The organism is Methylobacterium sp. J-030 (assembly GCF_022829545.1).
In the GTDB taxonomy this organism is placed as follows: Bacteria; Pseudomonadota; Alphaproteobacteria; order Rhizobiales; family Beijerinckiaceae; genus Methylobacterium.
Map to the genome: position 1 here is coordinate 1 of NZ_JAKSYM010000326.1, position 54164 is coordinate 54164.

Here is a 54164-nt window from a genome sequence, read left to right on the forward strand (position 1 = left end):
CGTCCTGACGCAGGTTGCGGGCCTGGAGGATCTTGCCCTTGAAGATGACGAACACGGAGCCGGAGGCGTAACCAGCCGAGAGCGTCACCGACTTGCCGACGTAGAACGCGGGCTGCGTGCTGCTCTTGGCGAGGTTGACGATGTTGATGCGGGCGACGTTCGGCGTGCTCGCGTCCTTCTGCGCGGTCTCGAAGAAGATGCGCAGGCCCTGCCCGCCGTTCTCGTCGCCGCGGTAGGTGAAGGTCTTGCCGCCCTCGATCTCGACCGAGACGGTGCGGAGATATTGCAGCGTCACTCGCCCTGTCCTTTGTTGAGGATGGAGTACGTGACCACCCTGCGCATCTGCGCGGTGTCGATGAGGGGCTTCTCGCCCGTCCGACCGCGGGCACGGCGGGCCGCCAGGGTGCGCTCCGACAGCGGCGCGAAGGTGCCGTACGTCATCCGCTCCTGCACCGCGGCCACGCCGATCAGCCCGACTTCGTTCAGAGCCTTCACGGGCGCGGACAGATCGCCGGAGAAAGCCGCTATCGCCCCCTTCTTCAGCCGCTCGGCTGCAAAGCCGATCATCTCCCGTAGCAGATCGGCGTCGGCGCTCTTCTCCAACACGCCGCGAAGGCTCATCATTTCGGCGGTCATTGGGGGTCTCTCGGGTTCGGGGTTGGCTGTCGCAACCCGACCCTACCCGGCAACCGCCGATGACCACCCGTCAGCTACACCACCGCCGGGGACACGACCTGGGGCAAGCGCTGTGAAACGGCTCAGCCGGAACTCACCCGCGCCCTCCGCTTCAGTGAAGCCTGCAGAACGCAGCTCAAAAGGCACACCTCACAGGAACGTGTGCACCCGCGTTGACGGATTGAGAAGGCCGCCGCTAACGTGAATGTGACGGTTCCCCTCGGGGATCAAAAGGGAACGCGGTGAGGGGCTCGCCCCGATGCTGCGGCTGCCCCCGCAACTGTAAGCGGCGAGCCCTTCACCACCACGTCACTGGGTCACCCCGGGAAGACGGTGCGAGGGCGGTGACCCGCGAGCCAGGAGACCTGCCGTCAGCCGTGGTCACACGCGAAACGCGCCGGGCGGGGTGTCCTGGCGGGTGCCGAGACGCTCGTGCACGTGCGCGATCGGCGAGGCTTCATTCGCGGTGACGTGCCACTGCCGTCGCCCGAGGTCCCGTGTCTCATCGTCCAACGACTCGAACGCTCTCGATCCTGTCGGGCGTCAGCCTCGCCGTCCTAGCGTCAGCGGCTGTAGCTCAAAACCGATCCACTCCCAGTTCCGCGACCACCGAAACGGCGCTGGAGGAGATCTCGGTCACCGCGGAGACCGCCGCAGCCGCGTCACCGCAGGCCGGTCCATCTGCCAGCGCAGGCTACGTCGGGGGGGCGACCGGCATCGGTGGGATCAGCATGCCGGTCGCCTCGGCCAGTTCCGGCGTGATCAGCGGCGCTCAGCTCAACAGCCGGCCGGTGACCCGCCCGGGCGAGGTGCTGGAGTCTGTGCCAGGCCTGATCGTCACACAGCATTCCGGGGAGGGGAAGGCCAACCAGTTCTTCCTGCGCGGCTTCAACCTCGACCACGGCACCGACATCGCCCTGTTCCTGGACGGCATGCCGCTCAACATGCGCACCCACGTCCACGGCCAGGGCTATGCCGACATCAACTTCCTGATCCCCGAACTCGTCGGCGCGGTGGAGTTCCACAAGGGGCCGTACTTCGTCCGTGACGGCGACTTCGCCTCCGCGGGCTCGGTGCGGATCGACTACCTCGACACGACCGCCAAGAATGTCGCCCTGACCTCGATGGGCAGCTTCGGCTACAAGCGGGCGCTCTCGATCACCACCGTGCCGCTGGCCGAGGGCAACCTGCTCCTGGCCGGCGAGGCACAGGTCTACGACGGGCCGTGGGTGATCCCGGACGCCCTGCGCAAGATCAACGGGGTCGCCCGCTACAGCCAGGGCACGGCGCTCGACGGGGTCTCGGTCACCGGCATGGCCTATGCGGCCCGCTGGACGGCCACCAACCAGATCCCCGAGCGGGCGGTCGCCGAGGGCCTGATCGGCCGCTACGGCACGCTCAGCCCGAGCGACGGCGGGGACACGTCCCGCTTCTCGATCTCAGGCAAGTTCAGTGCGACGGACGACACCGGCATCACCCGGGCCTCGGCCTACGTGATCCGCTCGCAGCTCAACCTGTTCAACGACTTCACCTACTTCCTCAACGATCCGGTCAACGGCGACCAGTTCCACCAGCTCGACCAACGCATCATCGGCGGCGGCGAGGCCCTGCACATCTTCCAGGGCGACCTGTTCGGCATGCCGATGGAGAACGAGGTCGGCGTCCAGACCCGCACCGATTCGATCCGGGTCGGCCTGTTCAACACCACGAACCGCCAGTACCGCTCCGGCGTGCTCGACGACCGGGTGCTGGAGACGAGCGGGGCCTTCTACGTCGACAACCGGGTGCGCTGGACCGACTGGCTGCGCACCTCGATCGGCTTCCGCGCGGATGGCTACTCCGCCAGCGTCGTCTCGGACACGCCGGCCAATTCGGGCCGGGCGCGCGACGGCATCGTCAACCCGAAGCTCGGCCTGACGCTGGGACCCTGGTTCGACACCGAACTCTACGTGAATTACGGCGGCGGCTTCCACTCGAACGACGTGCGCGGGGTGACCGCCACCGTCGATCCGACGTCCTCGCTGTTCAACACCACCCGCTCCCCGTTCCTGGTGCCGTCCACGGGCTACGAGATCGGCCTGCGCAACCGCTCGATCGCCGGGCTGGAGACGAGCCTCGCCCTGTTCCGGCTCGACTTCGCCTCGGAGAACCTGTTCCAGGGCGATACCGGCACGACGGAGCCGAGCCGGCCGACCCGGCGCTTCGGCGTCGAGTGGACCAACCGCTACGCGGTCGCGCCCTGGCTCTCGCTGGAGGGCGACCTGACGATCACCAATGCCCGCTTCTCGGACTACGACCCGGTCGGCAACCGGGTGCCCGAGGCTCCCACCACCATCGCGTCGGCGGGCGTCACCTTCGGTGAGCCGCTCGGCTGGTTCGGAAGCCTGAGGTTCCGCTACTTCGGTCCGCGCCCGCTGATCGAGGACAACTCAATCCGCTCGCGGCCGACCGCGTTGTTCAACGGCCGGGTGGGCTACAACTTCGAGAACGGGATCAGCGTCTCGCTCGACGTGCTGAACCTGACCAACGGCAAGTCCGACCAGATCACCTACGCCTACGTCTCGCGCCTGCCGGGAGAGCCGGCGGAGGGACTTATCGACCGCGTCTTCCACCCGGTCGAGCCGACGGCCGTGCGCCTCACCGTTGCCGGGAGGTTCTGATGCGACGTTCCCAGTCCGGCGATCTATCGAGCGAGCCGGGAATGCACGCGAAGGCGGTGCCGGCCATCGAGGTCGTCCGTCCAAAGCGCTGCGGTGACGCCGGGCGACGCGCTGCGACCACGCGGGCACGTCGCTATGTCGCCGGTATCGAGCCACTGCTGGAAGTGATCATCCGTGATCAGGGCCGCACGGCTCAGGCGGTCGCGACCGAGTTGACGCGTCGCGCCGTGCGGAAACCCCGCGGCGGGGTGATCTGGACATCGGCGGACGCCCAGAGGCTCCTGCGTCGCGTGGGTGCCGGTAGACGAACACCTCGTTTCGATAGCCCGACGAGTGATCGGGCAGCGCCACGCCACCACGGCACGCCATATGCGGGACGATGAGGGTCGATATGGATGAGATCGTCCCGCCCGAAGGCACGGCGTCCCGCGTCGTGCGACGCCGTATCGGTCTTCTCTACCTCTTCCTGATCGCGGTGAATGCCGCCGCCTGGTTGTGGGCCTACGGACTGTTCGCAGGGCAGGCAGCCCTGCTCTCGACCGCGATGCTGGCCTACGTCTTCGGCCTGCGTCATGCGGTCGACCCCGACCACATCGCCGCCATCGACAACGTCACCCGCAAGCTCATGCAGGCTGGCCAGCGCCCGATCGCCGTCGGTTTCTGGTTCGCGCTCGGTCACTCTACGATCGTCGTGGCGGCCGCCGCCGCGGTGGCGCTCGCAGCAACCAGCCTGATCACGGCATCCGAAGGCTACCGCGAACTCGGCAGCCTGATCGGTACCGGCGTCTCGGCAGGCTTCCTCATCCTGATCGGGCTGATCAACCTCGTCGTCCTCGCCGGCGTCTGGCGAACCTTTCGGCAGGTGCGCCGTACCGGACGCTACGCCGAGGAGGACCTCGACCTGTTGCTCGCCAATCAGGGCATTCTCGCCCGCCTCCTGCGACCGCTGTTCCGCTTGGTGACGCGCTCTTGGCACATGTACCCGCTGGGCCTCCTGTTCGCGCTCGGCTTCGACACCGCGACCGAGGTCAGCCTCTTCGGCCTCTCGGCTGCGCAGGCGAGCAGGGGCACCGACCTTTGGGCGATCCTGGTCTTTCCGGCCCTGTTCACCGCAGGGATGACGCTGGTCGACGCAACGGACGGCGTGCTGATGCTCGGCGCCTACAGCTGGGCTTACGTCCAGCCGGTGCGCAAACTGTTCTACAACCTGACCATCACTCTGGTCTCGGTGGTCGTTGCGCTGGTGATCGGTACGCTGGAGGCGCTCAATCTCATCGCCGACAAGCTCGCGCTTCAAGGCACGTTCTGGAGTTGGATCGGCGCGATCAACGACAACTTCGGCGTGCTCGGTTTCGGCATCGTCGGGCTGTTCGCGGCGGCCTGGCTGCTGTCGTTCCTGGTCTATCGCCTCGGCGGCTTCGACCGGATCGCCGTCGCGCCGGCCGATCCCGGCTGAGGCTCGAGAGCGCCCGGCCGGGGCTCGCTGGATCGCGGCGGAGATCCGATCAGTGCACGTGGCCGCCGGGGTGTCCCGCGCCGCCGTGATCCATCTCCATCGCGTCCTTGCCGGGCGCCTGGGCGGCGATGCCCTCGACGGTGAAATCCACCGGTACGGCGCCCGCCTTGGCGAAGGTCAGCGTGCCCTTGGCCGCCTGACCTTTCTTGAGCTGACCCTTCAGGTCGAGGAACATCAGGTGGTAGCCGCCGGGCTTGAGCGTCACCGTCTCGCCGGGCTTGATCACCAGACCGCCCTCGACAGGCGCCATCTTCATCACGCCGTTCTCCATCGACATCTGGTGGATTTGGACACGGCCGGCGTCGTCGAACGAGCCGCCGGTAAGGGTATCGGGCTCGGTGCCGGTATTGGTCACGCTGAGGTAGCCGCCCGCGACCTTGGCGCCGTTGGGCGTGGCGCGCGACCAGGGATGGCCGATCTTGAGGGTCCCCACCGTGTAGTCGTGGGCCGCGGCGGGGGCTGCTGTCAGAGCGAGTGCGAAGGCGGCGGGGGCTAAGCAGCGAGTCAGGAAGGGTCGCATGGTCGTCTCCAGGAAGAGGGGATCAGGTGGTGCGAACGGGACCGCGTGCGGATGATCAGAACGCGAGTTTCATCCCGCCGACGAAGTTGCGCGGGGCGCCCGCGAAGATCGAACCGGTGGTAGTCGCCAGTACGCCTGCGCCGTTCTGCAGACCGGTCGTGGCGCTGATCGAGTCGGCGAGGTTCTGAGCCGAGTTGGTGTAGACCCGGTCAAACAGATTGCGCACCTCGACGTACAGGCTCAGCCGCTTGGCAAACCCCGTCTCCGCCGCGCCCGCGAGCGCCCGGTCGTAGTGCACGTTGAGATTCACGACCGTGAAGCCCGGTGCCTTCAGGAGGTTGGCGTTGTCGAGGTAGAAGTCGCTTTGGTAGACGGCCTCCACGAAGGCCCCCACGCCCGCCCAGGGGCCCGTCGTCTGCTCGTAACCGAACCGGACCAGGGCCGCGTCGGTCGGCACGCCGGGGATGTGGTTCCCCGCCCGGTCGAAGCGGGACGTGCGCGTGCCGGCGCTGAGCTGCTCGACGTACTTCGTGTAGATCTGATCGTCGTGCGTGTAGGCCAGCGTCGCCCGCCAGCCGTCCGGGGACGTCCAGGTCCCGCCGACCTCGACGCCGCGATGCTCGGAGGCCGGGGCGTTGAACGTGTAGCTCAGAAGGCCCGCACCGGGCGACTGCGAGATCAGCTCGTTGCGGAAGAACTCGTAGAAGCCGGTGACGGAGAACTGCAGTTCGGGCAGCGGCGTCCAATATGCGCCGAGGTCGAAGCCGAGGTTCTCCTGGGTCTGCAGCTGGCTGTTGTTGCCTGGCACGCCGGCCGGGGTGACCGTGAGGTTCGAGGCCGAGGGCGTGGCGTAGCCGGTGGCGACGCGGCCGAGGAAACGCCACGCCGCGTCCGGCCGATAGGTCAGCGAGAACTCGGGCGCGACGTTGAGGAAGCTGCGGTCGAGATTGGCGGTGGCGGCCGTCACGCCACCTGCGGTCGGGTAGCCATAGGTGATGTTGCTGCCACCGATCGTGGTGTTCTCGGCGCTGATACCCGCCACCGCGGTCCACTGGTCGGACAGCTGCAGCTCGATCCGCGCCCGGCCGCCGAGGTTGTCCTGCGTGGCGGCCAGGTTGGCGTTCAGGGCCCCGAGCCGGGCACCGCCATAGGGCGCGCGGACGTAGGTGAGCTGGTTCGAGTCGAGGGTGTTGTAGGCCAGCGCCACGTAGCCGGTCATCGGCAACCCAAAGAGGTCGCCGCGGCGGGTCACGTCGGTGAGGAAGTTGAAGCCCGGGAAGTCGCCCCGCGCGGAGGTGGTGTAGAACGGCTGGTTGATGTTGCGGTCGTCGAACACGAGCTGGGTGCGCCAGGTCGTGAAGGCATCGAAGTCGTGCTCGTAGCGCCCGCCGATGATGGTGCGTCGATCGCCGCGGAAGAAGCCGCCCTCGTCGGCTGTGACCGGCACGGTGGCGCCGTTCCGGCCGTTGATCGGCAGGTTGTAGGTCGTGCAGCCGGGGGCCGCGGTCAGCGCCGAGGCACAACCGCGCTGGTAGGGGTTCTGGTAGAATTGCAGCAGCGAGGAGCGTCCGGGCAGGTTCGCCTGGAACTCGTTGTTGATGATCTTCAGCGTGAAGCGGTTGTCCGGTGTCGGCGTGTAGGTGCCGAGGAAATTGATCGTCTGGGTATTGAACGAGCTGTGGCCGGCATAGCCGTCCCCGCGGGCGTCGCTGGTGAACAGGCTGTACTCGAACGGGCCACTGATCCCGCCGACGGTGGCATAGGTGTTAAGGTAGCCGAAGCTGCCGGCATCGACGCCGTACTCGACGCCGTTCACCGCCGCACCCCGGCGGGTCGTGAAGGCGAGCGCGCCGCCACTGGCGTAGTTGCCGAACAGCGCCGATTGCGGCCCGCGGAACACGTCGAGGCTGCTGTAGGCGCGCGGATCGGTGATGTCGAAGCGCGAGGAGCCGTCGGCCTGGGTGACCGGGAAGCCGTCCTCCAGCACGACGACGTTGCGCGAGACGCCCGTGGCGCGGGCGTTGTTGCCACGGATCGAGATGATGACGTCCCGGGGGCCGTTGCCCTGGCGGACGGTGACGCCCGGGCTGTTGCGCACGACGTCGGCGATGTTCACCGCCGGCCGATCGTCGATGACGTTCTGGCGACCGACCGTGCTGTTCACCTCGCCGACGGGGACGGCGATCGGGGTCGGAGCGGCCGGGGCCGGTCCGGCGATCGTAGGCGCTCCGGCCGCCGGGGCCTGGGATGCGACAGCCGGTCCGGGACCGCCCTCCCCGACCACCGAAAGTTCCCCGAGCGTCACGGATTGCTGCGCCTGAGCGGCGGTGATGGCGAGTGAGCTTGCGGCAAGCAACGGGGCGAGGAAGCGCCGGGGTACGGGGGAGCCTGAAACGAAGGACATGATCGGGGATCTCGTCTGAACGCAGGTGGGCTGGCCGCGTGGCGCGGAACAGCCCAGGGCGGGGGCAGCACTCAGACGGTCTCGGGTGGAGCACGGGCCTGGCGAGCGGTTCGCGAAGGCCGGGGCCCATGAGCCGGCGGCGGCATCGGCCAGGTGATGCGGTGCCAGACGAAGTGCCCGACAACCGCTTCAGGTACGACCGGCAGCGGGGCGGCGGCGGTGCAGCGGCAGAAGGGACAGCGATCGCAGTCGGAGCGCTGCGCCGGCAGATCCGTCGCGATGCCGGTGCTCGGATCCCGGCCACAGATGATGGCGTGGATCAGCGCGTCTGCAGCCGCCGCTTCCGCCTGTCTGGCGTGTGCTAACACGCCGGCTGCAGGCGCCAACACCTGTAGCCACAGCGCGAGCAGGATCAGGCCAGCGCCGAGTTGGCGCGGCCAGCCTGCCGATCGTATCTGGGGGAACACGGGGCCGCGCCCGTCGTGATGCGGTCAGGCCACGCGCGCCCGCATCCTCAGCCCACGGCCGATCGCGAGATCGAGGCCGAGCATCGCGAGGATCGCCAGCCCGGTCAGCGGGAACAGGACGCCGAGCCCGAGGACGATCCCGGTCACGGTTACGGCCACGCGCCGGTCCCGCGGCCAGGGCGGCACACCGAGGCCGCCGGCCGGGCGGCGCTTCCACCACATCGTCGCGGCGGTGATGGAGAGCAGGATCGTGGCGAGGCAGAAGACCAACATCGCGAGCTGGTTCGCGCGGCCCCAGTACTCACCCTTATGGATGCCGATCCCGTATTGCACGGCCCGGGCGACCGGGCCGATATCGGAGAAATGCACGTCGACGAGCGGTTTGCCGGTGTACTGGTCGAGGCTGACCATGCGCTGGCGGTTCACGGCGTGCGGGTAGGCCGCCGCGGCATAGACCCCCTTGTCTCCGACCGGCAACGACAGCTCGTAGCCGTGCGGCATGCCGAGTCGTGCCAGGATCTGCGCGGCGGCGTCGATGCCGATGGCCCGGGCGGTCCCGACGGATTCCGATTGCGGCACCGGCGCGTCCTGCATGGTCCAGCCGGCGGTGGTGAGCATCTCGCCCATCGGCACGTTCGAGACCGGCTTGTTCGCCCACAGGGCGGCCGGCTGGCCGAGCCCGGCCGCGTTCGTCCACGCCCTGAACTGATCACCCCACCAGATCGACCACGGCAGTCCGGTCAGGGCCAGGAAGAACAGGCCGCCTCCGGCAACCAGCCCGGTCACGGCGTGCAGGTCGCGCCACCAGACGCGCCGGCTCGGCGTGCCCCGCACCGAGAGCACGCCGCCTTCCTGACCTCGCGGCCACCACAGGTAGACACCCGTGATCACGAGGATGATCGCGAAGCCGGCGACGATTTCGATGACCGCATTCGCCCATGGCCCGAAATAGGCGAGGCTGTGCAGGTGCCGCAGCACCATGAAGAATTCGCCGTCCCGGTCGACCCGGTCGAGCACGCTGCCGGTATAGGGGTCGAGGTAGACGAGGATCTTGCGGGCACCTTCGGCCACGGTCACCATGGCCGAGGCGGTTGCATCGATCGGGTCGGTGTAGGAGATCGCCACGCCGTCCGGCACGGCCTGCGTGGCGTTGAAGATCAAGTGGTCCGGGCCGAGAGGCGGCGTGGGCTGCGCGGCGACCTCGGTCCGGTAGGCGAAGACGGTCGCGTTGATCTCGGGCTGGAACAGGTACAGCGCACCTGTGGCCGAGAGCGAGATCAGGAAGGGCAGGCAGAGCAGGCCGGCGTAGAAATGCCAGCGCCAGACGGCGCGGTAGACGGCGTCACGGGACGTGCGAACGGCAGCGGCCACCCTGAAGTTAGGGGTGCTGCCCTGAAGCGAGATCGACATGGGGCGGTCCGGGTCTGAGCGATCGGGAGATGGATCGATCAGGCGGTCGGCGGACCTCGGGAACTGACGGCAGGATCGGGCGGCGCGCGGGGCCCGCGTATAGCCAGCGGTCGCCAGATCAGCACGTTCGAGCGGCGGGGCAGCGCGATCGTCACCGCCGCAACGGATACGATCTCGGCCAGAGGCTGCGCCACCTGAGCGAGGATACAGCAAGCGTGCTGCTGGCAGGGTAAGCCGTCATCGGCCGGCGCGCCACCGCCATCGTGCTGAGCGCAGATCACGCCGTCGAAACCCCGGACGGGGCTGACGGACTGGATGTCTATGAGGAACGCCTGGAGCAGGAGCGCATAGAGCGCAGCCGCGGCGATGACCGCGGGGCCATCGACCATCCATGGCGGGCGCCTGAGCATGCAACGGTGTTAGGAGTTGCGGCGTGGGGGCGTCAACGCGCCCTCATGGCTCGGCGACCGGTTGGGGCGTCAATTCTCGGTCGACTGCTCTGATAGCCACACCCGCGTCAGATGGTCTGACTGCCTTGCCAACTGATCGTGGTGCTCGTGGATATGCCCGAGCATCCGATCAGAAATGGTCACAGAGGCGACGCGACGCCTGATCGGGGCGCTGTCGGGGAGGAGGTTGTCGAATACATTGATGACAGGCGCGCCGATGTCGCGGTCCTCCCGGAGCGGCCGCGACAGGGAGACCGGGAACGTGCCGCGGAGATCGAGCCACGCACGCGCATACTGAAAGTCGATCGCGCCCGTGCTTTCCCGCCGGAGCACGCCGACGTGGCGTCCGTTCAGAAAGACGTTCAGTGGGCGATTGGCCCTGCGCCTCGCCATGAGAAGAGGTCCTCGATGTCCGCAGGGCTTCCCTGACTGCGTGGGCGCACAACCAGCTCGAGTTCGAGCGCCGAGACCGCCTCCATGAGCGTGTGGCGCTGGACAGCAGGCTCCCCTGCCTCAAGGCGGGAGATGGTGCCCTGCCGGAGGTGGATGCGCGTTCCCAGGCTGCCCTGTGTCAGGCCGGCCTGCTTGCGGGCACGGCGCAGGATCGCGCCAAGCTGCTTCTCGGTTCGGGCAATCTGCTCGCTCATGGGGGGGCTCCGCCCGTAATATGCGCGCTTGCGTATAAAAGAGATTTATGCGCGCGGGCGACTGACGCGGTAACCCGAACTGGAACAGGCCACGGACAGCCGAAAGAGCAAGGTGTTGGAATGACGGGAGGAGGGCAGTGGCCGTCTCATCGCCAGACTTGAAACGCTGTAAAATATTGGCCTCGAACAATTCTTGATGAAGCCTGGTTTGATGCGGCGAATCTACGGCACGTCCCCTGTAGCCCGCAGGATCCGGCCATCCCAAACGGCCTTCCAGCCGGATATGCGGTTCGATTCCCGCCGCTCGCGCCAGTCCCTCGCCGCGCAGCTCGGAACTGCGCGTTCGGGCAACTGCAGCAGCCTCCGTCTCACGACAATCATATCGGCCGTCGGACACAGACGCGGACGCTTTCCGCGGTCGGTCGGCAGCGATGGGTACGGGCTGCAGGATCCCAACTCGGCGACCGCGAAGCCGCGAGGCCGCCATCGAACGGTGACGGATTGTCCGCCGACCGATATCGCGACCCTTGAACCCGGACCGCACGCAGGTGCCGCGCTCCCGAACCGCAACCTCGGTCGCGGCCATTCGCCCTGTCGCTCCCGAAGCGAAGACGCTTTTCAGACGCTGTAACGTCGATCGTCTATCATATATAATTCTCGTTGAAGTCGGGAGTTCGGTAAAATACACCCCTGGGTTCGGCGCTCGGGTCGGAGCGCGTGCGCCATGGAGAGGCGCCCCTTGCCGGAGAGTCCCCCTGATCGGATCGCCCCATCGCCCCAGTCCTGTCAGCGCATGACCAGAGGCATCGCCGAAACGCCCGGTCGCCCGAAGACGAGAGCGCTCTGCGCCGAAGTGGACACCGGCTCGGCACAAGAGAGCGTGTCCCGACGAAGGCTCGGAGCGGCACGCGATGGCGGCGCGATCGGGTACGGCTCCAGCTCCCGCGGAGCGCGCGTGTCGGGATCCGAGCTTTCCGATCCGGGCGCGTCGCCGCGGATCCGGGAGCGCCTGACCGACCACGCGGACCGCCAGAGGATTCCGGTCTATGCGCGCGGGGTGGCCTCGGAATGCTCCGGCGCGGCCCGCCTATGATCTTCGTGACGAATGCGGAAGGACGGGCGACCTTCGTCAGCCCGGAATGGACCGATTACACGGGCCAGGCCCTGGAGGACGCCGTGGGGTTCGGCTGGGCTCGGGTCGTGCATCCGGATGATCGCGAGATCGCCCGCAGAACCGTCGAGGCCGCGATCGAGGCGCAGAGTGCCTTCAACCTGCGCTATCGGATGCTTGCGCCCGATGGCCGGGCCATGTGGGTCGCCGCCGGCGCGATTCCCTCGTTCGGCCCGCCGAACCGGACCTTTCTGGGCTTCCTTGGGTCGATCACGCAGGTCCACGGGGAGCCGGCCGCGGACCTGCGGGCCTACGGCTCGCTCGGAAGCTTCATGCCGCCGGCACATCCGGCGACGCCGCCGAGCTCCATGCTGGAGGCGATGGCGGATCACCTGCTCATGGCCCACGCCCTCGTCGAGCCCGCTTCCGTGGCGCGTCTGCGTCCGCTGATCGAACGCCTGTTGCACGAGGTCGGGATCGAGCTCGCGCGCGCCGAGCGGCAGGGGGAGGCCCAAGCCGCGATCCACTGACGGGATGGACCGTCGGCGTGGACCATCGACGGTTGCGCCAGGGTCGGGAACATCCCGAGGACAAGGCTCGCTTCCCTGTCTCGCGAAGCCCGCGAGAATGGACCGCCCATCCGGGAGTTCCGACGTCGCCGCGTCCGGGCGGCGACGCACCAGCCCGCGGGCCGCGCGATCACGGGCGCGCTGTCACCGGGGTTCGACACAGGCAGAGACCAGCCGTATCCGGGCCGTGGTCAGCCCGCGGTCGTCGGCGCACAGCGCGTCCGGCCGCTTGGGCGGGATCGGTACGGGCCGGTGATCGCCGGAAGACCCCTCCGACCGCGGGAGGAAACCGGTTCCCAGCCCCGCCAGCCGCAGCCGATGCGCGGGGTTGCGCCCCCCGGGGGCGAGCCGAGCATAGCGCCGCCTCTGGGCCCGAAGCAGCGCGAGGCGTCTGCGATGCCGGAGCGTGTGCAGGCGCGCGGACCGGGCGTACCGTCGCCCCTGCGCGGTCCGGCGCGTCGAGACGCCTTCCGCGTGCAGGCCGCCGATGCGTTCCCCGCCGCGCGTCTGCAGGCCGGCGCTCCGGAGCGAAACCGGCCGCGTCGCGGGGCGCGCGGCGTTGCCCCCTGGGTCTGGCGCGGCCGCGACCGCCTCGGGCTCTCCCCGCACGGGCCAGGGCGCGGCGCGTGTGATCACCAACGGCGGCGGCGCGGCACCGCATCCACGGCAGATGGAGGCGGAGATGCGCTTCCACGTCGCCGTGTCGCGATCGATGAGGTCTTGGAACCGGGCCTGCTCGGCCATCGCCTGTCGGCCCGCACCGCGCGGGCCGTGGGCCCCCTCGGTCAGGGACGCGGCTTGGGCGGCATCGCCCGCGATCAGACTGATGGCCATGACCGCGCGTACGAGACAGCGCATCGGCCCTCCTCTCACAGATCTCACACGAATCGCAGGAACGCCGCAGGCCTCTTACGGCTCAGCTCGCGATATGGTTCCCAGCCCGTGCGACCGCGGATGAAGGCCCCGGCGCGGTCAGGAGGACGAGCGTGTCGCCAGACTGAACTGGATCGGATCCTTGACGCGCCTGAAGCGTCGCCGGACCGCGACATGCGCGGGCAGACGGGCCCGCTGTCGGACGAGGTGCCGGGCGAGGGGGACGTCCGGCAGGGCCGCCGGGCGGACCGGATAGGGGCGCCGCCGACGCGGCGGCAGGTCGTCCTGCGCGGCCTCGGCATCCGGCGGCACCGAGGCCGCCGACGCGTCGGGCGCGACGGCCGGGTACTGGGCCGTCTCGCGGGGCAGGTCGGCCCAGCGCCTCGGCGCGGGCGCCGGAGCGTCGTAATCCGCGGGGGGCGCATCCGGCGTCGCGCTCACGGAATAGATCTCGGGACTCCCGGGCCCGCCCCTGGGGAGCAGGGCGAGGTAGACCCCCGCCCAGAGCGCCACGCCGGCGAGGACTGAACCGGCAAGGACGGCGTGGTTGGTCATCGCGGCAAGAAACTGCCGGCGCCGTAGAGGGTTCCGGTCCAGGTGACGCGTCACGGCCGGCATCGGCGGACGCGACCGAATTCGGCGGCGCGGCCCCGGGCGCCCGTCCTCGCCGGGCGGCGCCGAGGACGCCCGACGCTGCCGCGCCGCACCGGTCTCCACCGCGGCGGGGCGTGCTCTGGTGACGGAGGGCTACCGGATGCGGGTCCGGCACCTATGTCGCTGACAAAGGAGCCGTCCCACCCATGATCATGATCATCATCTGCTTCCTGGCGCCGTGGCTTGCCATGTTCCTGCGCGGCAAGGTGCTCCAGGGCATTCTCTGCATCTTCCTCCACCTCACGATCATCGGCTGGATTCCGGCGACGATCTGGGCGCTCGCCGTCACGCGGCGCGAGGCTGCCTGAGACGCTCTCGCCTGCATCGCGACCGGTTCGGCGGCGCGGGGCATGTCAAAGCGGTAGAGAATGGCGAGCCGTGTCCGAGCCCAATGCGGTCGCGCACGGCTCTCCGCGCTGGGCGGGTGCGGGGAACGCACCCGCCCAGTCGCAGCGCTCACACGATCCTCCAGCCTGTTCGGTGCGGCCGATCTTCCATCGTTCGATTGGATCAAGCGCGATGTCTTTTCCTTTATTTCGTCGTCACTTCGTCGATGAGACTGGGCGAGCCTTGTTCGACGTAAAATTACTTTAGAATCGGCCCCTGTATTTCAGACTCGAATGCGTGGGAAGCGACGATGAGAACAGGGATACGTCGTCTGGCCGCGGAAGACGACGGCGCGGCGGCGATCGCATAGGGGATGATCGCCTCACCGATAGCAGTCGTCCTCATCACATCGCCGCAACGGGTCGGCTCCTCGCTGAGCACGAAGTTCACCGCGAGTGCCGGCAATCTGAATTGATCGCCCGCTCCTGAAAAGAGATCGGGCCGCCCCGCCCCGGGGTGGCAGCCGTCATCCTCAGCGTCGTTCGATCGGCGACGCCGACCAGCCGCCATTCCACGCAGGGCCTTCGCCCGCCGCGTCGGTCGGGCCAATGCCGCCCGCGTGACCCGACGCCCGCCGATCCGCCGGGTTGGGCGCCCTCGACCGGGGCCCGATTCAGCGGGGGCTGGCGTGCGCCGGCTCGCGGGAGAGGGCCGCGACCGAGATCATGAAGGGGCAATCCGGTTCCAGCGTCCCGACGCTGGACAGGGCCGGTGTCGCCACGGCGGCGCCGAGGCCGTGGGACCGGCGGCCGAGGCGCCGGACCGCGATCCGGAGCGTCTCCTCGTATGAGGCCTCGCCCGTATCGCCCGCAGGCATGTCGGCACACAATTTGGCGAATGCGGCGCGCAGATCGGGTTCGGGCATGGAGGCATCCCCAGGGGCGTGGACGCCAGGGGACGGCGACATGGTTAACGGAGGGTTAAGGCGGCGCGGATCGTGTGCGGACGCGAGAGCCGGATGCGGGCGTTCCCGCCGGGATCGGCCCCGGAGAAGGGTTTCTTAACGGTGCCCCCCGCATCCTCGGCGGCACCCTCCTGTCGTCGTGGGCGCCCGCCGGGCGCCGGAGCACCCGCCGCATGACTTGGCTCAGTGTGATCTGCTTGTTCTCGGGGGCGACGCTGGCCGGCATGGCCCCGCGGCGCTCGATGCAGCAGGCGACGCTCGAAGGCGCCGGGGGAGGCCTGATCATGCTCGGCCTCGTCATCATCGGCGCGGGACTGCCCCTCTTCCGATAGCGAACCTGCGCCGGACCCGCGTTTCGCGCCCGGAAGCCGGATCAGACGAAGCGCTCCTCCGGGCCGATCCGGATGGTCGCCACATCCGAGTGAACGTCGTCCAGCACGCAGCGGACGCGTTCCAGCGCGGACGATACCGTCTCGGCCAGATGCGGATCGGCGAGGTTCCGCGTCTGGAGGCCGAAGCTGTCCCGCAGATAGGGCATCAACTGGCCGTGCAGCGCCAGATAGGCGCCGGGATTGGACAGTTCGTAGACGACCGCGAGAGCGTGATAGGCCCCGACCAGGATCTCCAGCGCGACATCTGCACTGCGTGCGGCCCGCTCACATTCGTCGCTGCCCATATCGCGCTTGTAGTTTTATTGCTGTCCAGTCTTCAGGTAACATGCTCTGTTAAGACTGTCGACATTTCTACCTATTGTAATCGCTGCGCTTTACGGGACAGGAAAATTTAGCGCCGGATTATGGCTCGACTGCAACACCTGCCGATTTCGGCCGGCGGCATCAAGTCGTCATCTGGCCGCGCGCATGTCGGCTCGGCCTTATCATCGTCGCGATCCTGCTCTCCGCCTCGGCCAGGACGCTGTTGACAAGGTGAGTGGCCCCCTCGAGCGTTCCCGCGGCCAGAGTTCCGCTCCGGTTCGTTTCCTGGACGATGCGGAAATTGTCCTCGACGAACGCGCGGATCTTGCGCTGAACATCGTCGAACTCGCCCGGGTGAGCGGTTTCGTACAGAAGTGCCAGGGCCAAGTAGGCGCGACCGACCATGTCGAGCGCCAGATCCGCACTCGTCTCGGAACTCACGGTGTCGGTCGGGGCCACGGCGGGTGAATCCCTGTCGAGTACATCCACGCAGGCTATCATAACCTCAACCCGTTGCAATCGGTCAAGTTGTTCTGCAATCGCTTTTCCTGAGACAACTTGGATATCGGGACCCGGCTCTGAGTCCGCCATGTCATCCCCCGGTGGAAATCCCCCCCGGATGGTGAGCCGACTGCAGGGCCGCCGCGACGCGCGCTGGTACGCGGGACGTGCGCGCGGGATTGGGACCCCTTTCGTGGCGTTCGGTTCGATGCGCTTGATTCGATGCGTAGTCGCCCCTGTCGGAATCGGGACGCTTTCGCATCGGCGTGACGCGATCCGCCCCCGCGGCTGTGGTCTCGCGCGGCCAAGCCGATTATCGACACGCGCAAGGGGGCCGGCCTTGCCCGGCCCGGAGAGGACCCGGCCGCGCGCCCAGGAGAGTCATGACCGTGCCCGCCAGTACCCCGCGTCCCGTGATGCTCGTGATCCTCGACGGCTGGGGCCTCCGCGAGGAGCGCTCCGACAACGCCGTCCTTCAGGCGCGGACGCCGGTCTTCGATGCGTTGATGCGGGAGCAGCCCCGGGCTAGGCTGAAGACCTTCGGCGCCGATGTCGGCCTGCCCGAGGGGCAGATGGGCAATTCCGAGGTCGGGCACCTCAATATCGGCGCGGGCCGCGTGGTGCTGCAGGACCTGCCGCGGATCGACACCGCGATCGCGGACGGGTCGCTGGCCACGAACCCCGCCCTGGCCCGGTTCATCGAGGCCCTGCGGGCATCGGGCGGCACCTGCCACCTCATGGGCCTGCTGTCGCCGGGGGGCGTCCACGCCCATCAGGACCACGCGGTGGCGCTGGCGCGCGTTCTGGTCGAGGCCGGCATCCCGGTCCGGCTGCACGGCTTCACGGACGGGCGCGACATGCCGCCCCGTTCCGCCGCCACCTGCGTCGCTGCGGTCGGGAAGGCGCTGCCGCAGGGCGCGCGCCTCGCCACCCTGTGCGGGCGCTATTTCGGGATGGACCGGGACCGGCGCTGGGAGCGGGTCCGGATCGCCTACGAGGCCTTGACGGAGGGGCGCGGCACCCGCTTCGACCGGGCCGGGCAGGCGGTGGCGGCCGCCTACGCGCAGGACGTCTCGGACGAGTTCATGAAGCCCGCGATCCTGGGCGACTATGCCGGCATGCGCGACGGCGACGGCCTGCTGAGCTTCAACTTCCGCGCGGACCGGACCCGGCAGGTCCTGGAGGCGCTGCTCGACCCCGCGTTTTCCGGCTTTTCCCGGGCGCGGACGGTCCGCTTCGCCGCCGCCCTGGGCATCGTCCAGTACAGCGTCGAGATCGACGCCTTCGCCGACACCCTGTTCGGCACCCTCGACCTGCCGAACGGGCTCGGCGAGACCGTGGCCCGGGCCGGGCGCGCGCAATTGCGGATGGCCGAGACCGAGAAGTACCCCCACGTCACCTACTTCATGAACGGCGGCCGCGAGGCGCCGTTCGAGGGCCAGGACGCGATCCTGGTGCCCTCGCCGAAGGTCGCGACCTACGATCTCCAGCCGGAGATGTCGGCGCCGGAACTCACCGACCGTGCCGTCGCGGCGATCGGCTCCGGGCGCTACGACCTGATCATCCTGAACTTCGCCAACCCCGACATGGTCGGCCATACCGGCAGCCTCGCCGCCGCCGTGACGGCGGTGGAGACCGTCGATGCCTGCCTCGGCCGCGTGGTCGAGGCGGTGACCGCGCAGGGCGGGGCGCTGCTGGTCACCGCCGACCACGGCAACTGCGAGACGATGCGCGACCCCGAGACCGGGGAGCCCCACACGGCCCACACCCTCAACCCGGTCCCGGTGACGCTCATCGGCGTCGATGGCATCTCCCTGGCCGACGGCCGGCTCGCCGACGTGGCGCCGACGCTCCTCGACCTGATGGGCCTCGACCAGCCGGCCGAGATGACCGGCACGTCCCTGATCCGCCGGGCCGGCTGATGATGCGGCATGGCGGCTGCACCGGTCGGGCCCTCATGCCTCAGGCCCCAGCCATACGTCCCAGCGTGGGACCGGACCGTGCCAGAGCGGGGCAGGGGTGGCGCGTGCCTGTGCGGGATCCGCGCGCCTGTCCTGACCGGTCAGAGGGCTTGCGGTTTCACGGATCTCCGTTCGTGATCGAGCACGAGCGCCTCCGCGTCTCTCCCTCCCCCCGCAGAGGGGGGAGGGAGGGGGGCGGTGCAGGTCCTCTTCCTCGATCCAGTCATGTGAGCATGATTGGCAAGCGGGGAGGGGCGACACGCGCCCCCCGGCGCCGATCATGATCGCCAGGCACAGCCTGATCTATGTCGGCTCGCGCGGCTTCGCGGCGGCCCTGAACATGGCCTCGGTGGCGGTGTTCACCCGGCTGGCGCCGGCGGCGAGCTACGGCACCTACCTCTACGTCCTGTCCTGGGCTCTCGTGCTCTACGGGGCGACCTGCCAGTGGCCGAAATTCGCGTTCTTCGCCCTCTACGACGAGGCCCGCGAGCCCGCCCAGGTCGGCACCGTGGTGCGCATCCTCGGCGGGACGCTGCTGCTGGCCGGGCTCGGCAGCGTGCTGGCGGCCGAACTCGGCCTGGTCCCGGGCCGGATGGCGGCCGCGATCCTGGCGCTGGCCTGCGGCACCACCCTGTTCGAGGGCGCGACCGAGATCGCCCGCACGCGCCTGCGGGTCGGGGCGGTGGCGGCCTCGGTGATGACCCGGGCCGTGCTGATCCTCGGCCTCGGCAGCCTCGCGCTGCGCCTCTCGGCCGATCCGCTCGACCTCGCCTTCGCGGTGGCGGCCGCCAACGCGGTCGCCTCGCTGCCGGCCGCCGCCACCATCGCGCCGATGATGCCCGGCCGCGGCAGCCGGGCCGAGGCCCTGCGCCTGTTCGCCTATGGCTGGCCGCTGGTACTCTCCTTCGGCACCGCGGCGCTGGCCCAGAGCCTCGACCGGCTGATCATCGCCAAGACCGTGGGGCCGGCGGGCCTCGGCGCCTACGGGGCGCTGGCCGACTTCCTGCGGCAGAGCTTCATCGTGTTCGGCGAGGCGATCGCCCTGTCGTTGATCTCCCTCGCCAAGCGGGAGGCGCGCTCCGGCGGCATGCCGGCGGCCGTGGGCGTGCTGAGCGACGCCGCCCGGGCCATGACGCTGATCGCGGCCTTCGGCGCCGTGTTCTTCATCTGCTTCGACGACCTCGTGGTCACGGTGCTGCTCGGGCCCGATTACCGGGCTGAGGCGCGCCAGCTCGCTCCGGTACTGATCCTGGCAAGCATCCTGATGATGTTCCGCGCGTATTATTTCGGGCAGGTGATCTACTTCACCCGGACCAGCGGACTCGAGGCGGCGGCGGCCTTCGCGACGCTCGCGACCGTGGCGGCGCTCTCGCTCCTGCTGATCCCGACCTTCGGTGCCCCCGGCGCGGCGCTCGCCTTCGCGGGCGGCCAGAGCGCGGCCTGCCTCGTGCTGGTGTTCGGCGCCCGGCGGGAGGGCACGACCATGCCGCTGCCGCTCGCCGACATGGCCGGCATCGCCGGGATCGCGGCGGCCTGCGGGGCCGTGAATGCCGGGATCGGGCTGATGCCGGGGGGCTTCATGGCGCCGGGGCAGGTGCTGCGCATGATGCTGCTCGCCGCCGGGGCGGGGGCGGCGGCATGGCGCTATGACGTGCTCGGCTTCGCCGGGGCGATCCGCCACCGGCTCGCGGCCTGACGGGACCGCCATGCCGGAGACCGCCACGCTCCCGCAGGGCCTCGTCGCGGCGGTCCGGCCCCTCGATCCGGGGGCGCCCTGGATCCCGGCCTGGCGGGCGCTGGGCGCGGATGCCGCCATCCGGAACCCGTTCTACGAGGCCGGCTACGCGCTCGCCGCCCGCGACGCCTTCGGCGCCGGGGTGCGCCTGCTGATCGTGGCCGACCGGCCCCCCGAGGCACCGGGCGCGCGGTTTCGCGCCGCCTGGCCGTTCCGGGTCTCGTGGCGGCGCTGGGGCCTGCCGCTGCCGCTGCTGATCGGCTGGACCCACGGCTACTGCCCCTTCGGCGCCCCGCTCCTCGACGGTGGCGATCCGATGGGGGCGCTGGCGGCCCTCCTCGCTGCTCCGCGGGCGCTCGGCCTGCCGCCGCGGCTCCTGCTGCCGAATGCCCCCGCGGACGGGCTCCTGCCGCAAATCCTGGCGGCGCGCGGCACCGCGCGCGCCGCCTACTGGCCGCATGTCCGCGGCCTGCTCGACCTGACCGCCCACCCGCCGGCGGCGCGGGCCGCCTATCTCGGCCATCTCTCCGGCCAGCGGCGGCGCAAGCTGCGCCGCGACCACGGGCGCCTGAACGCGTCGGGCGCCGTGGCCTTCGAGATGCTCGACGCGCCGGCCGAACTCGACCGGGCGCTCACCGAGCACGTCGCCCTCGAAGCGGCCGGCTGGAAGGGCCGGGCCGGCACGGGGCTGGGCCAGCGCCCGGCCGAGGTCGCCTTCCTGCGCACCGCCCTGGCCGATCTCGGCGCGGACGGGCGGGTGCGGATCGCGCGCCTGCGCCGGGCGGGGCGGACGCTCGCCTCCCTGATCCTGCCGGTCACCGGATCCGAGGCCTGGGTGCTCAAGATCGCCCACGACGAGACGGAGCCCGAGGCGGCGCCCGGGATCCAGCTCGTCCATCGGCTGACCGAGGCGGTGGTGTCCGGAAAGTGGGTGATCGAGCGGATCGATTCCTGCGCGCCCCCGGGTTTCGCCCTGGGCTCCCTATTCTGGACCGAGCGGCGGACCATCGCCCACCTCCTGGTCGCAGCAGAGCGCGATCCCCTGTTCACGGTCGTCCGTGCCCTGGAGCGCGCCCGGGAGCACGTCGCCCGAATGCGCCTCACCAGCCGAAGCGGGCGATCTGCGCCAGCCGCGCCTGCGCCTGCGTCGCGTCCTGACCCATGAGGGCGAGGCGGCCGGAGAGGTCGTAGCAGGTCGCGCAGAAGGAGAACTGCGCCAGGGTGATCCCGTCGTCGCGGGCGCGGGCGACCGAGGCGATCAGGCAGGGCAGGACCGGGGCGTCGGCGGGTCCGGCGAGGCAGTCGCCGCGGGGGCTGCCGAAGATCGGGCGGTTCGGCCAGGTCAGCAGCAGCGTGGTGCCGCCCCGCCGGTCGGGGGCCGGCGGCAGGGTGTAGCTGCGCAGGAACAGCGCGCAGGCCAGCAGCACCAGCCCCGGCAGGATCAGCGCCCGCAGCCCCATCCGCCTCAATCCCCTTCGTCGAACCGCGTGCGGTAGAAAACCTCGCGCCCGGCGCCGTCGATCACCCGGACGGCCTCGGCCGGCTCGCCCGCGCGCTGCGGCACCCGGGCCCGGGCGAACAGGCGCAGCGCCCGCTCCTGCGCGCTCGCCAGGCTGCCGACCCGCACGGAGATCCGCGTCTGGATTTCGTCCGGCTCCGGTCCGAGGACTTCGATATGGAAGGTCTCGCGCAAGGGTGTCCGCCTGATCGAGGGTCTTCAGCCGCTGGATATGGGCTTCGGCCCGGGCGCCATAGCACGTTCCAGCGCGGTGTCGGCGGAGGGCGGCGGCGATGTCGCAGATGCCCTACCGCTCCGCCGCCACGGCCAGGTAAATGCCGGCCGCCCTCTGCACGGTCCGGAGGATGTTGAACAGGTTGCCGGCCGTCGGATTGCCCAGCGGGCCGAGCCTGCGCATCAGGCTCTTGGACGACGTGCCGGTCGCCTCGGCCAGGCCTTCGAAACCGATCGTCGCGTTGATGTCGTCGCGCAGGACCGCTTCGCCGGTGTCGATGTCCCCGGCGAGGAACTGACCAACCGCTTCGATCCGCAGCGCGTCACGGAAGGCCGGATCACGCGCGGCGCGCGCCTTCACGGTCTCCTTGACGCTGCGGGTCAGGCCCATCGCCCATCCTCCCTCCGTTGCTGGTACGCCGCTAAGATCGCCGGCGCGGCTTGCCTCAGCGTGGCGTTTCGCAACGGCCAGACACCGATCTCGGAGCGAAGTCCAATTGCCCCGCGGCCGGCCTCGGCCCTATGAGGGCGGCTCCGCCCGAGGAGACACCACCGGAGGAGCCCCGTGGACCCGCTCAAGGCCGCCGCCGCGACGCTGCTCTGCCTCGCCCTGTTCTGGCTGGCCTTCCGGATGACCCGGCGGCTGGTCGATCTCGCCATCGCGGGGGGCTACGCCGAGGAGCGTCGGCGGCTCGCCGAGGAGGCGGCTCAGGCTGAGGCCGAGGCCGTGCCGCAGGCCTCCGCCATCCAGGCCACGGCTTCGAGCTTGGCCGCGAACAGGGACCAGTCGTCGGCCGCCGCGATCGGCGCCCACAGCGCCTCGACCTCGTCGATCAGCAGGGTGCAGGGCGCCGCCGCGAAGTAGGGATGGTCGAGCCGCGCGCCCGCCACGGGTGCGAGCGGCTCCAGCGCGGCCCGCACCGGCGCGAAGACTTCGCGCGCGTAGTGGCCGGCGGACGGTCCGGCCTGCGCCCGATCGGCGCTCGCGAGGCCGCCGTACCAGTCGAAGAAGAACCGCTCGAACGGTGCCCGGCTCTCCCCCAGGAACCGCCAGACGGCGGCGACCAGCCGATCGGTTTCCGAACGCGGCGCCTCCGCGAGCCCGAGCCGGCGGAACAGGGCCCGCGCAAAAGCCTCCTGCAGGGCCGGCCCGAAGCCCGCCAGCGCCTCTTCCAGGCGTGCCTGGGGTGCCAGCGTCAGCAGGCAATCGGCCAGCCGGCAGAGGTTCCAGAACAGGGCCTCGGGCTGGCGGCCGAAGCTGTAGAGCCCGGTCGCGTCGAAATACGCGGCCGTGAAGTCCGGGTCGAAATGCGGCAGGAAGCGCCAGGGGCCGTAATCGAAGCTCTCGCCGGTGACGTTGATGTTGTCGCTGTTGAGCACCCCGTGGACGAAGCCGGCGGCGGCCCATTGCGCCCCCATCGTGGCGACCCGGGCGACGACATCCTCCAGGAAGGCGACGCCCCGGTCCTCCAGGCTGTCGCGCCACAGCTCGGGCCGGTGCGTCTCGATCGTGTGATCGAGGAGCCGGGCGATGGCGTCGGGCTCCCCCAGGGCCAGGAAGCGCTGGAAGGTCCCGATCCGGATATGCCCGTGGGACAGGCGCACCAGCACCGCGGAGCGGGCCGGGGAGGGCTCGTCGCCGCGCACGAGATCCTCGCCGGTCTCGATCAGGCTGAAGCTCTTCGACGTATAGACGCCCTGCGCCTCCAGCAGCGCGGTCGCCAGCACCTCGCGCACGCCTCCCTTCAGGGTGAGCCGCCCGTCCGCGCCCCGGGACCAGGGCGTGGTGCCGCTGCCCTTGGTGCCGAGATCGAGGAGGCGCCCGTCTCTCGGGTCGTGGAGCTGCGCGAACAGGAAGCCGCGGCCGTCGCCGAGTTCCGAGTTGTACGCGCGGAACTGGTGGCCGTGGTAGCGCAGGGCCAGCGGGGTCTCGAAGCTGCCGGGCAGGGGCTCGAACCGGCCGAAATGGGCGATCCAGGCGGCCTCCGAGAGCCCGCCCAGGCCGACGCGCTCCGCCCAGGCCTGGTTGCGGTAGCGCAGGACCGTCTGCGGGAACCGCGCCGGGGCGACGGGATCGGCGAAGGCGGGACCGAGATCGGCGTGGCGCCGGGAGGGCCTGTAGGCGGGGTCGTCCATGCGGCGGGTCTCGCGGGGCGGCGATGAGCCCCCGTCGTACCAAGCGGGCGGGACGCGATCCGTTGCCGTGCGCGTCGCTCGGGCATCCGATCCGGAGCATGGAACGCGGCACAGACGGCATCCCGACAGGGCGCCACGACCGCGCTCCGGGGCAGACCGCGCCCGCCCGGATATCGCTCAGGTCGGCAGCAGGCCGATGATCAGGCGCTCGGTCACTCGGGCGGTCAGGGCTTCGATCACCCGGGGGCGGACCTCGCGGTCCACCACGCGGTCGATCGTCAGCAGCGTGAACCCATGGACGAGCGACCATGCGGTGACGACCGCGACGGACACCGCCTGCTCATCCTCCGGATCGATCGCGAACGTGCCTGTCCGCGCGCCGTCCAGGATCACCCCCCGCAGCACCGCGCGGGCCTCGGTGAGGACGGCCAGGACTGTCGGCGGAAGCCCCTCGATGCCGGGCAGCGCTTGGCCGAACATCAGGCGATAGAGCGCCGGGTTCTCCACGCCGAACCCGATATAGGCGTGCCCGATCGCCCGCAGGGTCTCGACCGCGCCCGAGGCGCCATCGATCGCCGCACTCATGCGGGCGCGCAACGCCTCGTAGCCCGTGACGGCGATGGCGGCGATCAGAGCCTCCTTGTCGGTGAAGTGACGGTACGAGGCCGCATGGCTCACCCCGGCGCGGCGGGCGACCTCGCGCAGGGAGAAGTCCCATCGCCCCGTCTCCGTCAGGATCGCCGTGGCGCTGTCGAGCAGGGCCCGGCGCAGATCGCCGTGGTGGTACGGGGCGGCTGACGCGGATGTGTTCACGAGAACCTCGTGGGCGTGTTGACACTGGTAACATTCGGTCTATGTTGCCAATGGTAACACGGCTGGCTCAGGGGCGCATCCCGCCAGCCGCGTCGGGGCAAGGGCCATCACGCATGAAGCAGATCCTCGAGGATGCGTGGCTGCTGCCGCTGGGCAACGCGAACGCCATCCTGCTCCGGCAGGGGGAGGACCTCGCCCTCATCGACGCGGGCTTCCCCGGCAAGGAGCAGATCGTCCTCGACGCGATCGGCGCACTCGGTCGCCGTCCCGCCGATCTGAAGCACCTCGTCTTCACGCACGGGCACCCCGATCACATCGGCAGCGCGCCGGCCATCGTCCGCGCCACAGGAGCGCGGACCTACATGCACGCCGCCGATGCCCCGCTGGCGGAGAGCGGCGGCCCGTTCCGGCCCATGGCCCCCGCGCCGGGCCTCGTGCATGCGCTCATGTACAAGCTCGTCTGGGACCAGAACGAGCGCATGCAGCCGTTCCAGATCGATCAGCACATCGCCGACGGCGAGACGCTGCCGATCCTCGGCGGCCTGCACGCGATCCACGTGCCCGGTCACTGCGCCGGACAGGTCGCGCTGCTGTGGCAGGGCAGGGGGCTCCTGGTCGGCGGCGACACCTTCATCAACATCCTCGGCGTGAGCGATCCGATCGCGTTCGAGGACGAGGCGGAGGGGCGGGCCAGCCAGCGCAGGCTCGCGGCGCTCGACTTCCAGGCGGTGGCGTTCGGACACGGCAAGGCCATCACGACGGACGGCCCCGGCAAGCTTCGGCGCTTCGTCGCACGACGCTGACCATGCCGAGCCGCGGGGAGGGTGCGGGGACCGACGGCCGCTCGCCGTCCGGTCCGGCGATCGTCCGAGCGGGGGCGCCGCGTTCGTTCGAAAGCCCCGCGGTCTGAACGCGGATCCTAGACGTCCCGCCGCGCCGGCCCCACCGTCTGCCGCAGCGCCTCGCCGGCGATCATCGCGGCCGCCACCGCCACGTTGAGGGAGCGCAGGCCGGGCCGGATCGGCACCACGATCCGGGCCTCGGCCGCCGCGTGGACCGCCTCCGGCGCGCCGGCGGATTCGCGGCCCATCATCAGGCAATCGTCCGGGCGGAAGGCGAAGTCCGTGTAGGGCAGGGCGCCCGCCGTGGTGGCGAGCACGAGCCTGCACCCCGCGCCGGCCCGCCACGCCTCGAAGGCCGCGAAGGAGCGGTGCCGGGTGATCGCCACGTGGTCGAGATAATCGAGGCCGGAGCGGCGCAGGTGCCGGTCCGAGACGTCGAAGCCCGCCGGCTCCACGATCTCCACCGCGAGCCCGAGGCAGGCCGCCATGCGCAGCATCGTGCCGGTGTTCTGGGGGATGTCGGGCTGGTAGAGGGCGAGGCGGAGCATGGCCTGCGTCTTGTGGGCGGCGGGCGCCGCGCCGTCAAAGGGTGGGCACAGGGACTCTCAGCCGGCAAACCGCCACGCTTTCGGCGACGCCCGGCAGATCGCACGGAACTTAAGCTCCGCCAGAGCCTTAAGGCGGCGCCACCCTCGTCCGCCGCCGCCTTCGAAAGACCTGATCCGATGCGCACCCCGCTCCTCGCCTCGGCCCTCCTGCTGGCCGGCCTCGCCACCGCCTCGGCGCAGAATGCCGGCTCGAAGACCGACAGCGCCACCCCCGCGGCCCCGGTCCCGGGGCAGCCCGCCACCATGGCCGACAATCTCCGCCCGACCTTCGTGGCCCAGAGCCCCGACGACCGGGTCGCCAGCAAGCTCATCGGCACGAGCGTGGTGAACGGCGCCAACGAGACGATCGGGCAGATCGCCGACATCGTCCTCGACGAGAAGAACACCGTGAAGTCCTGGGTGATCGGGGTCGGCGGCTTCCTGGGTCTCGGCTCGAAATACGTCGCGGTCGACCCGTCCGTGCTCACGCTCAGCCGCACCGACGACAAGACCCTCCAGGCCCGGATCGACACCACCAAGGACCAGCTCCGCGCCGCACCGGAATACATCTACCTCGGCAAGGAGCCGCCGAAGGGCGCCGCCCCCGCCAGCCCCGCGGGCGATCCGGCGCAGAAGCACTGACGGGGCGGGGCGAGGCGGCATCCGGTCGGCTTGCCTCCGCGCGCCGTTCTGTGCTGTGCCAGCCTCCAACCGGAGGTCAGAGTCCAACGATGCGCCGCGCCCTCGTCCCACTCCTCGCCTTCTGCCTCGGCCTCGTCGGTATCACGGGGGCGGCGGTGTTCGCCGTCATGCCCGACAAGGCGCCGGTGGGCGTGCCCGGCGTCGGCGGGCCGTTCACGCTGGTCGATCAGGACGGCCGTACCGTCACCGAGCGCGACTTCGCGGGGGCGCCGCACCTCGTGTTCTTCGGTTTCACCCATTGCCCGGACGTCTGCCCCACGACCCTGCAGGAGGTCTCGGACGTACTGGCCGCCCTCGGGCCGAAGGCCGCACACATGCGGGTGGCCTTCGTCACGGTCGACCCGGAGCGCGACGACCCGGCGAGCCTGAAGGCCTATCTGTCGAGCTTCGACCCGCGGATCACCGGGCTGACCGGCACCCCCGAGCAGGTCGCCGCCGCCGAGAAGGCGTATCGCGCCTATGCCCGCAAGGTGCCGGGCAAGGACGGCGACTACACGATGGAGCACACCGCCATCGTGTACGTGATGGACGCGCAGAACCGCTTCCTCGGCGCCCTGGACCTGTCCCGGCCCGCCGCCGACACGGCGGCGCAGCTCGCCAAGAAGATCTGAGGCGCGGTTTCGAGAGGTCGAGACCTGTCGCGGGTCCGGGGCGGCGCCCTGGTATCCGGGGCTCCGCCCCCGAACCCCGGCCAAAGGCTGAGCCCTTTGGAAACCCGCTACAGCGTCATCCCAGCGTGGAAGCGGTCGGCGGAGAGCGGCAGCAGGAACTGTACGCCGAACCCGCCCTCGAAGTAGCGCACCAGCCGGCCCGGGGTGCTGCCGACGGTCACGGGGGTCCCGAGCGGCAGCGCCAGGGGACAGGCGATCGCCACACCCGACATGGAGATGTCGATCAGCCGGGCCTGGACCTCTTTGCCGCCATCGATGCGCAGGACCACCGCCGGCTGGGTCGGCACGAGCCGCTCGTGGGAGCGCCCCTCCGGCAGGCCGAGCATCTCCCGGTTGGCAAGCCATGTCAGCTGGGAGGCGAGCTTGTCGCGCTTGCGCGGGGTGGCGTTGAGCTGGACCGCGAACCCGTCCGCACAGTGGCGGGCGATCCGGCCCTCGATCCGCCCGATATGCTCCAGATAGAGCACCACCCGCTCGCCGACCTCGCCCCGGACCGCGCAGGACAGGCGGACGCCGCCCGGCGACATGTCTACGGTCTGGCAGGGATATTCGCGCCGGTCCGCCAGCATGTAGCGGCCGAGGACGGCGACCCGCACGCGCTGGTGCCGACGCTCGTCCGTGGCGCCCCGCGCCGGGTCGGGCGCCACCCGCGGCTCCATCTCGGCGGTGAAGTCGACCGCGATCATCCCGGGACTGGTCCTCCGCCGCGATCTGCAGAATCGAGACTAGACCGGGACCGTTACGAAACTCTTTTTTTCCCCTCAGTGTTGTACTTGAAGTTTATTCTCTCGCGTGGGGCGAACGCGGCCGAGGGGGTGCGGTACCCCGCTCAGACACCGCCCCGTCCGCCGGCATGGACGAGGAGGTGGCCGCGGCGCACGGGCCCCGGGTAGCTGGCGCTCGATCGGACGGCCGGGCGCGGCGGCGGCGCGGTTTCCGGCCGGCGGCTCGGCAGGATGCGCAGCGAGGTGGTCTGCGCCTCCACGAGCGGGCGCAGGCCGATCCAGGGGGGCGTGCCGTCGAGGCTCAGGGCGCCGAGCGCCCGGACCTGCGTGCGGCCGCGGTGGCGCAGGGGCAGGAGCAGGAGTTCGAGGTCGGCCACCTCGCCGGCCGCGTTGGTGCCGCGCAGGCCCGCCACGACGCCCAGCGTGTCGCTGGCGACAATCTCGACGATCCGCCACGGGTCGGTTTCCTGGGCGCCCCACAGGGCGGCGAAGGACTGGCCCTTCAATTCCCGGCCGTACAGGGCGCAGACCCGCGTGCCCGCGAGCCGGATCGTGGCCGTGCAGGCGGCCATGTCGAGTTCCAGGATCAGGCTGTCGGCCAGGAGGTGGCGGATCTCCCCCGGCTCGATCTCGCCCCGTTCCGGCGCGGCGCGCTCGCCGCGCAGGCGCTCCCAGTAGGCGTGGAGCATGCGGCTGGTGGGATGCTTCATCGGTGTCCCGACTCTAAACGCCTGTGGTTCATCCCTGGATCGTTCTGGTACATCCGCGAGGCTGTAGCCGGCCGTTCCGGGCACTCACGGCATTCGGGCGCACGCCCCGTGCCGGCCCTACCGCTTCGGTGCTTGCGAGACAATCGCGGCCGGCGCGTCGGGGCATCGACCCGCAGGGGCGGGCCGAAATTGCAGGCCGTCGACGCGGAGCGAGACTTGGCGGGGACCGCCGCGACAGGGGCACCGGATCGGGTCGGTCTGCACGTCCATCCGTCACCGCGGCGCAGCCCCGGCCGGTGAGACAGTCCGTCTCGACCGGATTCAATACGTCGCCGGGGCTTGCCCACCCGCCCCGAGCCCCGACATGGTGCCGCGATGGATGCCTCCCCCGAATTCCCGCGGCAGAGCCGCGTCCCGGTGTTCAACATGCCGGGGGTCGTCACGCTCTCGATCGGGCTGCTGCTGGCGATCCAGGCTGTGCGCGAGTTCCTGCTGCCGGACACCTGGGACATCCGCCTCGTGCTGGATCTCGCGCTGGTGCCGGCCCGCTGGACCCTGTGGTTCGATCCCGGCCAGGCCGCCGAGGTGATCCGCGCGGCTGGCGATTCGGCCGATCCCGGCCTGCAGGCGGCGCGCGAGGCCTTCGCCCGCTACATCGTGGGCGAGCACGCGTTCCAGCCCTGGACGCTCGCCACCTACGCGCTGCTTCACGGCTCGTGGATGCACGTGATCTTCAACAGCGTGTGGCTCGCCGCCTTCGGCTCGCCGGTGGCCCGCCGCTGCGGCCCCTGGCGCTACGGCGTGATCGCGCTGGCCGGCACCGCGGCCGGGGGCCTGCTGCACGTCCTGGTTGATCCCCTGAGCGCCGGGCCCCTGGTCGGCGCCTCGGCGGGCATCTCGGCCCTGATGGCCGCCGCCGCCCGGTTCGTGTTCCAGCCGCCGGCCTCCGGCTACAATGGTCAGTCCTGGCAACTGCCGCCGCGCCGGCCGGTCGAGACCATCCCCGAACTCCTGCGCAACCGGACGGCGGTCTCCTTCCTGGCGATCTGGCTCGTCACCAACCTGCTGTTCGGCCTCGTCAGCGTGCCGCTGGTGGGGGAAAGCGCCGCCATCGCGTGGGACGCGCATCTCGGCGGGTTCATCGTGGGCTTCCTGCTGTTCCCGTTCCTCGATCCGCGGGAAGCGACCCGGGTTTGAGCACCTTGCCAACGGGGCGAATCGGCCACACACTCGCCGCATTGTGAAGGAGCCGGGATCGAACCCGGCCGAGAGCGCAATCCGGGCGCCGCGGGCTGACGGCGTGCCGGACGCGTCACTGGGGAGAGAGCCATGACCGTCGCACGCATCCTCGCCGAGAAGGGTAGCTCCGTCGTCACCGTGAGCCCCGACAAGACCCTCGAGGAGGTCATCCAGATCCTTGCCGACCGGCGCATCGGCGCCCTGGTGGTCGCCCATTCCGACGGGTCGGTGGCCGGCATCATCTCCGAGCGGGACATCATGCGGGCGCTCGCCGGGCACGGAGGCTCGGCCTTCGACGCGCCGGTCTCCGCCCACATGACCGCGAATGTCACCACCTGCGGGCGGAGCGCGACGATCGAGGAGGTGATGGCGCTGATGACCGACGGCCGCTTCCGCCACGTGCCGGTCTGCGAGGACGGGCATCTGATCGGGCTGGTCTCGATCGGCGACGTGGTGGCGCGCAAGATCGCCACCGTCGAGGCCGAGCATCAGGCGCTGCGGGATTACATCACGATGGCTTAGGGGCGGGCTAAGGCTCTCCCTCCCCACAAGGTACGAGCTAGGCTACGTACGTTTGAGGCCGCGTTGGGCTCACCCGCCGGCCGCTTCAAGGTGTCGGGATGAGATCCGATGCCATCGCGCGATCTGGTTTCGCGCCGCCCCTGTCCCGGGCGCATGGAGCGCAAGCGGAATGCGACCCGGGATCCAGCACAGGACGTCGCGAAGCGTCGATCTGGATCAACCGGAGCCGCTGGCGCGGCGCTTCGTGTGCTCGATCCCGGATCAGGTTCCGCTTCGCTCCACCCGTCCGGGAAAGGGGGCGCGCCGTGGCCCGGGGGCGCCGATCTCGCACCATGCGTTCGGCCAAACACTTTGAAACGGCAGCCTCGCCCGCCGTCACGCCTTCACGGGATCGAGCGTGACGTGCCAGAGGTCGGCATCGGCCGCGTCCTTGAGCGTCACCGTCATCTGCTCGGTCCGGCCATCGACCGCCACGTGGCCGAAGAACTGGTAGCCCGCCGCCGGTGACAGGTTCACCTGCCCCTCGTCGGGCGCCTTCACGAAGCGCAGCTGCGGCCCGAACGTGTTGTCCAGCGCGTTCGGCCCGAAGGTCCCCGCGTGCAGCGGCCCGGAGACGAACTCCCAGAACGGGTCGAAATCCTGGAACTGCGCCTTGTCGGGGTCGTAGTAGTGGGCTGCCGTGTAGTGCACGTCGGCCGTGAACCAGACCGTGTTGCGGATGCCCGCGCTCTTGATGAAGCGCAGCAGGTCGGCGATCTCCAATTCGCGGCCGAGCGGCGGCCCGTCGCCCTGCGCCACCGCCTCCGAGCCGAAGTTTTTATCGACGTCGTACGTTACCACGAGGCCGAGCGGCATGTCGGCGGCGATCACTTTCCAGGTCGCCCGGGATTCGAGCAGCGCCCGTTTCAGCCACGCGATCTGCTGCGGGCCGAGGAAGTAGGCATCGGGCCCGTAGGCGGTCTGCGTGTTCTCGCCGTTCGGCCCCCGGTAGGAGCGCATGTCGAGCATGAACACGTCGACGAGCGGGCCGTAGCCGATCTTGCGGTAGACCCGGCCGGGCTCGGCCGGCTCGAAGCGCATCGGCATGTATTCGTGGAACGCGCGTGAGGCGCGCAGCTGCAGGGCCAGGACGTTCGGATCGGCGTATTTCTTCTTCAGGTGCTCGGCCCGGGTCAGCGGCTCGCCCGGCCACCAGTTGTTGGTGACCTCGTGGTCGTCCCACTGCGCCAGGATCGGCACGGCGGCGTTCATCGCCAGCACGTTCCGGTCGGTGAGGTTGTACTTGTGCCGGCCGCGGAACTCGGCCAGCGTTTCGGCCGGCTTGGAGACTTCCTCGGTCACCCGGTTGCGCCACAGGCTGCCATCGGGGAGCTTCACCTCGGACTGGATCGGCCCGTCGGCATAGATCGTGTCGCCGGAATGGATGAAGAAGTCCGGCCGGTTCTTCAGGATGGCGGAATAGATCGTCATGCCGCCGCGGGCCTCGTCGATGCCCCAGCCCTGGCCCGCCGTGTCGCCCGACCAGCAGAACGAGACCGAGCGCTTATCCGCCGGCGCGGTGCGGAACCGCCCGACCTGGGCCGGCCCGACGATCGTCGGCGCGGCGATGTCCTGGAGGCGGACGCGATAAAAGATGTCCTGGCCCGCGGGCAGGCCGGTCAGCGCCACCTTCACGGTACCGTCGGTCTCGGGCAGCGCGTCGGCGAAGACGCCCTGGATGTTGGAAAAGCTCTCGGTGGTCGCCCATTCGATGATCGCCCGGGCGGGCCGGTCGGACCGCGCCCAGACCACCGCCGAGTCGGTGCCGACATCGCCCGACTGGAGGCCGTGGCTCAGGAGCGGCCGGTCGGCGGCGCGGCTCAGGCCGGGGCGCGCGAGGCCGGAGGCCAGCCCGACGAGGCCGGCGCCCCCGGAGAGCAGGATCTGACGGCGACTCGTGGACATTGGAACCCCTCCAGGCAGTGGCGTGGCCATGGCAGGGGGGCGCGACAGGGGGATGACGGGTGGGGGGATGAATTGGATCGTCCGGGCGGCCTCACGCCCGCGCCTCGGCCCCCGCCAGCACGGCCCGGATCCGCGGCAGCGCAGCCCGGGCGGCCCGATAGCCGATCGCGATCCCCTCATCCGCCCGGTGGAAATCGAACAGGCCGAACCGTGCCACGTCCGGACCGATCGCCACATCCGGCGGGTCGCGCTCCAGCCTTGAGCGCGAGATCCGGTCTTGGGTGATGTTGAACGCGTCGAGCACCACCCGGGCGAGGCCCGGCACGGGGATCTCGGGCTCGGCGCGGTCGAAGCCCGGCAGGCGGTCGCGCAGCGATTGCAGGAACCCGCGGCGGCGCACGCGCACGGGCACCTCGCGCACCACCGGGCCGCCGGTGTCGCCGTTGAGGTTCACGCAGATCACGAGGTCGGCGCCGAGCGCCCGGGCGAGCCCGACCGGCACCGGGTTGACCAGCGTGCCGTCCATCAGCATCCGCCCCTCATGGGTCACCGGTGGAAACAGGCCGGGGATCGCGTAGGAGGCGCGCACCGCGTCGACCGCCGGCCCCTCGGTCAGGCACACCTCCTGGCCGGTGCCGTACTCGGTGGCGACGCAGCCGAAGCGGATCGGCAGGGTCTCGATCCGGCGCTCGCCGAGGTCGGCATGGAGCCGCTGGCGCAGGCGGTTGCCGGCGATCAGGCCGGAGCCCGGCAGACGCGGATCGATCAGCCCGACCACCCGGCGCCGGGTCAGCGCCCGGGCGAAGGCCTCCAGCCGGTCGAGGCGCCCGGCCGCGTAGCAGGCGCCGACCACAGCGCCGATCGAGCAGCCCGCCACCACGGTCGGGTGGATGCCGCCCTCCTCGAGCGCCCGCAGCACGCCGATATGCGCCCAGCCCCGGGCCGAGCCGCCGCCGAGCGCGAGCCCGACCCGCGGACCCGTCCTCGGCAGGGGGCGAATCGGTTCGACGGCCCCGGGCAGGAAATACGAGACGGCGGGACAGTCTTGCCACTCGGTCGCGGCAAGGGTCGCGCTCATGGGTCGGCGAACTCCAGGGCGACGCCGCCGTCCGTCTGTCGGACAACGGCGCGGTAGAAGCAGTCCCGCCGGCCGGTGTGGCAGCAGCCGCCGTCGCCGCTGACCTCCACGCGGATCAACAGGGCGTCCTGATCGCAGTCCACCCGCATCTCGACGATGTGCTGAATCTGCCCGCTGGTGGCGCCCTTGTGCCAGAGCTCCTGGCGCGAGCGCGACCAGTACCACGCCTCCCCGGTCTCCAGGGTGCGCGCCAGCGATTCGGCGTTCATGTGGGCGAGCATCAGCACTTGGCCGTCCCGGGCGTCGACCGCAATGCAGGCGATCAGCCCGTCCCGGTCGAAGCGGGGCGTGAAGGCTTGGCCTTCCTCGACCGCGGCACGGGGGCCGGGGGGATCGAAGGCGATGGCGCGCGCGGTCATGGCGGGAAGGTCAGGACCTCTGGTTCGCGGGGTCCTATAGGCTACTTGGCGCCGCCGCGCACCAGGGTCAGGAAGCGCACCTGCTCGCTGGCGTCGTCCTTGAACACGCCGCGGAACTGGCTGGTGATGGTCGAGACCCCGGCCTTCTGCACGCCGCGCATCGCCATGCAGAGATGCTCGGCCTCCACCATCACGGCGACGCCGCGGGGCTTGAGGATGCTCTCGATCACGTCGGCGATCTGGGCCGTCATGGTCTCCTGCGTCTGCAACCGTCGGGCGAAGGTGTCGACCACCCGGGCGAGCTTCGACAGGCCGACCACGCCCCGGGTCGGGTAGTAGGCGATGTGGGCGAGCCCCATGAACGGCACCATGTGGTGCTCGCAGTGGGAATAGAACGGGATGTCGCGCACCAGCACGATGTCGGAATAGCCCTCGACCTCCTCGAAGACCCGTGCCAGCAGGGCTTCGGCATCGACGCCGTAGCCGCCGAACAGCTGCTCGTAGGCCTTGGCGACCCGGGCGGGGGTGTCGCGCAGGCCCTCGCGGGCCGGGTCGTCGCCGGCCCAGCGCAGGAGCGTGCGCACCGCGGCCTCGGCCTCGGCGCGGCTCGGGCGGCCGGTCAAGAGGCCCTCCGGCACGCGGGTGGCGGAAGCCGGCTCCGGGGCGACCTCGACGGGGCGGGTCTCATCCACCGGGCGGTTGTCGTTGCGCATGCCGTCCAGACCTTGCCCGTCGATCCCGTTCCGGTGAAAACCCTGATCGTCTCCCTGATACGACAGGGATTTGAGCGCGGCATCCATGGCATCTCCGGCCCGGGCGATGCGGGACTTCATCGGGGTGCTGTCGGGCTTGGCGTACATCGTCGGATCGCGTCGGGGGTGTGAGGGAAGATCCCGGGCCTGAAAAGGTTTCAGGCCGGCGCCCCGGAACGGATCAAGCCGCGGGACCCGCCTGGAGCGGATCCCTGGGCCGTGGGCGCGACCCTGGTCGAACGGTCCGCCTCCTCGCGAAGCGACCGTCAGGCGCCTATATCATCGTTCGCGGGGCAACGCGCAATGCGCGAACCGCGCGGCAGCGTCCCGACGGGACTTGTACACACGGCCGAGGACCCGATGCTCGACGATATCTACAACCGACGCATCCTCGAACTCGCCGCCGATATCCCCCGGCTCGGCCGGCTGGCGAACCCGGATGCCACCGCCACCGCGCATTCCCGCCTGTGCGGCTCGACCGTGACGGTGGATCTCGTGCTCGGCGAAGACGGAAGGGTGGTGGATTTCGCCCAGGAGGTCCGCGCCTGCGCGCTGGGCCAGGCCTCCTCGTCGCTGATGGGCCGGCACGTGGTCGGCGCCAGCGCCGAGGAGCTGCGCGCCATCCGCGAGACCATGCGGGCGATGCTCAAGGAGAAAGGCCCGGCACCATCCGGGGCCTGGGCGGATCTCGCGGTTCTAGAGCCGGTGCGGGACTTCAAGGCGCGTCACGCCTCGACGCTTCTGACCTTCGATGCGGTGGTGGACGCCCTCGACCAGATCGCCACCAAGCGGCAGGCCGCCTGACGGCATGGTCCGGCGCGCGGCACATTGGGGCATCCGCGCCTATCAGCTCACCCTGTCGGGCCTGATCGGTCGCCAGTGCCGCCACTGGCCGAGCTGCTCCGAATATACCGACACGGCGATCACCCGGCACGGGCTGTGGCCGGGCGGCTGGATGGGCTTCGCCCGGATCTGCCGCTGCGGACCGTTCGGCACCCACGGCATCGACCTCGTGCCGGAGCGGCTGCCGGCGGGGGCGGTCTGGTACCGACCCTGGGCCTACGCCCGCTGGCGCGGCGTCGAGGCGCCGCCCTCGCCGTTTGCCTGTGACGTGGTGGGGGAGGGGCCTTCGGCGGATGGGCACTGAGGTTTGATGTTCATGTTTTGTTTCACGTGAAACAAGCTGCTCATCGTACGACCCATCCGGTCGATCCCGGCAACTCCCTCATCCTGAGGTGCCGGAGCACAGCGCAGGCCTCGAAGGAGCTCTCCAGGGATCGCCGTGCTTTCTGGAGCCCTCCTCCGAGGCCCGCTCACGCGGGCGCCTCAGGAGGAGGGGGATGGTTTGGGCGGGCGCCCCCGCTCCGCCTGTCTGTTCATGCTGCTCGATTGGCCGCCAGCCGTTCCGCGAACTCGATCGCCTCGATCAGGCTGCGCTCGTTGGCGATGCCTTGGCCGGCGATGTCGAAGGCCGTGCCGTGATCGACCGAGGTGCGGATGATCGGCAGCCCCAGGGTGATGTTCACCCCCGACAGGTCCATCCACTTCCCCGTCGCCGGGTCGATCTCGAAGCCCAGGAGCTTGACCGGAATGTGCCCCTGGTCGTGATACATCGCCACCACGGCGTCGTACTGGCCGGCCCGCAGCTTCACGAACACCGTGTCGCCCGGGACCGGCCCGTGCACGTCGAGCCCGTCGGCGTTGGCTTTCTCGATCACCGGGGTGCTGACGTCGATGTCCTGGCGCCCGAACAGGCCGCCCTCGCCGGCATGCGGGTTGAGCGCCGCCACCGCGATCTTCGGCCGGGCGAGCCCCAGGCCCTTCAGCGCCTTGTCGGTGAGGTCGAGGACGAGGCGCAGGCGCTCCGGGGTCAGGCGCTTGGGCACGTCCTCCAGGGCGACGTGGGTGGTGACGTGCGAGACCCGCATGTTGCCGTGGGCCAGCATCATCACCGAGCCGCGCACGCCGGTGAGTTCGGCTAGCATCTCGGTATGGCCGGCATAGTGGTAGCCGGCCTTGTTGAGCGCCTCCTTGTTGAGCGGCGCCGTGACGATCCCGCCGATCTTGCCCGCCATCGCCAGCCGGACGCCGGCCTCGATCGCCTTGTAGGCGAAGCGCCCGCCCTCGGCCGAGAGCCGGCCCGGCTCGATCGGGGCGCCCTCGGCATCGGCCTGGAGGCAGCAGAGCGCCGGCCAGTCGCCGTCCTCGGCGATCTCCGGGATCGGGTCCGGCAGGAGGCCGAGCGCGGCTTCCGCCCGGTGCAAAGCCGGGGCGCTGCCGATCACCATGAGCTTCAGGTCGCCGGCGGCGATCCGGTCCTTGAGGCGGGCGGCGGCCTTGACGATGATCTCCGGGCCGATGCCGGCCGGATCGCCCATGGTGATGGCGAGGTGTCGGGTCATGGGTCGCTCCTGTCGGGCGTGAAACCATTGCGATGGAGAAGATCGCGCCAGACGGTCTGCGTTCCGAAGGCGCCGGATTTCGAGATCACCGCCAGCCCGTCCCAGCGGCCGCCCCGCAGCGTCGAGCGCGGCAGGCCGGGGGCGATCTGGCCGGTGACGTCGAGGCGTTCGACCCGGAGCGCGAGGCAGAGCGCCTTCAGGGTCTCGCCGCCGGCCACCAGCAGGGTGCCGGGCTTCGGGACGCGGTCGATCACGCCCGCGAAGGTGTTCGCGATCCGTGCGGCGGCGGCCTCCCGGGCGATGCCGGCGGGCAGGGCGAGGCTGGCCAGCACGACGCCGTCCCGGGCGAGGCGTTCGCCGACCGGTCCGCCGTGGTCCGCCGCGTCCGGCGACAGGACGAGGCGGTGGGACCCGCAGGCGTCGAGCTGCGCCGCGGTCTCCGGCCGGTCGGAGCCGAACAGGCCGAGCACCGGGCCGGCGAGGCGGTCGTCGCCGGGCGCGGCCACGCCCCGCGCCAGGGCCGCCGCAAGGCCGCCGCTGCCGCACCAGAGCACCGGCCCGTTCCGACCGAGCTCGGCGATGCGGGCGAGGTCGTCGTCGTCCGCCGCGTCGTAGACCGCCACCCCCGCCACGGGGCCGTCCGCGCGGGCAGCCCGGCGCGCCGGCAGGCCCGCGTCCCGCAAGGCCCCGGCGATGCCGCCGGAGACCGGTTCCCAGCCGCCGTCGCGCCGGGCGAGCTGCCGCCCGTCGGCGGTGCGGCGGCCCTGATACGGGAAGGCCGGTGCCACGATGCAGCGCGTCCAGGCACCGAGGCGCATCACGGCGGCGAGTTCCGCCGCCCAGGGGCCGCGCAGCAGGCTGTCGACCTTCTTGAAGGCGATGTCGGCGTCCCGGAGCCGTGGCGCGAGGTCTCCGACGATCCGTTCGGCCTCCGCGGACGACATTTCCCGGGTGCCGGAATCGATCGCCAGGCACGCTGGCGCGTCCGGGGGGAGGATCTCGGGCCAGGCCACCGGGATCGGCCCGCACAGGCCGGTGAAGCCCGCCGCTGTGTCCAGCGTCCCGGTCAGGTCGTCGGCGATGAGGCGCAGGCGGGTCATGGCCGGGACATCGGTGTTCATCGGAGATCTGCGGCGCGTCGCCCACCGCGCACCAAGCTGACCTCATCGGCAATGGGCGGGCGCGGTGTCAACATAGGGCGGCTCTACCGCTAAGTTGCACGCACTTGGCGAATGGTTGTAGCAGGCGCCGGGGGGACGATGTCAGGTGACAGGCCCGGGACAGGGCCGTACCGGAGGACGACCCATGCAGATTTCGATCAAGCGCGGGCTGGAGCGCGTCCCGGGCGGCCTGATGGTGGTGCCGCTGTTCCTCGGCGCGATCCTCCACACGCTGTTCCCGAACACCGCGACCTTCTTCGGCTCGTTCACCGGCGCGCTGTTCAACGGCGCCCTGCCGATCCTGGCGGTGTTCTTCGTCTGCATGGGCGCGGGCATTGATTTCCGCGCGACCCCGGCGATCGCCCGCAAGGGCGGCGTGCTGCTGGCCACCAAGGTCGGCGTCGCGGCGATCCTGGGCGTGGTGTTCGGGCATCTGCTCGGCGAGGCGCCCATCGTGGGCGGGGCCTTCGCGGGGCTCTCGACGCTGGCGATCGTCGCCGCGATGAACGACACGAACGGCGGGCTCTACCTCGCCCTGATGGGTCAGTTCGGCCGCCCGAAGGATGCGGGCGCCTACGCGATCATGAGCCTCGAATCCGGCCCGTTCCTCACCATGGTGACGCTGGGGCTCGCCGGCCTCTCGGCCTTCCCGTGGCCGACGCTGGTGGGCAGCATCCTGCCGCTGCTGATCGGCATGGTGCTGGGCAACCTCGACCGCGACATGCGCGCCTTCCTGTCGGGGGCCGCCCCGGTGATGATCCCGTTCTTCGCCTTCGCGCTCGGCTTCGGGCTCGACCTGGCCAAGATCTGGCAGGCCGGCCTCCTGGGGATCGGACTCGGCGTCGCCGTGGTCGTGGTGACAGGGGCGGTCCTGTTCGTGGCCGACCGGCTCACCGGGGGCAACGGGGTCGCCGGCGTGGCGGCCGCCTCAACGGCGGGCAACGCCGCCGCCGTGCCGGCGATCATCGCGGCCGCCAACCCGGCCTACGCGGAGGCCGCCGGCCCCGCCACGGTGCTGGTGGCGGCGAGCGTCGTGGTCTCGGCGCTTCTGGTGCCGCTGCTCACCGCCTTCGTGGCCGCCCGGGTGCGGCAGGAGGTGGAGCCGTCCGAGCCCTTGCTCGAACCGGTCGCGCGGCCCGCGACGCCCCGGGCCTGAGATCCATCCACAGGCGCGCGTCGGCCCGTCCGCGCGGCGGCAACCGAACACGGTGAGCCCGGTTGTCTCCGCAGACAGCCCGGCATCGCCGCGGCACAGCGACAGACCGGAGCGGGCCATCATGTCCACCGAACCCAGAGGCAAGACGCATATCGACATCTACGACCGCCCCACCCGCGAGGCCTGGGCCCAGCGCTTCGGCGTGAGCGAGGAACGGCTGCGCAAGGCCGTCACGATGGTGGGGAGCCGGATCACCAGCGTGGCCGCCTATCTCGACAGGTCGGCCACCTGAGCGGGGACGGCCTTGCCATGAAGTCCGACGCCTATCCGCCTCCGGGGTCGACCGCTCCGGAGCACGCGCCGCACCCCCCGGATCCACCGGCCGCGTCCGACGACGGGACCGCGCCGTCCCCGGCACCGGACGCCATCACCTTCGAAGAGATCCGCGAGCGCGCCTACGAGCTGTGGGAGCGCAACCACCGGCCGGAGGGATTCGAGATCGAGTTCTGGCTCCTGGCCGAGCGGGAGCTGCGCAAGGAGCGCCAGCGCCGGAGGACGGACGAGCCGACGGCACCATAGCGTCGTCTCGTTCCTGGCGTGTACCTTGCTACGCGGCGTGGACGATCGCCGATGCCGTCGGCGATCGGGTGACCGGTCGCGTGACGGGGCCTGCCGTGGAGACATCCGCTCTGACCCGCCGTAGCTTCACCGGATTCGGTCTGGGAGGCGCCGTGGCCGCCGCGGCGGGCGGCGCCCTGGCGCAGGCCGGTCCGACGCCGTCAACCGGCTCCGGCAAGCCCGCCCCCCTCACCAGCGCCCCGGCCTCGCAGGCGGGCCTCGGCCCGCGCCTGACGCTGCACGCCATCGACAATTTCCACGGGACGCCGGCCGCCGGCATGGTCTGCGAGCTCGCCTGGCGCGCGGGCGACAGCCTCACGCCGATCAGGACGGTCACCACCGGCGCCAACGGCCGCCCGGCCGAGCCGCTGCTGACGGACGCCGCCCTGCGCGTTGGACATTACGAGCTGCTGCTGCATCTCGGGGCCTATTTCGCCGCCCGCGGCGTGAGCCTGCCGAGCCCGAACTTCTTCGACCGCGTGCCGATCCGCTTCCGGATCCGCGACGCGGGCCAGCGCCATCACCTGCCGGTGCTGTTCACGCCCTGGGGCTATTCCTACTATCGCGGCAGCTAGAGCATCCTCACGCCATGGCCGGCATCTCGACCCACGTCCTCGACACCGACCGCGGGCGCCCCGCCGCGGGAATCCGCATCGACTTCTCCGTCCTCGAGGGGGAGACGTGGCGGCTCGTGAAGAGCGTGGTCACCAACGCGGACGGCCGCACCGACCAGCCGATCCTGGCCCCGGACGAGGCCAGGATCGGCCAGTATCAACTGGCCTTCCACGTCGATGATTATTTCAGGGATCGCCCCGGCACCGCGGAGGCCGACATCTTCATCGACAACCCGGTGGTGCGCTTCGCGATCTTCGACCCGGCGCAGCATTACCACGTGCCGATGCTGTGCGCCCCCGGCAGCTTCACCACCTATCGCGGCAGTTGAGGCCGTGCCCGACCTCGCAACCGTCAACCGGATGGAGGCGGGCGCCTTCGTGACCCTGCTCGGGGGCGTGTTCGAGCACGCCGCCTGGGTGGCCCGGGCCGTCGCGCCGCAGCGCCCCTTCGCCAGCACCGCCGACCTGCATGCGGCGATGCTGCGGGCCCTGCGCGCCGCACCCGCGGATGTGCAGGGCGCCTTCCTCAACGGCCATCCGGAACTCGCCGGCCCCGAGGCGCGGGCGCGCAGCCTCACCGCGGAATCGGCCAGCGAGCAGGGCAGCGCCGGGCTCGACCGCATGGCGGAGGCCGACGCGGCGGCCTTCGCGCGGCTGAACGCGGCCTACCGCGCCCGGTTCGGCTTCCCGTTCATCATCGCGGTGCGGGGGCGCGGCCGGACCGAGATCCTGTCGGTGTTCGAGGCCCGGCTCGCCCGGGATCCGGCAGTCGAGCGGGAGACCGCGCTGGAGGAGGTCGCGCAGATCACCCGTATGCGGCTGGATCGGCTGATCGACGGTTGAGCCGAGGCGCGGCGGTATTTATTCGAGATTGAACACGAGCGCCTCGTGTCTCTCCCTCCCGCTCTGCGGGGGAGGGAGAGACGCCAAGCCGTTCGTCGCCTTCTCGATGGAGTCGTGTGAACATCGCAGCCGCGCGCGGCGGTCGCCCCGTGCCGTGGCTCAGTCAGGCCGCTGCCGACCGCGCGTCCTTGATGGCCGCCTCGAAGGCGACGAAGGCGGTGGTCGCTTCGTCCCAGGACTGGGCGCGGACATGGCGGATCATCGCCGCGGCTTGCTCGCGGGCCTGCGCCAGGGGGGTCTCGAGGGCGGCCGGGCGCGCCGGATCGGCGGGAACCGCTGCCGGGGGATTGTCCGCCGGGCGCATCCCGACCAGGGTCGCCGCGATGGCGCGCCGCCATGCGGCGAGATCGGCGGGCAGGCGCGCCGTATCGGCCCCCGTCGCCTGCTGATCCAGCAGGCCGCGGCCGAGATCCTCGATCCGCTCGAGTTCGGCCAGGGCGTCGCCGATCTCCCGGCGCGCCTTGTCGGTGCCCTCTGCGATCCGGCCGACATTGCGGGCGATGTCGCCGGTGGCCTGGATCTGCTGGGTCATGATCTCGGACGCCTCACGCATCTGCGCCGCGACGGTCGCGACGGCGCCGCTCTCGGCCTCCACGCGGGCATTGGCCCGCACCATGGCGGCGGCTCCGGTCTCGACCGCGCCGCGGCTGCGCGTGACCGCCGCCTGCATGGCCGCCATCTCCTCGCGCAGACCCGCCACGCGGGCGCGAATCTCGTCGGTCGCCTTGGCGGTCTGCGCCGACAGCGTCTTCACTTCGGCGGCCACGACGGCGAAGCCGCGCCCCGCCTCGCCGGCGCGGGCGGCCTCGATCGTGGCGTTGAGCGCCAGCAGGTTTGTCTGGGCCGAGATCGCCGCGATCGTGCCGGCCATCTCCTCGATCCGCAGGGCCGCGGTCGAGAAGCTGTCGAGCCGGTTGCCGATCTCCTCGGTGCCCTCCTCGATGCCGCGCATGCCCTCGGCGGCGCGATGGAGGTCGCCGACGCAGGTGGCGATCCCGGAGCGGGCGGTCTCGGCGGTCTCGGCCGCCGAGGCGGAGCGGGCCGCGATCTCCCCCGTGGTGGCGGCGAGTTCCTCGCTGGCGGCCGCGATCAGCCGCGCCTGCTCGGCGGTGCCCGAGGCGTCGTTGGTCATCCAGCCGATCGAGGTGCCGGCATCGGAGGCCGCGGCCGACATCCGCGCCAGGAGCGACTGCCATTCGCGACCGAAGGTCGGGACGGCGGCGGGCTGCGGATCCGGGGCGGCCTCGACGGTCGCGGGTGCCTGCGTCGACGTAATCGCCATCTGCGGGAAGCCGGTCGCGCCCTTCTCCGAGCGCTTGCGGTTCAGGCCGAACATGCAGGGTCCTCCGACCAATCAATCGGGCCGGACCGTCGCATGATTCCTTCAATCAATCGTGAAGGTGAGTCTTATATTTCTCCGATCGATCAAATTGGCGGCAGCCCGGGCGCGCGTAATGGACCTCAGGTAATCGGCGCCACCGGCCGGCTCCGGCCGGTGGCGCGGCGTCTCACTCGCCGGTCAGCGCGGCCTTGGTGCGGGACCACCAGCCGGCGCGCTTGGGCCGGTCCGGATCGGACGGGGGCGTCAGCACGACCGCCACGGGCTCGGGGACCGGTTCCGGGGCCGATGCCGGGGCCGGCGCGGCGGCACCGTTCGTCGGGCGGGCCTCGGCAGCCTCCGTCTCGGGCGCGGCGGCGACCGGCAGGTCCACCGCCGTCTCGCCGCGGGCTGCTTCGGACGCCGCCTCGACGACCTCGGCCACGGCCTCGCCGCTCACCGGCTCCTCCTCCAACAGGGCGACCGCCTCGTCGGAGGCCGCGGCCTCCTCCGTCTCGGCGCCCTCGCGGGTGCGGCCCTCGCCGCGCCCGCGCCCGCCCCGGCGGCCCCGGCGACGGCGGCGTCCGCTCTCGTCCTCCGCCTGGACGGTCTCGTCCGGTCCCGCCACGGCCGCGTCGGACGCGCCGCTCCCGGCCGCCATCGCCGGCTCCTCGGCGGTCGCGTCGACGCTCGCCGCGTCGGCGTTCGCCGGCTCCTCGCCGTCCCACGCCTCGTCCCGGCCGTCCGTGTCGGAAAGCGGCGCGCCCTGGCGCTCCTCCTCGGACCGTCCCTCCGAGCGTCCGCCCCGACGGCGGCGGCGGCGGCGGCGGCGGCGGCCGTCGCCCTCGTCGCGCGTACCGTCCTCCCGGGCCTCGGCGCGGCCCTCCTCGGCCTCGCCCTCGCCCTCGGCATCCACCTCGGCCTCGGCCTCGGTCTCCTCGACCTCCTCGTCCTCGTCCTCGAACTCGGTGGTGGGCGAGATCGCCTGGGCGCGCACCCCCGTGACCGGGCCCTCGGCCCGCTGGGCCGGCTCGCCGCGGTCGAGCTGGAACGCCGCCGTCGCCGCCAGCCGCTCGTCGGCCGCGATCGTGATGGTCACGCCGAACCGCAGCTCCAGCTCGCGCAGGTGCCCGCGCTTCTGGTTGAGGATGTAGAGGGCGACCTCCGTGCGGGTGCGCAGGACGAGGTTGTGGGAGGCGGATTTGAGCAGCGCCTCCTCGATCGAGCGCAGGATGTGCAGCGCCACCGAGGCGGTGGCCCGCACGTAGCCGGACCCGCCGCAATGCGCGCAGGGGATCGAGGAGGATTCCAGCACGCCGGTGCGGATGCGCTGGCGGCTCATCTCCAGCAGGCCGAACGGCGAGATCCGGCCGACCTGGATGCGGGCGCGGTCGTTCTTCAGGCAATCGTTCAGCTTCTTCTCGACCGCGCGGTTGTTGCGCTTCTCCTCCATATCGATGAAGTCGATGACGATCAGGCCCGCGAGGTCGCGCAGCCGGAGCTGCCGGGCGACCTCCTCGGCGGCCTCCAGGTTCGTCCGAAGCGCGGTGTCCTCGATGTCGTGCTCGCGGGTGGAACGCCCGGAATTCACGTCGATCGAGACCAGGGCCTCGGTCGGGTTGATCACGAGGTAGCCGCCGGACTTCAGCGAGACGTGGGTCGAGAACATCGCGTCGAGCTGCTGCTCGACCCCGAAGCGGGCGAAGATCGGCGTCGGGTCGCGGTAGGGCTTCACGACCTTGGACTGGCCGGGCATCAGCATCCGCATGAAGTCCTTGGCCTCGCGGTAGGCGTCCTCGCCCGCGACCAGAACCTCGTCCAGATCCTTGTTGTAGAGGTCGCGGATGGCGCGCTTGATCAGCGAGCCCTCCTCGTAGACCAGCGCCGGGGCCATGGAGGTCAGCGTCAGCTCGCGGACCGATTCCCACAGGCGCATCAGGTACTCGAAGTCGCGCGCGATCTCGGGCTTGGAGCGCGACGCGCCGGCGGTGCGCAGGATCACGCCCATGCCGTCCGGCACCTCCAGGTCCTGGACGACCTCCTTGAGCCGCTTGCGGTCGGCCGCCGAGGTGATCTTCCGCGAGATGCCGCCGCCCCGGCCGGTGTTGGGCATCAGCACCGAGTAGCGGCCGGCGAGCGACAGGTAGGTGGTGAGCGCCGCGCCCTTCGTGCCGCGCTCCTCCTTGACCACCTGCACCAGGATGATCTGGCGGCGCTTGATCACCTCCTGGATCTTGTACTGGCGGCGGTAGTGGCGGGGCCGCTCGGGGATCTCGGCCAGCGCGTCGCCGTTGCCGCCGATCTGGGCGATCCGGGGCTCGGCGTCGGGGTCGTCGGAATCCTCGTCCGACTCGTCATCCTCGTCGGACTCGTCCTCGTCGTCCTCCGACTCGTCCTCCTCGTCGTCGTCGGATTCGTCCTCCTCGGGCTCGTCCTCGTCGGACAGCTCGTCGGCCTCGCCGACGGCCGCGCCGCTGCGGCCCGAGGCCTCCGCGACATCCTCCGCCACGGTCTCGGCCGGCTCCTCGGCGACGGTCAGGGCCTGCGCGACGGCGATCCGGACTTCGGATTCGTCAGTCTCACCCGCTGGGGTGGCCTCGGCGGCGGTCTCCGCCTGACTCTCGGCAGCCGGCGCAGCGTCGGGGGCCGGCGCGGCCTGCGGCTCCGGGATGTCCCGGGCCTCGGTCTCGGAGGCCAGGGCCTCCCGCACGGCCTCGGGATTCTCGGCCAGCGTATCGGGCATGCCGGCGGGCGCGATCCCGGCTTCCGTCGGCGTCTCGGCGTGAGCCTCGACCTCACCCTCTTCGGCCTCGTAACCTGCGACCTGCGCGGCCTCGGGCGCATCCTCGGCGCTCACCGTCTCGTCGGTGCTGCGCGCGCGGGCCTCGGCGCGGCGGCCGCGGGAGCGGCGGGGCGAGCGGCGGCGGCGCTCCTCGCGCTCGCGGTGCTCCTCGGCGTCGCGGGCCTCCTCCTCGAGGAGGGCTTGCCGGTCGGCGAGCGGGATCTGGTAATAGTCGGGGTGGATCTCGTTGAAGGCCAGGAAGCCGTGGCGGTTGCCGCCGTACTCCACGAAGGCCGCCTGGAGCGAGGGCTCCACGCGGGTGACCTTGGCGAGGTAGATGTTGCCGCGCAGCTGGCGCCGGTTGGCGGCTTCGAAGTCGAACTCCTCGACCCTAGACCCTTGGACCGTGACGACCCGGGTCTCCTCCGGGTGCATCGCGTCGATCAGCATTTTGTTGGCCATGTCGGACTCTCGGCATGGCGGCCGACGTCGTTCTCCGTGCCCGTGGTCCCGGCGGCGCCTCGCCCGACCTCAATGCTGTCGGGCGCGGTGCCAGCCTCGTCGCCGAGGCGGATGGGTTCGAGGGGAAATTGCCGTCAACCGCCGGTCGGCGCAAAGGGCGCCTGGGGTTGAACTTGGCCGGGTCGGCGGACGGACCGGCGCGACGCGCTTCTTGCGCCGCCGGGGCACGCGCAGCGCTATGCTGGGCCGTGCGTCCGTCCATCGTGATCCCGACCTCGCGAAATGCTCTCGGCCGGATCGGACCGGCCGTGAATTCCTGGGTGCGGCGGAAAACCCGCCGCGACGTGCGACACCTGTCCGATCGGGGACGACACCCGTCGCCGCCAGACGGGCCGACAGGGCCCGCCGCGACACCGCCGCCGCTTTCGCGAGGAATTCGGCTGCGTCCGCGGGCCGTTGCGGCGGCCGGCGGGACCGGAAAGGGGTCGCTACCATTACAGACCGCTGCGCGGATTTGGCAAGGGTCAACCGTGAATAGATGTCACGGGGGTGTCACGGGCTGCGCCCGCGGCGACCGGCCCGTGGGGTGCGCCATCGGCCGGATTCGGACCGCTGAGGAAGGTGCGACCCGACCGGTCGTCCAACCCAACCCAGCCCGGCCGGTGTCCCCTCCGTCTCCGCACGGACCGGTCCGACGGATCCGGTCATACCGCGCCCGGCGGACGACCGCCGCCGCGCCTTCGCGCGGACGACCCGCGATGAGGCAGGCCCATCACGGTTCGGTATCAGACCTGACCGACAAGGCTGAGCGGGCTCGATCGGATCACCCGATCATGCCGCCAGGGGATGCTTCTCCGGATCCTGGGCAACGCGGCAGGAAGGGGTGTCAGGAAGCGGTGTCAGGCGTGGCCCGCCCGGGCCACCAGCTCCCGCAGGGTCCGGCCTGCGGCCGCGCCGGTCACCGGCAGCTTGGCGCTGCGCTCGAATTTCTCGATCGCCGCGCGGGTGCCGGGGCCCATCGCGCCGTCGGGCTTGACCGGATAGCCGAGCTTGGAGAGCGCCTTCTGCGCCCGCAGGACCGGATCGGATTCCGCCTCGGCCTTCTTGGCGGGCGCCTTGGCGGCCGGCTTCGCGGCGGTCCGGACCGGGGCCGCCTTCGGGGTGACCGAGGCGGTGGTCTCGTCGGCGCGAATCAGTTCGCCGATCGTGTCGCGGGCCGCGGGCTTGGCGGGGGCCTTCTCGGGCTCCGCGCGGACCGGATCCCGCGCGATCTCGCGCACCGGCTCCCGGGCGGCCTCCCTGGCTGCCGGGGCGGCCTCGCGCGCGAGCGGCGCCTTCTGGGCGAGCTTGGGCAGGATCGGGGCCGGATGGCGCCCGGCCTGATAGCCGAGGGCGTTGACGCAGATGAAGCCCGCCGCCCCCAGGCCCACGAGGCTGCCGAGGACGGTGCCGGGGCTGCTCCGGCAGGTGCTGCCCGTCGCCTTCAGCACCCCGACGAGGACGGAGCGCCAGTCACCCTGAACGGCGGCGCTGCGCCGCGCGGCCGGGCGGCGCGCCCGGCCGGCTTCGCCCGGTACGGTGATCTCGCGGTAGCCTGACATCGTGTCTCCTTCCGGACGATCTTCGGCTCAGCCGGTGCGGCGCAGCGCCGAACCCGGCCGGGCGCTCGGCTCGGTGCTCGGCTCCGCGTCGAACAGGCCGAGCGGCAGGCGCACGACCCGGCGCGGCGCGGGGGCGCCCCGCACGGCGGTGCGGATCGGGGCCGGGCCGCAGGCGGCCTCCGGCGACCGGCACAGATGGGGCAGCGTCACGATCACGACGGTGCCGGCCTGCGGGGCGCTCTCGATCCGCATCGCGCCGCCGTGCAGCCCGACCAGCCCCTGCACCACCGAGAGGCCGAGGCCGGTCCCCTCGTGCTGGCGCTGGTAGCCGGCGGCCCCGGCCTGGAAGAACGGCGTGCCGAGCTTCGACATATCGTCCGCGCCGATCCCGCAACCCGTGTCGGCCACGACGATGTCGAGCCCCTCGGCACCGCGGCGCAGGGACAGGTCGATCCGGCCGCCGCGCGGGGTGAACTTCACGGCGTTCGACACGAGGTTGATCAGGATCTGCCGGCAGGCGCCGGGATCGGCGGTGATCTCGACCGGGCCCGCGGCGGCGACCGCCAGGGTGACGCCGGCGGCCTCGGCTCGCAGGCGCATCAGGTCGCAGCAGGACTGGAGCAGGCCCGCCATGTCGAAGGCCTCCGGCGCGTAGTCGAAGTTGCCGCTCTGGATCCGGCTCATGTCGAGGAGCGTGTTGACGACGCCGAGCAGGTGGTGCCCGGAGGCGCCGATGATCCCCGCATAGTCCCGCGCCTGATCGGCGCTGAGGCTGGGGGCGCCCTCGCCGGCCAGCACCTCGGAGAAGCCGATGATCGCGTTGAGCGGCGTGCGCAGCTCGTGGGTGACGTTGGCCAGGAACCGACCCTTGATCGCATCGGCCCGCTCGGCCTCGGCGCGGGCGCGCTCCAGCTCCTCGGCGTGGCGGTGATGCTCGGTCATGTCGCGGGTCACCGCCACCACCGCGGTCGCGGTCTCGTGGGGACCGTGCGCGATCCGATGGGCGCGCATCTCGGCGTGGATCAGGTGCGCGCCGTCGGCCCGTCCGGCCTCGACGTGGAGGCGCAGCGGCAGGGTGGCGGGACGCCCCGTCGCCGCGACGTCGCTCACCGCCTTGAGGAAGGCCGGCCGGTCGGCGACGTGGACCCGCTCCAGGAGGCCGTGGCCGTGCAGGCGCTCGGGATCGCTGCCGAGCAGCCGCGCCGCCGACACGGAGGCTTCCACCACGCGGCCGTTGCGGTCGTGCCAGGTCACGAGGTCGTCGATCGCCGAGAGCAGCAGCCGGTCCCGGGCCTCGTTGTCGCGCAGCCGCGCGCGCCACGCGCCCTCGTTGCGCTTGTGCTCCAGGGCCTGGGCGGCGACGTGGCCGATCGCAGTGAGCGCGAAGGCCGGCAAGGCGAGGCCGGCGGAGATGTCCATCATTGGCAGAGAGACCCCGACGGCATCCAGGCCCGCCACCGCCAGCACGCCGAGAACCGCCATGGCGGAGGCCGCCAGCGTCGCGCGCAGCGAGCCGGAGATCAGCGCCTCCACGGGGATCGCCACCAGCCAGACCGCGGCCGGGGACGCGACGCCCCCCGTGACGGCCGCCAGCGCCACCACGATCCCGGTCAGGCCCGCGGCGGAGAGCGCGTGGGCGAGCCAGAGGGATCCGGTCCGGACCAGCAGGACGGCGGCGAAGACCGGCAGCAGCAGGCTCGCGATCGCCAGCACCTCGATGCCCGAGGGCACGCCGCGCCAGAGCAGGTAGGGCGGCAGCCCGACCATCATCACGGCGCCCGTGGCAAGCCGCGACACCAGGAAGCGCTGGTGGCGGCAGCGGGCCGCGGCATCATCGGCCGCGGAGGCGTGAACCAGCCCCGCGAGACGGTCGTCGATCAAGGACGTCAGGACTTTTTTGATGGGCAAGGCTGGCACACGCCGCGAGTACGCGTTTCCGCATCCCTCGCGCCTCCGGTTCGACTTTCGAACGACTTCCGGACGGTCGCAGAGGCGGCTTAAACGAGTGTTGCGCGACTGGTCAGAACGATCAGGATGCTTTCCGCGAGGTAACCAAGCGCATTCGGATAAGCTTCGTTCACCATCGCGCGCGAAAGACCGGCGCGGTTGAGGCCCGGTTCACGAAAACCGTCGAAATCTCGGCGTCGCGTATCGTCTTGGATGGCGACCGTCGGCTTCCGGCTCGATGCGCTCCATTCCGAGCGGAGAGTTCGAACCATGACCGTCCTGCTGCGCGCCGCGCTGGTGATCGGCGTGCTCTCGTATCTCGCGCTGATGCGCGGCGGCGCGGATCCGGCCGCGGAGGCGCGCAAGCTCTCGGGGGGGCTGCCGAGCGCCGCGGCTTTGCTGCCCGCGGCCCTGGAGGCTGTTCCGCCCGAGACCCGCGAGCGGGCCGCCCGGGCGGTGCTCGCCCGGGGCCTGTTGGCGGAGCTGAGCCGCCGGGCCGGTGAGCCCCAAGCCTCGACGGATACTTCCTCGACCGACACCCTGGAGGAGGCCGACCGGCAGCCCGCCTGGCGGGGCGTCGCGCCCCGCTGACGGCGCTCCCTCAGCCCGCCTCCACCTTGGAGGCCGGGCGGGTTCGCGCCGGCAGGGTCGTGCGCTGCGCGGCGCCGCCCTGGCGCAGCTTCGCCTCCGGGCCGTGGAGCGGCTGGTGCGCCTCGCTGCGCCCGCGCTCGGTGAGCGGCCGGTCGAGGATCGCCGCCACGAGGTCCCGCGCCGCCGGCCGGCTCACCGTGCGGAACAGGCGCACGAGGTCGGCCACGCGCTCGGCCGAGCGCGCCACGCCCTGATTGAGGGTGAGGAAGATGTAGACCGCCTCCTCCTCGTGCAGCCCGGCCGCGCGCAGGCCGAGGGTGAGGAGGTCGTACCGGGCGCCGGGATCGGCGACCAGAGCGAGGAAATCGTGGGGCAGGCCGAGCCCGGCCGCGAGCGCCGCGACGAAGGCCGCCACGTCGTGCGCGGCCGAGAGCCGGGTCAGGGATTGGCCGAGGTCGCGGGGCGGGGGCGGGCAGGGGCGCAGGGCCGCGGTCGCCTCCACGCTCCGGCCGATCACCGTCCGGCGCATCGGGTCGGCGTGCAGGTAGAGGGGCACGAGGTCGGCGGCGGAGACGTCGGGGCGCACCAGCAGCCGCCTGGCGAGCTCGGCGTCGCCGCGGCCGCGGCCGACGAGCCGGGCGAGGGTCGCGCCGCGCAGGGTGATGCCGAGATTGGCGGCCAGCGCCCGGTCGATCTCCGGGCGGCCCTCGCGGGAGAGTTCGTCCGCCGCCTCGCGGCTGAGCCCGGACCGGGCGGCGACGCGGTCGGCGATGTCGGAGCCGTCGGCGAGCGCGGCGTCGATCAGGCTGCGACTCAGCGTGGGCGCCAGCTCGATCACCGCGTCGCGGGCGCCGCCGCCGCGCAATGCCAGCGCCTCAAGGACCGCCGGCGGCGTCTCGGGGCAGGGGGCGAGCTTTCGGGCGACCACCCGGGCCGTCTCCTCGTCCACCGTGGGGATCAGGCCGCGGGCCAGGGATTCGAAGATCTCGGTCGCGGCCCGGTCGCGCCCCGGCGCCCGGACGAACAGATCGGTCTGCACCCGCAGGATCACGGGCTTCAGATCGAGATTCTCGATGCGCGAGAGTTCGAGGAGCCCGGACAGGTCCGGCGGAGCATCGACGGATGGGGGCATGGACGATCGGTTTACGCAGGACTGCAGTAAGCTCACGCTAACCGCATCGACGTGAATCGACCTTTAAGACGCTCCTCGCGGGACCGTGCCGTCCTGCATCACCGGCTCCGGTGCGGCCGGCGGACTCAATGCGTCAGCCAGAGCCCCCCGCCGAGCGCCACCGCCGCGAACACGATGAAGCCGACGAAGGCCGGCACCACCCAGGGCTGCCGCTGGTGCACATAGCCGGCCTTCGTCTTCTCGGACGGCGCCCGCTCGTTCTGCCGGGCGAGCCTGACCTCCTGCGACGAGGGCGGCGTTCCGCCCGCCTCCTCGCAGGTCCCGAGCGGCGCCGCCCCGACATCCATGTGCGGCGTCTTGTCGGCGGTGCGACCGCTGTCGATGTCGCCCTTGAGCTGCGCGGTGGTCGGCGCATCGGAATCCGGCGGCGGATCGGCCGGCAGGCTGGCGGGCGGCGGCGGGGTCTCGGAACGCAGGGTCATGAACGGGTCTCCAGCTCGATCCATTCAACGCCTGGAAACGCCGTCGGCTGCGGTCAGGGATGTCGCGGGGCTCAACCCTCCCCGGATCCGCGTTTCAGCAGGGGGCGTTCGTAGAGTCCGGTCTCGCCGGTGAAGCCCGCCGCGGCGCAGAAGGCATGCAGGGCAGGCTGGTCCGGTCCGACGCGCAGGAGCAGCCGGTCGCAGCCGCCTTGGCGCGCCGCCCGCCCGGCCGCCTTCAGCAGCACCCGCCCGATGCCCCGGCGCCGGGATTCGGCCGCGACCAAGAGGGTCGTGATCAGGCCGAAGGGCCGCGGCGCGTCGAGGGTGCGGACGGGGGTGAGGGCGACGAGCCCGCTCGGCGGCCCCCATTCCACCGCGACGAGGATGGTGCCGCCGTCCCGCTGAAGGCCCTCGAGCCGGGTTGCCAGATCCGGAGCGCCGACCGGCACGCCGGTCTCGCTCAGGAGAGCGGCGAGGCCGGCGGCGTCGGAGCCCGCGGCCGCCCGGATCTCCAGCCCGTACCGATTGCCCACGTCTCACTCCCGAACGACGGCACGGGCGTTCTCGAAGGGTCGCCCCTCAGACCCGGCGCCAGCCCGGCTGCGCCGGGTCGACCAGCCGGTAGTTGACCGGCGCCATGCCGCAGATGGCGATGACCGCCGGCTCCGTCCCGTCGCGGACCACGCCGTCGTAGTGCGGCGTCCCCGCGACCCGGCGGACGAAGCTGCCGGCCTTCACGGGCACGCAGGCGGCCGGATCGAAATCCGCTCCGCTGTTGCACCACCACGTTCCGGACAGGACCATGCAGAAGCGGTCCGAGGTGTAGGTGTGCGGCGCGCTCATGTAGCCCGGCCACCAGCGGATGAGCATATAGTACAGGCCGGTGCCGTTGAGGTCGCCGGTGAGGCCGCACCGGTCGACGCTGCGCTCGGGATAATCCTTCGACGGCACCCACGGCAGCGCGTCGGGCGCGCGGATGATGGTCTGCTCCGGGTTGAGCGGGCTGCCCTCGGCCGCGCTCGCCAGGAGCAGCGGGAGCGTGCCGAGGAGCGAAGCGGCCAGCAGGTCGCGCCGGCTCGCCTCCGGCCGGGTGTGCGTGTCCATCATCGCGGGTTCCATCCCTATTGCCGGCGGCCTGCCCGGCGGCATCCGCTCATGCAACGCAGACAGCCCGGATTCTCTCCCGCGGCGGGGGGGCGCGAAGTTTCAAACGGCCCGTCGTCTCAGGGGGGAGCCCGGGGCGGAACGCGCGGGGCGGAAGCGGCATTGCTCCGCAGGATCGGCGGAGGCGCGCAGCATGGCGGATCAGGTGCGGGATCGATCGCCGGACGGGCAGGGCGACGGGGATCCATCGGAAACCCGGCCGCCGAAGCGGCCGGTTCAGAACTCCGATGACGGGCGCATACCCCCGGAGCGTCGAAAGGCCGAGACGGAGATCGCTGCGGGCGACGTCGCCGACGATCTCGCCGACTTCGCCTGACGGAGGCGCCCCGCGGGGGCATCCGATCTCAGGGTCCGTTTGACGGGAGCACAAGGTCTTCCGCGTCGCACGGACCGTTCACGTCGTGGTTCCGAGAGGTCGAGACCTTTCGCGGGTCCGGGGCGGAGCCCTGGGGAACGTCTCGAAGCCGGACATCTCAGGGCCCTGTCCTGCGCACCCGCCGAGGGGCAGAGCCCTTTGCAAGCCCGGGTTCCACGATCAAGCGGGCGCTCGGCACCCGGGCCCACGCGCCGAACCGTCTGCGGCTCGGCGGGGCGCCCGGATGTGCGCACTCAGGCGGTTTCCTTGGCCTTGCGCGGGCGGCTCGCGCGCTTCGGCTTCTCGGCGACGTCCTCGGCCGGCTCCTCGACCGCCGCGGACTTGCGGCGCTGCTGGCCGAGGCCCAGGCTGCGGGCGAGTTCGGAGCGCTGCGCCGAGTAGCTCGCGGCCGTCGAGGGATAGTCCCGCGGCAGGCCGAAGCGCTCGCGATACTGCTCGATCGTCAG

The 54164-nt window shown here is 71.2% G+C and carries 58 protein-coding genes, 1 pseudogene and 1 riboswitch (1 of these 60 running past the window's edge); of the genes and pseudogenes, 23 read left to right on the forward strand and 36 right to left on the reverse strand.

What is annotated here, in order from left to right; translation table 11 throughout:
• Both MKK75_RS25345 and MKK75_RS36445 read right to left on the reverse strand, forming a co-directional pair.
• On the reverse strand, positions 1 to 295 hold a 295-nt coding region (locus tag MKK75_RS25345; RefSeq protein ID WP_244045267.1), incomplete at its 3' end, for a hypothetical protein.
• A gap of 215 nt (positions 296 to 510) precedes the next feature.
• Positions 511 to 636, reverse strand: a pseudogene (locus MKK75_RS36445) (IS256 family transposase); the annotation flags it as partial.
• A gap of 233 nt (positions 637 to 869) precedes the next feature.
• Positions 870 to 1063, forward strand: a riboswitch (cobalamin riboswitch).
• Positions 1064 to 1172: 109 nt separating this feature from the next.
• On the opposite strand from MKK75_RS36445, the gene MKK75_RS25355 reads away from it, so the two are divergent.
• The gene (locus MKK75_RS25355) at positions 1173 to 3335 is read left to right on the forward strand and encodes a TonB-dependent receptor (RefSeq protein ID WP_244045268.1); all 2163 of its coding nucleotides are present in this window, start codon (positions 1173 to 1175) and stop codon (positions 3333 to 3335) included.
• Positions 3336 to 3726: 391 nt separating this feature from the next.
• Complete coding sequence (locus MKK75_RS25360; RefSeq protein WP_244045269.1) at positions 3727 to 4791, forward strand: HoxN/HupN/NixA family nickel/cobalt transporter; 1065 nt, start codon at positions 3727 to 3729, stop codon at positions 4789 to 4791.
• A 49-nt stretch (positions 4792 to 4840) separates the two neighbouring features.
• Here the strand turns inward: MKK75_RS25360 and MKK75_RS25365 are convergent, their stop codons facing one another.
• The 6 genes from MKK75_RS25365 to MKK75_RS25390 all read right to left on the reverse strand — a co-directional run bounded on the left by MKK75_RS25365 (position 4841) and on the right by MKK75_RS25390 (position 10748).
• Entirely contained in the window at positions 4841 to 5371 is a 531-nt protein-coding gene (locus tag MKK75_RS25365) for a copper chaperone PCu(A)C (RefSeq protein WP_244045270.1), read from the reverse strand.
• Positions 5372 to 5426: 55 nt separating this feature from the next.
• Complete coding sequence (locus MKK75_RS25370) at positions 5427 to 7775, reverse strand: TonB-dependent receptor family protein (protein ID WP_244045271.1); 2349 nt, start codon at positions 7773 to 7775, stop codon at positions 5427 to 5429.
• A gap of 491 nt (positions 7776 to 8266) precedes the next feature.
• Positions 8267 to 9652 carry a PepSY-associated TM helix domain-containing protein gene (locus tag MKK75_RS25375; protein WP_244045272.1) on the reverse strand — a complete coding sequence of 462 codons (1386 nt, stop codon included), beginning with the start codon at positions 9650 to 9652 and terminating at the stop codon, positions 8267 to 8269.
• A 38-nt stretch (positions 9653 to 9690) separates the two neighbouring features.
• On the reverse strand, positions 9691 to 10041 hold the full coding sequence (locus MKK75_RS25380) for a hypothetical protein (protein ID WP_244045273.1): 351 nt from the start codon (positions 10039 to 10041) through the stop codon (positions 9691 to 9693).
• Positions 10042 to 10131: 90 nt separating this feature from the next.
• Positions 10132 to 10494, reverse strand: coding sequence for a HipA N-terminal domain-containing protein (locus MKK75_RS25385; protein ID WP_244045274.1), 363 nt, complete (start codon positions 10492 to 10494; stop codon positions 10132 to 10134).
• Entirely contained in the window at positions 10464 to 10748 is a 285-nt protein-coding gene (locus MKK75_RS25390) for a helix-turn-helix domain-containing protein (RefSeq protein ID WP_244045275.1), read from the reverse strand. Before MKK75_RS25390 ends, MKK75_RS25385 begins: the two co-directional genes overlap by 31 nt.
• A gap of 1089 nt (positions 10749 to 11837) precedes the next feature.
• Here MKK75_RS25390 and MKK75_RS25395 point away from each other — a divergent pair.
• On the forward strand, positions 11838 to 12389 hold the full coding sequence (locus MKK75_RS25395; RefSeq protein WP_279594123.1) for a PAS domain-containing protein: 552 nt from the start codon (positions 11838 to 11840) through the stop codon (positions 12387 to 12389).
• 183 nt (positions 12390 to 12572) lie between these two features.
• Here the strand turns inward: MKK75_RS25395 and MKK75_RS25400 are convergent, their stop codons facing one another.
• Positions 12573 to 13286 carry a hypothetical protein gene (locus MKK75_RS25400; protein ID WP_244045277.1) on the reverse strand — a complete coding sequence of 238 codons (714 nt, stop codon included), beginning with the start codon at positions 13284 to 13286 and terminating at the stop codon, positions 12573 to 12575.
• 114 nt (positions 13287 to 13400) lie between these two features.
• Complete coding sequence (locus MKK75_RS25405; protein WP_244045278.1) at positions 13401 to 13910, reverse strand: hypothetical protein; 510 nt, start codon at positions 13908 to 13910, stop codon at positions 13401 to 13403.
• A 191-nt stretch (positions 13911 to 14101) separates the two neighbouring features.
• Between MKK75_RS25405 and MKK75_RS25410 the strand changes: the two genes are divergently transcribed.
• Positions 14102 to 14263: a YqaE/Pmp3 family membrane protein gene (locus MKK75_RS25410; RefSeq protein ID WP_244045279.1), complete on the forward strand. Its 162-nt coding sequence runs from the start codon at positions 14102 to 14104 to the stop codon at positions 14261 to 14263.
• Positions 14264 to 14955: 692 nt separating this feature from the next.
• On the opposite strand, the gene MKK75_RS25415 is transcribed toward MKK75_RS25410, so the two are convergent.
• Positions 14956 to 15207: a hypothetical protein gene (locus MKK75_RS25415; protein ID WP_244045280.1), complete on the reverse strand. Its 252-nt coding sequence runs from the start codon at positions 15205 to 15207 to the stop codon at positions 14956 to 14958.
• 212 nt (positions 15208 to 15419) lie between these two features.
• Here MKK75_RS25415 and MKK75_RS25420 point away from each other — a divergent pair, with 212 nt between their 5' ends.
• A complete protein-coding gene (locus MKK75_RS25420; protein ID WP_244045281.1) occupies positions 15420 to 15578 on the forward strand; it encodes a hypothetical protein in 159 nt (52 codons plus the stop codon).
• Between the two features lie 41 nt (positions 15579 to 15619).
• On the opposite strand, the gene MKK75_RS25425 is transcribed toward MKK75_RS25420, so the two are convergent.
• A complete protein-coding gene (locus tag MKK75_RS25425; protein ID WP_244045282.1) occupies positions 15620 to 15922 on the reverse strand; it encodes a hypothetical protein in 303 nt (100 codons plus the stop codon).
• A gap of 160 nt (positions 15923 to 16082) precedes the next feature.
• Positions 16083 to 16430, reverse strand: coding sequence for a hypothetical protein (locus MKK75_RS25430; RefSeq protein ID WP_244045283.1), 348 nt, complete (start codon positions 16428 to 16430; stop codon positions 16083 to 16085).
• Between the two features lie 395 nt (positions 16431 to 16825).
• On the opposite strand from MKK75_RS25430, the gene gpmI reads away from it, so the two are divergent.
• The 3 genes from gpmI to MKK75_RS25445 all read left to right on the forward strand — a co-directional run bounded on the left by gpmI (position 16826) and on the right by MKK75_RS25445 (position 21303).
• Entirely contained in the window at positions 16826 to 18364 is a 1539-nt protein-coding gene (gene gpmI / locus MKK75_RS25435) for a 2,3-bisphosphoglycerate-independent phosphoglycerate mutase (RefSeq protein WP_409567609.1), read from the forward strand.
• A gap of 319 nt (positions 18365 to 18683) precedes the next feature.
• A complete protein-coding gene (locus tag MKK75_RS25440; RefSeq protein ID WP_244045284.1) occupies positions 18684 to 20099 on the forward strand; it encodes a lipopolysaccharide biosynthesis protein in 1416 nt (471 codons plus the stop codon).
• A 10-nt stretch (positions 20100 to 20109) separates the two neighbouring features.
• A complete protein-coding gene (locus MKK75_RS25445; protein WP_244045285.1) occupies positions 20110 to 21303 on the forward strand; it encodes a GNAT family N-acetyltransferase in 1194 nt (397 codons plus the stop codon).
• Here the strand turns inward: MKK75_RS25445 and MKK75_RS25450 are convergent.
• The 5 genes from MKK75_RS25450 to MKK75_RS25470 form a co-directional block, all read right to left on the reverse strand.
• A complete protein-coding gene (locus tag MKK75_RS25450) occupies positions 21239 to 21598 on the reverse strand; it encodes a hypothetical protein (protein ID WP_244045286.1) in 360 nt (119 codons plus the stop codon). The genes MKK75_RS25445 and MKK75_RS25450 overlap by 65 nt on opposite strands.
• A 5-nt stretch (positions 21599 to 21603) precedes the next feature.
• A complete protein-coding gene (locus MKK75_RS25455; protein WP_244045287.1) occupies positions 21604 to 21831 on the reverse strand; it encodes a hypothetical protein in 228 nt (75 codons plus the stop codon).
• 112 nt (positions 21832 to 21943) lie between these two features.
• Entirely contained in the window at positions 21944 to 22261 is a 318-nt protein-coding gene (locus MKK75_RS25460; protein WP_244045288.1) for a transcriptional regulator, read from the reverse strand.
• Between the two features lie 317 nt (positions 22262 to 22578).
• The gene (locus tag MKK75_RS25465; protein WP_244045289.1) at positions 22579 to 24006 is read right to left on the reverse strand and encodes a protein adenylyltransferase SelO; all 1428 of its coding nucleotides are present in this window, start codon (positions 24004 to 24006) and stop codon (positions 22579 to 22581) included.
• Positions 24007 to 24183: 177 nt separating this feature from the next.
• Positions 24184 to 24819, reverse strand: a complete 636-nt coding sequence (locus MKK75_RS25470; protein WP_244045290.1) for a TetR/AcrR family transcriptional regulator — start codon at positions 24817 to 24819, stop codon at positions 24184 to 24186.
• Between the two features lie 113 nt (positions 24820 to 24932).
• On the opposite strand from MKK75_RS25470, the gene MKK75_RS25475 reads away from it, so the two are divergent.
• On the forward strand, positions 24933 to 25622 hold the full coding sequence (locus MKK75_RS25475; RefSeq protein WP_244045291.1) for an MBL fold metallo-hydrolase: 690 nt from the start codon (positions 24933 to 24935) through the stop codon (positions 25620 to 25622).
• A 116-nt stretch (positions 25623 to 25738) separates the two neighbouring features.
• Here MKK75_RS25475 and MKK75_RS25480 read toward each other — a convergent pair whose 3' ends face one another.
• A complete protein-coding gene (locus MKK75_RS25480) occupies positions 25739 to 26209 on the reverse strand; it encodes a tRNA (cytidine(34)-2'-O)-methyltransferase (protein WP_244045292.1) in 471 nt (156 codons plus the stop codon).
• 177 nt (positions 26210 to 26386) lie between these two features.
• On the opposite strand from MKK75_RS25480, the gene MKK75_RS25485 reads away from it, so the two are divergent.
• Together MKK75_RS25485 and MKK75_RS25490 are read left to right on the forward strand one after the other, a co-directional pair.
• The gene (locus tag MKK75_RS25485; protein ID WP_244045293.1) at positions 26387 to 26890 is read left to right on the forward strand and encodes a PRC-barrel domain-containing protein; all 504 of its coding nucleotides are present in this window, start codon (positions 26387 to 26389) and stop codon (positions 26888 to 26890) included.
• 89 nt (positions 26891 to 26979) lie between these two features.
• Positions 26980 to 27561 (forward strand): SCO family protein, encoded by a 582-nt coding sequence (locus tag MKK75_RS25490; RefSeq protein ID WP_244045294.1) that lies wholly within the window; start codon positions 26980 to 26982, stop codon positions 27559 to 27561.
• A 107-nt stretch (positions 27562 to 27668) separates the two neighbouring features.
• Here the strand turns inward: MKK75_RS25490 and MKK75_RS25495 are convergent, their stop codons facing one another.
• Positions 27669 to 28307, reverse strand: coding sequence for a PilZ domain-containing protein (locus tag MKK75_RS25495; protein WP_244045295.1), 639 nt, complete (start codon positions 28305 to 28307; stop codon positions 27669 to 27671).
• A gap of 143 nt (positions 28308 to 28450) precedes the next feature.
• Positions 28451 to 29056 (reverse strand): PAS domain-containing protein, encoded by a 606-nt coding sequence (locus tag MKK75_RS25500; protein ID WP_244045296.1) that lies wholly within the window; start codon positions 29054 to 29056, stop codon positions 28451 to 28453.
• A 375-nt stretch (positions 29057 to 29431) separates the two neighbouring features.
• Here MKK75_RS25500 and MKK75_RS25505 point away from each other — a divergent pair, with 375 nt between their 5' ends.
• Positions 29432 to 30253, forward strand: a complete 822-nt coding sequence (locus MKK75_RS25505) for a rhomboid family intramembrane serine protease (protein WP_244045297.1) — start codon at positions 29432 to 29434, stop codon at positions 30251 to 30253.
• A 132-nt stretch (positions 30254 to 30385) separates the two neighbouring features.
• Positions 30386 to 30817, forward strand: a complete 432-nt coding sequence (locus MKK75_RS25510; protein ID WP_244045298.1) for a CBS domain-containing protein — start codon at positions 30386 to 30388, stop codon at positions 30815 to 30817.
• A gap of 375 nt (positions 30818 to 31192) precedes the next feature.
• On the opposite strand, the gene MKK75_RS25515 is transcribed toward MKK75_RS25510, so the two are convergent.
• From MKK75_RS25515 to folE, 4 genes are all read right to left on the reverse strand, one after another.
• Positions 31193 to 32761, reverse strand: a complete 1569-nt coding sequence (locus MKK75_RS25515; protein ID WP_244045299.1) for an alkaline phosphatase D family protein — start codon at positions 32759 to 32761, stop codon at positions 31193 to 31195.
• A 91-nt stretch (positions 32762 to 32852) separates the two neighbouring features.
• Positions 32853 to 33839, reverse strand: coding sequence for a patatin-like phospholipase family protein (locus tag MKK75_RS25520; RefSeq protein ID WP_244045300.1), 987 nt, complete (start codon positions 33837 to 33839; stop codon positions 32853 to 32855).
• Complete coding sequence (hisI, locus tag MKK75_RS25525; RefSeq protein WP_244045301.1) at positions 33836 to 34258, reverse strand: phosphoribosyl-AMP cyclohydrolase; 423 nt, start codon at positions 34256 to 34258, stop codon at positions 33836 to 33838. Before hisI ends, MKK75_RS25520 begins: the two co-directional genes overlap by 4 nt.
• Before the next feature lie 41 nt (positions 34259 to 34299).
• Positions 34300 to 35118, reverse strand: a complete 819-nt coding sequence (gene folE / locus MKK75_RS25530; RefSeq protein WP_244045302.1) for a GTP cyclohydrolase I FolE — start codon at positions 35116 to 35118, stop codon at positions 34300 to 34302.
• 252 nt (positions 35119 to 35370) lie between these two features.
• Between folE and MKK75_RS25535 the strand changes: the two genes are divergently transcribed.
• The gene (locus MKK75_RS25535; protein WP_244045303.1) at positions 35371 to 35814 is read left to right on the forward strand and encodes an iron-sulfur cluster assembly scaffold protein; all 444 of its coding nucleotides are present in this window, start codon (positions 35371 to 35373) and stop codon (positions 35812 to 35814) included.
• Between the two features lie 4 nt (positions 35815 to 35818).
• The gene (yidD, locus tag MKK75_RS25540; protein WP_244045304.1) at positions 35819 to 36157 is read left to right on the forward strand and encodes a membrane protein insertion efficiency factor YidD; all 339 of its coding nucleotides are present in this window, start codon (positions 35819 to 35821) and stop codon (positions 36155 to 36157) included.
• A 229-nt stretch (positions 36158 to 36386) separates the two neighbouring features.
• On the opposite strand, the gene pdxA is transcribed toward yidD, so the two are convergent.
• Together pdxA and MKK75_RS25550 are read right to left on the reverse strand one after the other, a co-directional pair.
• Positions 36387 to 37412, reverse strand: a complete 1026-nt coding sequence (gene pdxA, locus MKK75_RS25545; RefSeq protein ID WP_244045305.1) for a 4-hydroxythreonine-4-phosphate dehydrogenase PdxA — start codon at positions 37410 to 37412, stop codon at positions 36387 to 36389.
• Positions 37409 to 38512, reverse strand: coding sequence for a four-carbon acid sugar kinase family protein (locus MKK75_RS25550; RefSeq protein ID WP_244045327.1), 1104 nt, complete (start codon positions 38510 to 38512; stop codon positions 37409 to 37411). The genes pdxA and MKK75_RS25550 overlap by 4 nt, the downstream gene beginning before the upstream one ends.
• Positions 38513 to 38717: 205 nt before the next feature.
• Between MKK75_RS25550 and MKK75_RS25555 the strand changes: the two genes are divergently transcribed.
• The 6 genes from MKK75_RS25555 (at position 38718) to uraD (ending at position 41803) form a co-directional block, all read left to right on the forward strand.
• Positions 38718 to 39728, forward strand: a complete 1011-nt coding sequence (locus MKK75_RS25555) for a 2-keto-3-deoxygluconate permease (RefSeq protein ID WP_279594124.1) — start codon at positions 38718 to 38720, stop codon at positions 39726 to 39728.
• 121 nt (positions 39729 to 39849) lie between these two features.
• The gene (locus MKK75_RS25560; RefSeq protein ID WP_244045306.1) at positions 39850 to 40020 is read left to right on the forward strand and encodes a DUF3606 domain-containing protein; all 171 of its coding nucleotides are present in this window, start codon (positions 39850 to 39852) and stop codon (positions 40018 to 40020) included.
• 17 nt (positions 40021 to 40037) lie between these two features.
• Positions 40038 to 40307: a DUF2934 domain-containing protein gene (locus tag MKK75_RS35875; protein WP_279594125.1), complete on the forward strand. Its 270-nt coding sequence runs from the start codon at positions 40038 to 40040 to the stop codon at positions 40305 to 40307.
• Positions 40308 to 40459: 152 nt separating this feature from the next.
• Positions 40460 to 40921, forward strand: coding sequence for a hydroxyisourate hydrolase (gene uraH / locus MKK75_RS25570; protein ID WP_244045307.1), 462 nt, complete (start codon positions 40460 to 40462; stop codon positions 40919 to 40921).
• Between the two features lie 14 nt (positions 40922 to 40935).
• On the forward strand, positions 40936 to 41289 hold the full coding sequence (uraH, locus tag MKK75_RS25575) for a hydroxyisourate hydrolase (RefSeq protein ID WP_244045308.1): 354 nt from the start codon (positions 40936 to 40938) through the stop codon (positions 41287 to 41289).
• 4 nt (positions 41290 to 41293) lie between these two features.
• Positions 41294 to 41803 (forward strand): 2-oxo-4-hydroxy-4-carboxy-5-ureidoimidazoline decarboxylase, encoded by a 510-nt coding sequence (uraD, locus tag MKK75_RS25580; protein WP_244045309.1) that lies wholly within the window; start codon positions 41294 to 41296, stop codon positions 41801 to 41803.
• Between the two features lie 163 nt (positions 41804 to 41966).
• On the opposite strand, the gene MKK75_RS25585 is transcribed toward uraD, so the two are convergent.
• The 4 genes from MKK75_RS25585 to MKK75_RS25600 all read right to left on the reverse strand — a co-directional run bounded on the left by MKK75_RS25585 (position 41967) and on the right by MKK75_RS25600 (position 49943).
• A complete protein-coding gene (locus tag MKK75_RS25585) occupies positions 41967 to 43199 on the reverse strand; it encodes a methyl-accepting chemotaxis protein (protein WP_244045310.1) in 1233 nt (410 codons plus the stop codon).
• 172 nt (positions 43200 to 43371) lie between these two features.
• Positions 43372 to 46425, reverse strand: coding sequence for a ribonuclease E/G (locus MKK75_RS25590; RefSeq protein ID WP_244045311.1), 3054 nt, complete (start codon positions 46423 to 46425; stop codon positions 43372 to 43374).
• 899 nt (positions 46426 to 47324) lie between these two features.
• The gene (locus MKK75_RS25595; protein ID WP_244045312.1) at positions 47325 to 48026 is read right to left on the reverse strand and encodes a peptidoglycan-binding domain-containing protein; all 702 of its coding nucleotides are present in this window, start codon (positions 48024 to 48026) and stop codon (positions 47325 to 47327) included.
• Positions 48027 to 48053: 27 nt separating this feature from the next.
• Positions 48054 to 49943: a PAS domain-containing sensor histidine kinase gene (locus MKK75_RS25600; protein WP_244045313.1), complete on the reverse strand. Its 1890-nt coding sequence runs from the start codon at positions 49941 to 49943 to the stop codon at positions 48054 to 48056.
• A gap of 300 nt (positions 49944 to 50243) precedes the next feature.
• Here MKK75_RS25600 and MKK75_RS25605 point away from each other — a divergent pair, with 300 nt between their 5' ends.
• Positions 50244 to 50564, forward strand: a complete 321-nt coding sequence (locus MKK75_RS25605) for a hypothetical protein (RefSeq protein WP_244045314.1) — start codon at positions 50244 to 50246, stop codon at positions 50562 to 50564.
• 10 nt (positions 50565 to 50574) lie between these two features.
• Here MKK75_RS25605 and MKK75_RS25610 read toward each other — a convergent pair whose 3' ends face one another.
• The 4 genes from MKK75_RS25610 to MKK75_RS25625 all read right to left on the reverse strand — a co-directional run bounded on the left by MKK75_RS25610 (position 50575) and on the right by MKK75_RS25625 (position 53285).
• A complete protein-coding gene (locus tag MKK75_RS25610) occupies positions 50575 to 51696 on the reverse strand; it encodes a DUF2336 domain-containing protein (RefSeq protein WP_244045315.1) in 1122 nt (373 codons plus the stop codon).
• Between the two features lie 125 nt (positions 51697 to 51821).
• Positions 51822 to 52178, reverse strand: coding sequence for a hypothetical protein (locus MKK75_RS25615; protein WP_244045316.1), 357 nt, complete (start codon positions 52176 to 52178; stop codon positions 51822 to 51824).
• 71 nt (positions 52179 to 52249) lie between these two features.
• Complete coding sequence (locus tag MKK75_RS25620; protein WP_244045317.1) at positions 52250 to 52711, reverse strand: GNAT family N-acetyltransferase; 462 nt, start codon at positions 52709 to 52711, stop codon at positions 52250 to 52252.
• A gap of 46 nt (positions 52712 to 52757) precedes the next feature.
• Positions 52758 to 53285 (reverse strand): hypothetical protein, encoded by a 528-nt coding sequence (locus tag MKK75_RS25625; RefSeq protein ID WP_244045318.1) that lies wholly within the window; start codon positions 53283 to 53285, stop codon positions 52758 to 52760.
• A gap of 190 nt (positions 53286 to 53475) precedes the next feature.
• Here MKK75_RS25625 and MKK75_RS25630 point away from each other — a divergent pair, with 190 nt between their 5' ends.
• Positions 53476 to 53658: a hypothetical protein gene (locus MKK75_RS25630; protein ID WP_244045319.1), complete on the forward strand. Its 183-nt coding sequence runs from the start codon at positions 53476 to 53478 to the stop codon at positions 53656 to 53658.
• Between the two features lie 293 nt (positions 53659 to 53951).
• On the opposite strand, the gene MKK75_RS25635 is transcribed toward MKK75_RS25630, so the two are convergent.
• Positions 53952 to 54164 carry the 3' end of a MucR family transcriptional regulator gene (locus MKK75_RS25635; protein ID WP_244045320.1) on the reverse strand. The gene runs 288 nt beyond the window's last position, so the window shows 213 of its 501 coding nt (coding positions 289-501); the start codon falls outside the window, past its right edge; it ends in the stop codon at positions 53952 to 53954.

Coding starts and splice junctions, on each gene's coding strand:
- MKK75_RS25630 (WP_244045319.1), top strand. CDS start 53,476: ATGGCGGATCAGGTGCGGGATCGATCGCCGGACGGGCAGGGCGACGGG.
- MKK75_RS25380 (WP_244045273.1), bottom strand. CDS start 10,041: ATGGTCGATGGCCCCGCGGTCATCGCCGCGGCTGCGCTCTATGCGCTC.
- MKK75_RS25500 (WP_244045296.1), bottom strand. CDS start 29,056: ATGAAGCATCCCACCAGCCGCATGCTCCACGCCTACTGGGAGCGCCTG.
- yidD (WP_244045304.1), top strand. CDS start 35,819: ATGGTCCGGCGCGCGGCACATTGGGGCATCCGCGCCTATCAGCTCACC.
- MKK75_RS25465 (WP_244045289.1), bottom strand. CDS start 24,006: ATGGACGACCCCGCCTACAGGCCCTCCCGGCGCCACGCCGATCTCGGT.
- MKK75_RS25605 (WP_244045314.1), top strand. CDS start 50,244: ATGACCGTCCTGCTGCGCGCCGCGCTGGTGATCGGCGTGCTCTCGTAT.
- MKK75_RS25475 (WP_244045291.1), top strand. CDS start 24,933: ATGAAGCAGATCCTCGAGGATGCGTGGCTGCTGCCGCTGGGCAACGCG.
- MKK75_RS25390 (WP_244045275.1), bottom strand. CDS start 10,748: ATGAGCGAGCAGATTGCCCGAACCGAGAAGCAGCTTGGCGCGATCCTG.
- uraH (WP_244045308.1), top strand. CDS start 40,936: ATGGCCGGCATCTCGACCCACGTCCTCGACACCGACCGCGGGCGCCCC.
- MKK75_RS25445 (WP_244045285.1), top strand. CDS start 20,110: ATGCCGGAGACCGCCACGCTCCCGCAGGGCCTCGTCGCGGCGGTCCGG.
- MKK75_RS25365 (WP_244045270.1), bottom strand. CDS start 5,371: ATGCGACCCTTCCTGACTCGCTGCTTAGCCCCCGCCGCCTTCGCACTC.
- MKK75_RS25610 (WP_244045315.1), bottom strand. CDS start 51,696: ATGCCCCCATCCGTCGATGCTCCGCCGGACCTGTCCGGGCTCCTCGAA.
- hisI (WP_244045301.1), bottom strand. CDS start 34,258: ATGACCGCGCGCGCCATCGCCTTCGATCCCCCCGGCCCCCGTGCCGCG.
- MKK75_RS25450 (WP_244045286.1), bottom strand. CDS start 21,598: ATGGGGCTGCGGGCGCTGATCCTGCCGGGGCTGGTGCTGCTGGCCTGC.
- MKK75_RS25555 (WP_279594124.1), top strand. CDS start 38,718: ATGCAGATTTCGATCAAGCGCGGGCTGGAGCGCGTCCCGGGCGGCCTG.
- MKK75_RS25440 (WP_244045284.1), top strand. CDS start 18,684: ATGATCGCCAGGCACAGCCTGATCTATGTCGGCTCGCGCGGCTTCGCG.
- MKK75_RS25395 (WP_279594123.1), top strand. CDS start 11,838: ATGATCTTCGTGACGAATGCGGAAGGACGGGCGACCTTCGTCAGCCCG.
- MKK75_RS25400 (WP_244045277.1), bottom strand. CDS start 13,286: ATGCGCTGTCTCGTACGCGCGGTCATGGCCATCAGTCTGATCGCGGGC.
- MKK75_RS25495 (WP_244045295.1), bottom strand. CDS start 28,307: ATGATCGCGGTCGACTTCACCGCCGAGATGGAGCCGCGGGTGGCGCCC.
- MKK75_RS25460 (WP_244045288.1), bottom strand. CDS start 22,261: ATGGGCCTGACCCGCAGCGTCAAGGAGACCGTGAAGGCGCGCGCCGCG.
- MKK75_RS25370 (WP_244045271.1), bottom strand. CDS start 7,775: ATGTCCTTCGTTTCAGGCTCCCCCGTACCCCGGCGCTTCCTCGCCCCG.
- MKK75_RS25485 (WP_244045293.1), top strand. CDS start 26,387: ATGCGCACCCCGCTCCTCGCCTCGGCCCTCCTGCTGGCCGGCCTCGCC.
- MKK75_RS25385 (WP_244045274.1), bottom strand. CDS start 10,494: ATGGCGAGGCGCAGGGCCAATCGCCCACTGAACGTCTTTCTGAACGGA.
- MKK75_RS25595 (WP_244045312.1), bottom strand. CDS start 48,026: ATGTCAGGCTACCGCGAGATCACCGTACCGGGCGAAGCCGGCCGGGCG.
- gpmI (WP_409567609.1), top strand. CDS start 16,826: ATGACCGTGCCCGCCAGTACCCCGCGTCCCGTGATGCTCGTGATCCTC.
- MKK75_RS25480 (WP_244045292.1), bottom strand. CDS start 26,209: ATGCTCCGCCTCGCCCTCTACCAGCCCGACATCCCCCAGAACACCGGC.
- MKK75_RS25535 (WP_244045303.1), top strand. CDS start 35,371: ATGCTCGACGATATCTACAACCGACGCATCCTCGAACTCGCCGCCGAT.
- MKK75_RS25410 (WP_244045279.1), top strand. CDS start 14,102: ATGATCATGATCATCATCTGCTTCCTGGCGCCGTGGCTTGCCATGTTC.
- MKK75_RS25375 (WP_244045272.1), bottom strand. CDS start 9,652: ATGTCGATCTCGCTTCAGGGCAGCACCCCTAACTTCAGGGTGGCCGCT.
- MKK75_RS25515 (WP_244045299.1), bottom strand. CDS start 32,761: ATGTCCACGAGTCGCCGTCAGATCCTGCTCTCCGGGGGCGCCGGCCTC.
- MKK75_RS25560 (WP_244045306.1), top strand. CDS start 39,850: ATGTCCACCGAACCCAGAGGCAAGACGCATATCGACATCTACGACCGC.
- folE (WP_244045302.1), bottom strand. CDS start 35,118: ATGTACGCCAAGCCCGACAGCACCCCGATGAAGTCCCGCATCGCCCGG.
- MKK75_RS25415 (WP_244045280.1), bottom strand. CDS start 15,207: ATGCCCGAACCCGATCTGCGCGCCGCATTCGCCAAATTGTGTGCCGAC.
- MKK75_RS25505 (WP_244045297.1), top strand. CDS start 29,432: ATGGATGCCTCCCCCGAATTCCCGCGGCAGAGCCGCGTCCCGGTGTTC.
- MKK75_RS25615 (WP_244045316.1), bottom strand. CDS start 52,178: ATGACCCTGCGTTCCGAGACCCCGCCGCCGCCCGCCAGCCTGCCGGCC.
- MKK75_RS25510 (WP_244045298.1), top strand. CDS start 30,386: ATGACCGTCGCACGCATCCTCGCCGAGAAGGGTAGCTCCGTCGTCACC.
- MKK75_RS25585 (WP_244045310.1), bottom strand. CDS start 43,199: ATGTTCGGCCTGAACCGCAAGCGCTCGGAGAAGGGCGCGACCGGCTTC.
- MKK75_RS25360 (WP_244045269.1), top strand. CDS start 3,727: ATGGATGAGATCGTCCCGCCCGAAGGCACGGCGTCCCGCGTCGTGCGA.
- MKK75_RS25420 (WP_244045281.1), top strand. CDS start 15,420: ATGACTTGGCTCAGTGTGATCTGCTTGTTCTCGGGGGCGACGCTGGCC.
- MKK75_RS25490 (WP_244045294.1), top strand. CDS start 26,980: ATGCGCCGCGCCCTCGTCCCACTCCTCGCCTTCTGCCTCGGCCTCGTC.
- pdxA (WP_244045305.1), bottom strand. CDS start 37,412: ATGACCCGACACCTCGCCATCACCATGGGCGATCCGGCCGGCATCGGC.
- MKK75_RS25590 (WP_244045311.1), bottom strand. CDS start 46,425: ATGGCCAACAAAATGCTGATCGACGCGATGCACCCGGAGGAGACCCGG.
- MKK75_RS25520 (WP_244045300.1), bottom strand. CDS start 33,839: ATGAGCGCGACCCTTGCCGCGACCGAGTGGCAAGACTGTCCCGCCGTC.
- MKK75_RS25425 (WP_244045282.1), bottom strand. CDS start 15,922: ATGGGCAGCGACGAATGTGAGCGGGCCGCACGCAGTGCAGATGTCGCG.
- MKK75_RS35875 (WP_279594125.1), top strand. CDS start 40,038: ATGAAGTCCGACGCCTATCCGCCTCCGGGGTCGACCGCTCCGGAGCAC.
- MKK75_RS25550 (WP_244045327.1), bottom strand. CDS start 38,512: ATGACCCGCCTGCGCCTCATCGCCGACGACCTGACCGGGACGCTGGAC.
- MKK75_RS25625 (WP_244045318.1), bottom strand. CDS start 53,285: ATGATGGACACGCACACCCGGCCGGAGGCGAGCCGGCGCGACCTGCTG.